General features: G+C 53.4%; 52 protein-coding genes, 1 tRNA gene and 1 pseudogene. 45 read left to right on the top strand and 9 right to left on the bottom strand.

What is annotated here, in order from left to right; genetic code table 11:
- From tuf to HOL66_11325, 29 genes are all read left to right on the top strand, one after another.
- A partial coding sequence (gene tuf, locus HOL66_11185) for an elongation factor Tu (protein MBT5244796.1) occupies positions 1–212 on the top strand: 212 nt, incomplete at its 5' end.
- Between the two features lie 15 nt (positions 213–227).
- Positions 228–536: a 30S ribosomal protein S10 gene (rpsJ, locus tag HOL66_11190; GenBank protein ID MBT5244797.1), complete on the top strand. Its 309-nt coding sequence runs from the start codon at positions 228–230 to the stop codon at positions 534–536.
- Positions 537–559: 23 nt separating this feature from the next.
- A complete protein-coding gene (gene rplC, locus HOL66_11195) occupies positions 560–1,405 on the top strand; it encodes a 50S ribosomal protein L3 (protein ID MBT5244798.1) in 846 nt (281 codons plus the stop codon).
- A 3-nt stretch (positions 1,406–1,408) separates the two neighbouring features.
- Positions 1,409–2,029: a 50S ribosomal protein L4 gene (rplD, locus tag HOL66_11200; GenBank protein MBT5244799.1), complete on the top strand. Its 621-nt coding sequence runs from the start codon at positions 1,409–1,411 to the stop codon at positions 2,027–2,029.
- On the top strand, positions 2,026–2,352 hold the full coding sequence (locus tag HOL66_11205; protein ID MBT5244800.1) for a 50S ribosomal protein L23: 327 nt from the start codon (positions 2,026–2,028) through the stop codon (positions 2,350–2,352). The genes rplD and HOL66_11205 overlap by 4 nt, the downstream gene beginning before the upstream one ends.
- Positions 2,353–2,358: 6 nt before the next feature.
- The gene (gene rplB / locus HOL66_11210) at positions 2,359–3,189 is read left to right on the top strand and encodes a 50S ribosomal protein L2 (protein ID MBT5244801.1); all 831 of its coding nucleotides are present in this window, start codon (positions 2,359–2,361) and stop codon (positions 3,187–3,189) included.
- Between the two features lie 9 nt (positions 3,190–3,198).
- Positions 3,199–3,477: a 30S ribosomal protein S19 gene (gene rpsS / locus HOL66_11215; GenBank protein MBT5244802.1), complete on the top strand. Its 279-nt coding sequence runs from the start codon at positions 3,199–3,201 to the stop codon at positions 3,475–3,477.
- A 3-nt stretch (positions 3,478–3,480) separates the two neighbouring features.
- A complete protein-coding gene (rplV, locus tag HOL66_11220; protein MBT5244803.1) occupies positions 3,481–3,861 on the top strand; it encodes a 50S ribosomal protein L22 in 381 nt (126 codons plus the stop codon).
- On the top strand, positions 3,862–4,539 hold the full coding sequence (gene rpsC, locus HOL66_11225; GenBank protein ID MBT5244804.1) for a 30S ribosomal protein S3: 678 nt from the start codon (positions 3,862–3,864) through the stop codon (positions 4,537–4,539).
- A 36-nt stretch (positions 4,540–4,575) separates the two neighbouring features.
- Positions 4,576–4,995 (top strand): 50S ribosomal protein L16, encoded by a 420-nt coding sequence (gene rplP / locus HOL66_11230; GenBank protein MBT5244805.1) that lies wholly within the window; start codon positions 4,576–4,578, stop codon positions 4,993–4,995.
- A 16-nt stretch (positions 4,996–5,011) separates the two neighbouring features.
- Complete coding sequence (rpmC, locus tag HOL66_11235) at positions 5,012–5,218, top strand: 50S ribosomal protein L29 (protein ID MBT5244806.1); 207 nt, start codon at positions 5,012–5,014, stop codon at positions 5,216–5,218.
- Positions 5,219–5,236: 18 nt separating this feature from the next.
- Positions 5,237–5,473, top strand: a complete 237-nt coding sequence (gene rpsQ, locus HOL66_11240) for a 30S ribosomal protein S17 (GenBank protein MBT5244807.1) — start codon at positions 5,237–5,239, stop codon at positions 5,471–5,473.
- 40 nt (positions 5,474–5,513) lie between these two features.
- A complete protein-coding gene (gene rplN, locus HOL66_11245; protein ID MBT5244808.1) occupies positions 5,514–5,882 on the top strand; it encodes a 50S ribosomal protein L14 in 369 nt (122 codons plus the stop codon).
- A 16-nt stretch (positions 5,883–5,898) separates the two neighbouring features.
- On the top strand, positions 5,899–6,222 hold the full coding sequence (gene rplX, locus HOL66_11250) for a 50S ribosomal protein L24 (GenBank protein MBT5244809.1): 324 nt from the start codon (positions 5,899–5,901) through the stop codon (positions 6,220–6,222).
- 14 nt (positions 6,223–6,236) lie between these two features.
- Positions 6,237–6,797 carry a 50S ribosomal protein L5 gene (gene rplE / locus HOL66_11255; GenBank protein ID MBT5244810.1) on the top strand — a complete coding sequence of 187 codons (561 nt, stop codon included), beginning with the start codon at positions 6,237–6,239 and terminating at the stop codon, positions 6,795–6,797.
- The gene (gene rpsN / locus HOL66_11260; protein MBT5244811.1) at positions 6,797–7,102 is read left to right on the top strand and encodes a 30S ribosomal protein S14; all 306 of its coding nucleotides are present in this window, start codon (positions 6,797–6,799) and stop codon (positions 7,100–7,102) included. Before rplE ends, rpsN begins: the two co-directional genes overlap by 1 nt.
- 13 nt (positions 7,103–7,115) lie before the next feature.
- A complete protein-coding gene (gene rpsH / locus HOL66_11265) occupies positions 7,116–7,514 on the top strand; it encodes a 30S ribosomal protein S8 (GenBank protein MBT5244812.1) in 399 nt (132 codons plus the stop codon).
- A 15-nt stretch (positions 7,515–7,529) separates the two neighbouring features.
- Positions 7,530–8,063: a 50S ribosomal protein L6 gene (gene rplF, locus HOL66_11270; GenBank protein MBT5244813.1), complete on the top strand. Its 534-nt coding sequence runs from the start codon at positions 7,530–7,532 to the stop codon at positions 8,061–8,063.
- Positions 8,064–8,066: 3 nt separating this feature from the next.
- A complete protein-coding gene (gene rplR, locus HOL66_11275; protein MBT5244814.1) occupies positions 8,067–8,429 on the top strand; it encodes a 50S ribosomal protein L18 in 363 nt (120 codons plus the stop codon).
- 13 nt (positions 8,430–8,442) lie between these two features.
- Entirely contained in the window at positions 8,443–9,057 is a 615-nt protein-coding gene (gene rpsE / locus HOL66_11280; protein ID MBT5244815.1) for a 30S ribosomal protein S5, read from the top strand.
- The gene (rpmD, locus tag HOL66_11285) at positions 9,050–9,244 is read left to right on the top strand and encodes a 50S ribosomal protein L30 (protein ID MBT5244816.1); all 195 of its coding nucleotides are present in this window, start codon (positions 9,050–9,052) and stop codon (positions 9,242–9,244) included. The genes rpsE and rpmD overlap by 8 nt, the downstream gene beginning before the upstream one ends.
- Before the next feature lie 71 nt (positions 9,245–9,315).
- Positions 9,316–9,861 (top strand): 50S ribosomal protein L15, encoded by a 546-nt coding sequence (locus HOL66_11290; GenBank protein ID MBT5244817.1) that lies wholly within the window; start codon positions 9,316–9,318, stop codon positions 9,859–9,861.
- Between the two features lie 15 nt (positions 9,862–9,876).
- Complete coding sequence (secY, locus tag HOL66_11295; GenBank protein ID MBT5244818.1) at positions 9,877–11,220, top strand: preprotein translocase subunit SecY; 1,344 nt, start codon at positions 9,877–9,879, stop codon at positions 11,218–11,220.
- Positions 11,217–11,861, top strand: coding sequence for an adenylate kinase (locus HOL66_11300; GenBank protein MBT5244819.1), 645 nt, complete (start codon positions 11,217–11,219; stop codon positions 11,859–11,861). The genes secY and HOL66_11300 overlap by 4 nt, the downstream gene beginning before the upstream one ends.
- Before the next feature lie 104 nt (positions 11,862–11,965).
- On the top strand, positions 11,966–12,343 hold the full coding sequence (rpsM, locus tag HOL66_11305) for a 30S ribosomal protein S13 (protein MBT5244820.1): 378 nt from the start codon (positions 11,966–11,968) through the stop codon (positions 12,341–12,343).
- Between the two features lie 15 nt (positions 12,344–12,358).
- A complete protein-coding gene (rpsK, locus tag HOL66_11310) occupies positions 12,359–12,751 on the top strand; it encodes a 30S ribosomal protein S11 (protein MBT5244821.1) in 393 nt (130 codons plus the stop codon).
- 97 nt (positions 12,752–12,848) lie between these two features.
- Positions 12,849–13,865: a DNA-directed RNA polymerase subunit alpha gene (locus HOL66_11315; protein ID MBT5244822.1), complete on the top strand. Its 1,017-nt coding sequence runs from the start codon at positions 12,849–12,851 to the stop codon at positions 13,863–13,865.
- A gap of 45 nt (positions 13,866–13,910) precedes the next feature.
- The gene (rplQ, locus tag HOL66_11320) at positions 13,911–14,333 is read left to right on the top strand and encodes a 50S ribosomal protein L17 (GenBank protein ID MBT5244823.1); all 423 of its coding nucleotides are present in this window, start codon (positions 13,911–13,913) and stop codon (positions 14,331–14,333) included.
- 168 nt (positions 14,334–14,501) lie between these two features.
- Positions 14,502–15,563 carry a hypothetical protein gene (locus tag HOL66_11325; GenBank protein ID MBT5244824.1) on the top strand — a complete coding sequence of 354 codons (1,062 nt, stop codon included), beginning with the start codon at positions 14,502–14,504 and terminating at the stop codon, positions 15,561–15,563.
- Between the two features lie 22 nt (positions 15,564–15,585).
- Here the strand turns inward: HOL66_11325 and HOL66_11330 are convergent, their stop codons facing one another.
- The 3 genes from HOL66_11330 to HOL66_11340 are packed head-to-tail and all read right to left on the bottom strand — an operon-like array spanning position 15,586 to position 18,502.
- Positions 15,586–16,680, bottom strand: a complete 1,095-nt coding sequence (locus HOL66_11330) for a lipopolysaccharide heptosyltransferase family protein (protein ID MBT5244825.1) — start codon at positions 16,678–16,680, stop codon at positions 15,586–15,588.
- On the bottom strand, positions 16,681–17,073 hold the full coding sequence (locus tag HOL66_11335) for a hypothetical protein (protein MBT5244826.1): 393 nt from the start codon (positions 17,071–17,073) through the stop codon (positions 16,681–16,683).
- A gap of 13 nt (positions 17,074–17,086) precedes the next feature.
- Positions 17,087–18,502, bottom strand: coding sequence for a mannose-1-phosphate guanylyltransferase/mannose-6-phosphate isomerase (locus HOL66_11340; protein ID MBT5244827.1), 1,416 nt, complete (start codon positions 18,500–18,502; stop codon positions 17,087–17,089).
- Positions 18,503–18,655: 153 nt separating this feature from the next.
- Between HOL66_11340 and HOL66_11345 the strand changes: the two are divergent.
- The 11 genes and pseudogenes from HOL66_11345 (at position 18,656) to HOL66_11395 (ending at position 30,391) form a co-directional block, all read left to right on the top strand.
- Positions 18,656–19,539, top strand: a pseudogene (locus HOL66_11345) (DMT family transporter).
- Between the two features lie 45 nt (positions 19,540–19,584).
- Positions 19,585–21,000 (top strand): Do family serine endopeptidase, encoded by a 1,416-nt coding sequence (locus HOL66_11350; protein MBT5244828.1) that lies wholly within the window; start codon positions 19,585–19,587, stop codon positions 20,998–21,000.
- A complete protein-coding gene (locus HOL66_11355) occupies positions 20,997–22,295 on the top strand; it encodes a replication-associated recombination protein A (protein ID MBT5244829.1) in 1,299 nt (432 codons plus the stop codon). Before HOL66_11350 ends, HOL66_11355 begins: the two co-directional genes overlap by 4 nt.
- 12 nt (positions 22,296–22,307) lie before the next feature.
- Positions 22,308–22,682, top strand: a complete 375-nt coding sequence (gene crcB / locus HOL66_11360; GenBank protein ID MBT5244830.1) for a fluoride efflux transporter CrcB — start codon at positions 22,308–22,310, stop codon at positions 22,680–22,682.
- Complete coding sequence (locus HOL66_11365; protein ID MBT5244831.1) at positions 22,679–23,692, top strand: RluA family pseudouridine synthase; 1,014 nt, start codon at positions 22,679–22,681, stop codon at positions 23,690–23,692. The genes crcB and HOL66_11365 overlap by 4 nt, the downstream gene beginning before the upstream one ends.
- A gap of 43 nt (positions 23,693–23,735) precedes the next feature.
- Positions 23,736–24,410: a response regulator transcription factor gene (locus HOL66_11370; protein ID MBT5244832.1), complete on the top strand. Its 675-nt coding sequence runs from the start codon at positions 23,736–23,738 to the stop codon at positions 24,408–24,410.
- A gap of 1 nt (position 24,411) precedes the next feature.
- Complete coding sequence (locus tag HOL66_11375) at positions 24,412–26,385, top strand: PAS domain S-box protein (GenBank protein ID MBT5244833.1); 1,974 nt, start codon at positions 24,412–24,414, stop codon at positions 26,383–26,385.
- Positions 26,386–26,590: 205 nt separating this feature from the next.
- On the top strand, positions 26,591–27,337 hold the full coding sequence (locus HOL66_11380; GenBank protein MBT5244834.1) for a hypothetical protein: 747 nt from the start codon (positions 26,591–26,593) through the stop codon (positions 27,335–27,337).
- A 58-nt stretch (positions 27,338–27,395) separates the two neighbouring features.
- A complete protein-coding gene (locus HOL66_11385; protein MBT5244835.1) occupies positions 27,396–28,112 on the top strand; it encodes an HAD-IA family hydrolase in 717 nt (238 codons plus the stop codon).
- Positions 28,112–28,816 carry an ATPase gene (locus tag HOL66_11390; protein MBT5244836.1) on the top strand — a complete coding sequence of 235 codons (705 nt, stop codon included), beginning with the start codon at positions 28,112–28,114 and terminating at the stop codon, positions 28,814–28,816. Before HOL66_11385 ends, HOL66_11390 begins: the two co-directional genes overlap by 1 nt.
- Positions 28,817–28,858: 42 nt before the next feature.
- A complete protein-coding gene (locus tag HOL66_11395; GenBank protein MBT5244837.1) occupies positions 28,859–30,391 on the top strand; it encodes an acyl-CoA carboxylase subunit beta in 1,533 nt (510 codons plus the stop codon).
- Here HOL66_11395 and HOL66_11400 read toward each other — a convergent pair.
- A complete protein-coding gene (locus HOL66_11400; protein ID MBT5244838.1) occupies positions 30,388–32,742 on the bottom strand; it encodes a PAS domain S-box protein in 2,355 nt (784 codons plus the stop codon). The two genes, HOL66_11395 and HOL66_11400, sit on opposite strands and share 4 nt — an antisense overlap.
- 247 nt (positions 32,743–32,989) lie before the next feature.
- On the opposite strand from HOL66_11400, the gene accC reads away from it, so the two are divergent.
- Both accC and HOL66_11410 read left to right on the top strand, forming a co-directional pair.
- Positions 32,990–34,975: an acetyl-CoA carboxylase biotin carboxylase subunit gene (gene accC / locus HOL66_11405; protein ID MBT5244839.1), complete on the top strand. Its 1,986-nt coding sequence runs from the start codon at positions 32,990–32,992 to the stop codon at positions 34,973–34,975.
- Positions 34,976–35,257: an acylphosphatase gene (locus tag HOL66_11410; GenBank protein MBT5244840.1), complete on the top strand. Its 282-nt coding sequence runs from the start codon at positions 34,976–34,978 to the stop codon at positions 35,255–35,257.
- Here HOL66_11410 and HOL66_11415 read toward each other — a convergent pair.
- The 3 genes from HOL66_11415 to lipB form a co-directional block, all read right to left on the bottom strand.
- Positions 35,239–37,185 carry an LTA synthase family protein gene (locus tag HOL66_11415; GenBank protein ID MBT5244841.1) on the bottom strand — a complete coding sequence of 649 codons (1,947 nt, stop codon included), beginning with the start codon at positions 37,183–37,185 and terminating at the stop codon, positions 35,239–35,241. The genes HOL66_11410 and HOL66_11415 overlap by 19 nt on opposite strands.
- Before the next feature lie 75 nt (positions 37,186–37,260).
- A complete protein-coding gene (locus tag HOL66_11420) occupies positions 37,261–38,154 on the bottom strand; it encodes a diacylglycerol kinase family lipid kinase (protein MBT5244842.1) in 894 nt (297 codons plus the stop codon).
- Complete coding sequence (gene lipB, locus HOL66_11425) at positions 38,151–38,822, bottom strand: lipoyl(octanoyl) transferase LipB (GenBank protein ID MBT5244843.1); 672 nt, start codon at positions 38,820–38,822, stop codon at positions 38,151–38,153. The genes HOL66_11420 and lipB overlap by 4 nt, the downstream gene beginning before the upstream one ends.
- A gap of 103 nt (positions 38,823–38,925) precedes the next feature.
- Here lipB and HOL66_11430 point away from each other — a divergent pair.
- Positions 38,926–39,012: transfer RNA gene (locus HOL66_11430), tRNA-Leu, on the top strand.
- Between the two features lie 408 nt (positions 39,013–39,420).
- Here the strand turns inward: HOL66_11430 and HOL66_11435 are convergent.
- Complete coding sequence (locus HOL66_11435) at positions 39,421–39,738, bottom strand: rhodanese-like domain-containing protein (protein ID MBT5244844.1); 318 nt, start codon at positions 39,736–39,738, stop codon at positions 39,421–39,423.
- A 97-nt stretch (positions 39,739–39,835) separates the two neighbouring features.
- Between HOL66_11435 and HOL66_11440 the strand changes: the two genes are divergently transcribed.
- Both HOL66_11440 and mgtE read left to right on the top strand, forming a co-directional pair.
- A complete protein-coding gene (locus tag HOL66_11440; GenBank protein MBT5244845.1) occupies positions 39,836–40,696 on the top strand; it encodes an MBL fold metallo-hydrolase in 861 nt (286 codons plus the stop codon).
- 56 nt (positions 40,697–40,752) lie between these two features.
- Positions 40,753–42,174: a magnesium transporter gene (gene mgtE / locus HOL66_11445; GenBank protein ID MBT5244846.1), complete on the top strand. Its 1,422-nt coding sequence runs from the start codon at positions 40,753–40,755 to the stop codon at positions 42,172–42,174.
- Between the two features lie 51 nt (positions 42,175–42,225).
- Here the strand turns inward: mgtE and HOL66_11450 are convergent.
- On the bottom strand, positions 42,226–42,875 hold a 650-nt coding region (locus tag HOL66_11450), incomplete at its 5' end, for a DUF4113 domain-containing protein (protein MBT5244847.1).

Here is a 42,875-nt window from a genome sequence, read left to right on the forward strand (position 1 = left end):
CCAACTACCGTCCGCAGTTTTACTTCCGCACCACCGATGTCACGGGCACCGTTGTTCTGCCTGAAGGCACCGAAATGGTGATGCCGGGTGATAACATCACGATGGAAGTTGAGTTGCTTGCTCCGATCGCCATGGACGAGGGTCTGCGCTTCGCTATTCGCGAAGGCGGGCGGACCGTCGGTGCCGGTGTCGTCGCTTCAATTGTCGAATAAATAAGGTCGTAAAAGATGGAACACCAGAATATCCGTATCCGCTTGAAAGCATTTGATCACCGCGTCCTCGATCAATCTGCCGGCGAGATCATCAATACGGCAAAAAGGACCGGCGCTGATGTTCGCGGGCCGATCCCGCTGCCGACGCGCATTGAGAAATTCACGGTTCTGCGTTCGCCCTTCATCGACAAGAAGTCACGCGAGCAGTTTGAAATTCGTACCCACAAGCGGGTGCTAGATATTATTGACCCGACACCGCAAACAGTGGACGCGCTGATGAAGCTCGACCTAGCTGCCGGTGTTGATGTCGAGATTAAACTTTAAGCCAAGGGTTAGGGACTTAAGCTATGCGTACAGGTCTTATCGCGCAAAAAGTTGGTATGTCGCGTGTTTTCGCCGATGACGGACGTCACATCCCCGTCACCGTGCTGAAGGTCGACAATTGCCAGGTGGTTTCACAGCGCACCGAAGAAAAAGATGGCTACTGCGCTATCCAGCTCGGCGTTGGCAATGCCAAGGTCAAGCGGGTTTCAAAGGCCATGCGTGGTCATTTTGCGGCAGCCAAGGTCGAGCCCAAAAGACGGCTTGAAGAATTCCGCATACCCGCAGATGCGATGGTTGACGTCGGCGCTGAACTTTCCGCCGCTCACTTCGTTGCCGGACAGTATGTCGATGTTTCAGGAACCAGTATCGGTAAGGGTTTTGCCGGTGCCATGAAGCGCCATAATTTTAGCGGCCTGCGTGCTTCCCACGGTGTTTCGATTTCCCACCGTTCACACGGTTCTACTGGTCAGTGTCAAGACCCTGGTCGTGTGTTCAAGGGCAAGAAAATGGCCGGTCACATGGGCGCTGTTCAGGTTACCACCCAAAATCTGGAAGTTGTTTCCACCGATAGCGAACGCGGCCTGATTTTGATTAAAGGAGCCGTCCCCGGTTCCAAGGGCGGATATGTCCGTATTTTCGATTCGGTCAAGCGCACCAATACCCTGGAGCTGCCTTTCCCGGCGGCTCTGGTTGGTGATGAAGCCCCGGTTGAAGAAGAAGTAGTCGAAGAAGTCGCGACGGAAGAAGTCGTGGCCGAAGAAGCAATCGTGGAAGAAGCGGTTGTCGAAGCTCCGGCTGAGGAAACTCCGGCTGAGGAAGCTCCCGTTGAGGAAGCGCCTGCTGAAGATGCCGAGACGAAGGAAGAATAAGCTATGAAGTGCGACGTCATCAGTTTAGAGAACAAAAAGGTCGGCTCTGTCGATCTTGACGAAGCTGTATTCGGTACAGCGGTTCGTGCCGACCTTATGTCGCGTTACGTCAATTGGCAGCTTGCCAAGCGTCGCAGCGGCAATCACAAGGTCAAGACCCGTTCGGAAGTTCAGGGCACCACGGCCAAACCCTTCAAGCAGAAGGGCACCGGTAATGCACGCCAGGGTTCCAAGCGCGCCCCGCAGCTTCGTGGCGGCGGTGTTGTTTTTGGCCCGCACGTTCGCGATCACGGTTTTGGTCTGCAGAAAAAGGTTCGCAGGCTGGCATTGAAATCCGCCCTGTCATCGAAGCAGGCCGAAGGCAAACTGGTTGTCCTTGACAATGCCAAGATGAAGAACCCGAAAACCGCTGACCTGATTAAAAACCTTGGCAAACTTGGCTGGGGTAAAGCCCTGGTTATTGACGGCAACGAACTGGATAACAACTTCCAGCTCGCCGCCAGAAACGTCATGGGTCTGAACGTCCTGCCAAGTCAGGGCGCAAATGTTTACGACATCCTGCGCAGCGATACCCTGGTGTTGACCAAGGATGCCATTGACAAGCTTGTGGAGCGTTTGAAATGAGCCTGAGCAAATACAACGGCAAGGCGAACCCGAGTCCGGAGCGTAAGTTTGAGCTGCTTCGCGCGCCGATCATTACGGAAAAATCGACCCTGCTTTCAGAATTCAACCAGGTCAGCTTCCGCGTCCCCATGGATGCCAGCAAGCCTGAAATCAAAGCCGCCGTTGAAGACCTGTTCAAGGTCAACGTGACGGCTGTGAACACACTCATTGCCAAGGGCAAGACCAAGAAATTTCGCGGTCGCGCCGGCAAACGGATCGACACCAAGAAAGCCATCATTACGCTGGCCGAAGGTCAGTCCATTGATGTTTCGACGGGGGTTTAAAGTCTAATGGCACTCAAACAATTTAAACCGACTACACCTGGTCGACGTGGTTTAGTCCTCGTCAGCCGTGAAGGTCTGTGGAAAGGCAAGCCCGAAAGGGCGTTGACCGAAGGTCTTCGCAAGAAAGGTGGCCGCAACAACACCGGTCGCATCACCGCCCGTCGTCGTGGTGGCGGACACAAGCGCCGCTACCGGATTATTGACTTCAAGCGCAACAAGCTTGATGTCGTCGGCACCGTTGAACGGCTGGAGTACGACCCCAACCGCACCGCCTTTATCGCCCTGATCAATTACGATGATGGTGAGCGCGCTTACATCATTGCGCCGCAACGTCTGACTGTTGGTGACAAGGTTGTCTCCGGCGAACAGGTTGATATTAAGCCTGGCAACGCCATGCCCATGAAAAATATCCCTGTTGGAACGATCATTCATAACGTCGAGTTGAAACTCGGAAAAGGAGCGCAAATTGCGCGTTCTGCAGGCACTTACGTGCAGCTGATTGGTAAGGATCAGGGCTACGCCCAGCTTCGCCTCAGCTCTGGCGAACTGCGTATGGTTCGCGGCGAATGCATGGCTACCATCGGCGCCGTGTCCAACCCGGATCAGCAAAATATCAAACTCGGCAAGGCCGGACGTAACCGCTGGCTGGGCAAACGCCCATCTGTCCGCGGTGTCGCCATGAACCCGGTTGACCATCCCCATGGTGGTGGTGAAGGCCGGACATCTGGTGGTCGTCATCCGGTGACCCCTTGGGGCAAGCCGACCAAAGGCAAGCGTACACGTAGCAACAAAAAGACGGATCGCATGATTATGCGCCGCCGTCGCAGCAAGAAGTAGGAGGCCGTTTTGGCTCGTTCCATTTGGAAAGGTCCGTTTGTAGACGGATACCTTCTTAAAAAAGCAGAAACCAGTCGCGCCAGCGGCCGTAACGAGGTTATCAAAACCTGGTCGCGACGTTCCACGATACTGCCGCAGTTCGTTGGATTGACCTTCGGCGTCTACAACGGTCGCAAGTTCATTCCGGTTCTGATTACCGAAGACATGATTGGTCACAAGATGGGCGAGTTCTCACCGACCCGCACCTACCTTGGCCACACCGCCGACAAGAAGGCGAGGAGGATTTAAATCATGGGTAAGAAATCAGCTCCACGGCCTTACGCCGATAACGAAGCAATGGCTTATTCCAAGCACATGCGGGTCAGTGCCCAGAAACTGAATCTGGTTGCAACACAGATCCGTGGCATGGACTGCGAAACGGCAATGGCTGAATTGCAGTTCTCCAAACGTCGTATTGCCGGTGATGTCAAAAAAGTTCTCGAATCGGCAATCGCAAATGCCGAAAACAACCACGACCTGGACGTCGACAGACTTTTTGTCGCCGAAGCCACCGTGGGCCGGACAATGGTTATGAAACGCTGGAGGGCCCGCGCTCGTGGCCGTACCGGTAAAATTCTTAAACCCTTCAGCAATTTGCGCGTCATTGTGCGCGAGCGTGAGGAGACCGTCTAAATGGGTCAAAAAGTAAACCCGATCAGCCTCAGGCTGGGAATTATCCGCACCTGGGATTCCCGTTGGTATGCAGAAGACAACTATGCGGAATTCCTGCATGAAGACTTAAGCATTCGCAAGTATCTGATGGAACGTCTGGCCCAGGCCGGTGTTTCAAAGGTTGTCATCGAACGTCCGGCCAAGAAAGCGCGGATTACGGTTCATACGGCTCGTCCGGGCGTTATCATCGGCAAGAAAGGCGCTGACATTGAAATCCTGCGCAAAGATATCTCGAAGCTGACGGGCTCGGAAGTGCACGTCAACATCGTTGAAATCCGCAAGCCCGAAATCGATGCCCAGCTTGTCGCCGCAAACGTTGCCCAGCAGATGGAACGTCGTGTTTCCGTCCGTCGCGCCATGAAGCGGGTCGTTCAGTCGGCTATGCGTCTCGGTGCTGAAGGCATTCGCATTTATTGTTCCGGCCGATTGGGTGGTGCTGAAATCGCCCGCGACGTCTGGTACCACGAGGGTCGCGTACCGTTGCATACGTTCCGCGCCCACATCGATTACGGCACGGCCACCGCGCGCACCACGTATGGCGCTTGCGGCGTTAAGGTCTGGATCTACAAGGGTGAAATTATGGCCCACGATCCGATGGCCATGGAAAAACAGGTTATTGAATCTCAGCCGGCTCGCTAAGGCGGCCAAGTTTAAGAGTTAAGCGAAAGCAAAACGATGCTAAGTCCAAAACGTACAAAATATCGCAAGGCACACAAAGGCCGCATTCACGGGAATGCAAAAGGCGGCACCGAGCTTAATTTCGGTGCTTATGGCCTGAAGGCGACAACGCCTGAACGCGTCACCGCGCGTCAGATCGAAGCTGCCCGTCGCGCCATGACCCGTCACATGAAGCGTGCCGGTCGTGTCTGGATCCGGATTTTCCCGGACGTCCCGGTTTCCAAAAAGCCGCCTGAAGTGCGTCAGGGTAAGGGTAAGGGCTCCGTCGAATTTTGGGCCGCCCGCGTCAAACCTGGTCGCATCATGTTTGAAGTCGATGGCGTTTCAATGGCCGTCGCCAAAAAGGCTTTCGAGCTTGCCGCTGCTAAATTGCCGCTTGGTACGCGTTTCGTAACGCGCCTTGGCGAGGAGGATTAGGACCATGAGTAAAGGAATGAAACCAGCTGATTTGCGCGCCAATTCCGATGATCAGTTGAAAGATGAACTGATCGGCCTTCGCAAGGAGTCCTTCAATCTTCGCTTTCAGGCCGCTAGCGGCCAATTAGAGAACACTGCAAGATGCCGCCAGGTAAGCCGTGGCATCGCGCGTATTAAAACCATTCTTGGCGAGCGTGATAACGCTTCCAAGGCCGCTTCGTAAGAATTGAGGTAACGACAGATGCCCAAGCGAATACTGCAAGGAGTCGTGGTTAGCGACAAAATGGACAAGACCGTGACCGTCAAGGTCGAACGTCGGTTCAAGCACCCGCTCTACAAGAAATTTATCCGTCGCTCGAAAAAGTACGCGGCGCATGATGAAAACAACGTGGTCAAAATTGGCGATGTGGTGAGAATCCGCGAATGTCGTCCGATTTCAAAGCGCAAGACATGGGAAGTCGTCACCGAGACTGCTTAAATCCGTAGTCTTTTGAGTGAACGAATAGAGGAATGAGAAAATGATCCAAGTGGAAACTAACTTGGCCGTTGCCGACAACTCCGGCGCCCGTCGGGTTCAGTGCATCAAGGTGCTCGGTGGCTCCAAGCGCCGTTATGCTTCCGTCGGTGATGTCATCGTTGTCTCCATCAAAGAGGCAATTCCCCGCGCCCGCGTCAAAAAGGGCGATGTGGTGCAGGCTGTCGTTGTTCGTACGGCCAAGGATATCAATCGTGAAGACGGAACGACCATCCGCTTCGACAATAATGCTGCCGTGCTTATCAACAAGCAGGGCGAACCCATCGGCACCCGTATTTTCGGCCCGGTGACCCGTGAATTACGCGCCAAGAAATATATGAAGATTATTTCTTTGGCGCCTGAAGTTCTTTGATTAGGTGACTCTGAAAATGGCTCAGAAAATGCGAATGAAAAAGGGCGACCAAGTCATCGTCCGTACCGGCAAAGACAAGGGAAAGAGCGGAGAAGTTCTGCGCACGATCCCGAAGGAGAACCGTGCCTTGGTGCAGGGTGTGAACATGATCAAGCGTCACACGCGCCCGACCCAGGCATCAGCTGGTGGGATCGTCGAGAAAGAAGCCACGATCCATATCTCCAATTTGGCTCAAATCGATCCGAAAGACAGTAAACCGACGCGGACTGGCGTCAAGGTACTCAAAGATGGTCGCAGGGTCCGCTTCGCAAAGCGGTCCGGCGAAGTCATCGACAAATAGCGGATGCAGAAATAATGGCACGTTTACAAGAACATTACGAAACGACGATCCGTCCGACCTTACAGGACGAGTACAAGTACAAGAGCTCAATGCAGGTTCCGAAACTTGAAAAGATCGTCCTTAACATGGGCGTTGGTGAAGCTTCCCAGGACAAGAAGCTGATCAAAGGCGCCCTTGAAGACATGGCTTTGATCAGTGGTCAAAAGCCGGTTGTCACCAAAGCCAAGAAGTCGATCGCCACCTACAAGTTGCGCGATGGCATGACCGTTGGCTGCAAGGTGACCCTGCGCAATGAGCGCATGTACGAATTCCTGGACCGGCTGGTCAACATTGCGTTGCCCCGTGTCCGCGATTTCCGTGGTTTGAATGGCAAAAGTTTTGACGGCAAAGGCAACTACGCCATGGGCGTCAAGGAACAGATCATTTTTCCCGAGATTGATTATGACAAGGTCGACCGCGTACGCGGCATGGACATCATCATCTGCACAACCGCCAACAGCGACGACGAAGCAAGATCCCTGCTTAGGGGCTTTGATCTGCCGTTCAAAGGCGAAGCAACCGGAGAGAACAAGTAATGGCTAAGAAAAGCGTTGTTGAGAGGAACAAGAAGCGTGAAAGGCTGGCAGCCAAGTTTGCTTCCCGTCGCGCTTCCCTGAAAGCACAAGCCAAGGACCCAGCACTGTCCCTGGAAGAGCGTTTTGAAGCCCGTTTGAAATTGGCCGAAATTCCGCGTAATGCGTCGCCTGTCCGGCAACGCCTACGCTGTAAATTAAGCGGCCGTCCCCGTGGCAATTATCGCAAGTTCAAACTTTCGCGTATTGCCCTTCGTGATTTAGCATCCACCGGTCAAATTCCCGGCATGGTTAAGTCGAGCTGGTAGGAGAGGTACGAATATGTCTATGACCGATCCCTTGGGTGATATGCTTACGCGTATCCGTAATGGCCAACAGGCCCGTAAAAGCACCGTTTTGGCGCCAGCTTCCAAGCTGCGTTCAAACGTGCTTGAAGTCCTCAAGCGTGAGGGTTTCATTCGCGGCTTCAGCCAGGAAGAAATTCGCCCCGGAATCAATGAACTGACGATCGAGCTTAAGTATCACGAGGGTGACCCCGTGATCCGCGAGATATCTCGAGTGTCGACCCCCGGTTGCCGCGTTTACTCGAAAATCAAGGACCTGACCCGTGTTTATAACGGTCTTGGTATCTCGATCCTTTCGACCCCGCGCGGTGTTATGTCCGATGCCGAAGCACGCGATGCCAATGTTGGCGGCGAAGTGCTTTGCCAGGTCTTTTAGGATAGGACGAACCACATGTCTCGAATTGGTAATAATCCTGTTGAAGTTCCCGAAGGCGTTGATGTCGCCGTGGTTGGACAGCAAGTCACAGCAAAAGGCAAGCTCGGTGAGATTTCCTTTACATTGTCTGACGACGTTGATATCAGCCGGGAAGAAAATAAGGTCTTGGTTAAGCCCCGCGGTACTTCCATCCGTGCCCGCAAGATGTGGGGAACGGCGCGAGCCGTTATCAACAATCTTGTTGTTGGTGTTTCGGAAGGCTTTACCCGCAACCTGGAAATCAATGGTGTTGGTTATCGCGCCCAGATTCAGGGTAGCGAACTGATCATGCAACTTGGCTACAGCCACGAGGTTCGCCATCCTGTTCCCGAGGGCATCACTATCAAGTGTCCCGATCAGACCCACATCACCATCGAAGGCGTTGATAAGCAGAAAGTCGGTCAAACGGCTGCTGAAATTCGCGCCTATCGCCCGCCAGAACCCTACAAGGGCAAAGGCATCAAGTACGCCGACGAATACGTTCGGCGCAAAGAAGGCAAGAAGAAGTAAGTCATGGCTCATTCAAAGCAACTCTTCGAACGCCGCAAGGGCCGCAATCGGGTCCAGATCCGGCGTGCTGGCGGAAGCCGTCCGCGTTTATCCGTATTCCGTTCGGGCAAGCACATCTATGCCCAGATTATCGATGACACGCAGGGCGTTACCCTGGCCGCGGCATCAAGCGTCGATAAGGATTTACGCACCAAGGTCAAGACCGGCGCCGACAAGACAGCAGCCACCGAAGTTGGCAAGCTTGTCGCCGAGCGTGCTGTCAAGGCTGGCATCAAGGACGTGGTCTTCGACCGCGGCGGATATAAATATCACGGTCGGGTAAAAGCCCTGGCCGATGCGGCTCGCGAAGCCGGTTTGTCATTCTAGGAGCGCTATTTTTATGGCACAGACACCGACACCTAAAAGAGATGATCGCCGCCCCGGCCGTGGTCGTGGCAGGAACAAGGAAGAGCAGTCTCGTGATGACGAGCTGATCGACAAACTTGTTCATATCAACCGTGTTGCCAAAGTGGTCAAGGGCGGCCGTCGTTTTTCCTTTGCCGCCTTGGTCGTTGCCGGTGACGGCAGTGGTCGCGTTGGTTTTGGCACCGGCAAAGCCCGCGAAGTTCCTGAAGCCATTCGTAAGGCTACGGATCAGGCAAAGCGTGAAATGATCCACGTGCCGCTGCGTGATGGTCGCACCCTTCATCATGATGTTGAAGGCAACTTCGGCGCCGGCAAGGTTGTTCTGCGTAGCGCCCCTCCGGGTACCGGTATTATTGCCGGTGGTCCCATGCGTGCTGTCTTTGAAGCCATGGGCGTGCAGGATGTGGTTACCAAATCTATTGGTACAGCCAATCCCCATAACATGATCAAGGCGACCTTCAAGGCGCTGCAAAACAGTTCCTCACCGCGCAGTGTTGCCGCGCGTCGTGGCAAGAAAGTCAGTGAAATTGTTGCCCGTCGTGGCGGTGGAGCAGCCACTGCGGCCGTTAAGGAGCAAGCAGATGGCTGATAAAAAAGGCACTGTCAAAGTGACACAGACCGGCAGCCCGATCGGTCGTCAGAAATACCAGCGTGAAACCCTTAAAGGTCTTGGGCTCAACAAGATGCACAAATCCCGCGAGTTGGAAGATACGCCTTCCGTGCGTGGCATGATCAATAAGGTTAAGCACCTGGTCAGTGTCGAAGAAGCGGGCTAAAGGTTAAATAAAATTGGCGAGTTTCTCTTTGCTCATAGACAAAGAGGGGCGCAAGCCGAAAGGAAAAGAATATGAAACTCAATGAGTTACGTGATAACCCCGGCGCTACCACGAATCGCAAGCGGGTTGGCCGTGGTATCGGTTCGGGCACTGGCAAAACTGCCGGTCGCGGACACAAGGGGCAGAAATCCCGTAGTGGTGTTTCGTTGCTCGGATTTGAAGGTGGCCAGATGCCCCTTTATCGCCGGCTGCCAAAGCGTGGTTTCAAAAACCCGTTCTCGAAAAACTTTGCCGAAATTAATCTTGGCAAATTGCAGGCAGCTATTGATGACGGCAAGATTGACGGCAAGAAGAATATCGATGCCAGCGTCTTGCTCGAAGCAGGTCTGGTCCGTAAATCCAAGGACGGCGTCAAGTTGCTTGCCAAGGGTGAACTGAAAGCCAAGCTGACCATTGAAGTCGCCGGTGCCTCCAAGGCTGCTATTGCCGCTGTTGAAAAAGCCGGTGGCAAGGTCACGGTAACGGCCCCGGTTACGCTCGCCGAGGACAAGCCTGCGCCTAAGAAGACAAAGCAAGCAAAAGCCGCACCCGAATCTGAAGCCGACACGGCTGAATAAGGCAGAACCGACGTCATGTCCTCAGCAGCAGAACAACTCGCAGCCAATATGAACTTCGGGGCCTTTTCCAAGGCCACGGAGCTTAAAAAGCGTATCTGGTTCACGCTTGGCGCGTTGATTGTCTACCGGTTGGGTACGTACATTCCGTTACCGGGTATTGATCCGGTTGTCTTGCAGGATATCTTCTCGCAGCAAGCAGGCGGCATTCTGGGCATGTTTGACATGTTCTCCGGCGGTGCGCTTGGCCGGATGACCATTTTCGCCCTCAATATCATGCCTTACATCTCGGCCTCGATCATCATGCAGCTGATGACTTCGGTGTCGCCGAAGATGGCGGCACTTAAGAAAGAAGGCGAATCCGGCCGCAAGCTGATTAACCAATACACCCGCTACCTGACCGTTTTGATTACCACGATGCAGGCCTACGGCATCGCAGTCGGGCTTGAGGGAATGAATTCCAGCGTCGGTTCGGCGGTGATTGATCCCGGCGTGTTCTTCCGCTTTACGACGGTTGTCACCCTTGTTGGTGGCACCATGTTCCTGATGTGGTTGGGTGAACAGATTACCGCTCGCGGCATCGGCAACGGCATTTCGTTGATTATCTTCTCGGGTATCGTCGCCAATTTGCCCAGCGCCATTGCCGGAACCCTTGAATTGGGCCGTACCGGGGCTCTTTCATCCTTGTTGATTGTCGCCCTGATCATCATGTCAGTCGGCGTGATCTTCTTCATTATCTTTATGGAGCGAGCCCAGCGCCGCCTGATCGTTCAGTATCCAAAACGCCAGCAGGGTAGCAAGATGAGCGGCGGCGAAAGCTCGCATTTGCCGCTTAAATTGAACACCGCAGGTGTGATTCCGCCGATTTTTGCAAGCTCGATCCTGTTGATGCCGATTACAATTATCGGATTTAGTGCCGGTTCCGGACCGGAATGGCTGTCGACTGTTGCTGCTTTGCTGGGTCGCGGGCAACCGCTGTATCTGGCGATTTACGTATCCATGATCGTTTTCTTTGCATTCTTCTACACCGCCGTTGTCTTCAATCCGGAAGATACCGCCGATAATCTGAAGAAGCATGGCGGCTTTATTCCCGGCATTCGCCCCGGCAAGAATACCTCTCAGTATCTGGACAAGGTGCTGACCCGGTTGACCGTCGTCGGCGCCGCGTATCTGGCGATAGTCTGTCTGTTACCTGAAATTCTGATATCCCGCTTTTCGGTACCGTTTTATTTCGGTGGCACGAGCCTTTTGATCGTGGTCACCGTGACCATGGATACGGTATCCCAGGTTCAGTCCCATTTGCTGGCCCATCAGTACGAAGGGTTAATCAAGAAATCCAAACTGAAGGGAAGGCGGGGATGAAACTGATTTTGCTAGGGCCTCCTGGAGCCGGGAAGGGAACGCAAGCCAAGCGTTTGCAGGAAGCCTATAGCATTATCCAACTTTCAACGGGTGACATGCTGCGCGCCGAAGTCGATTCAGGCAGCGCGCTGGGCGCCCAGGCAAAAGAAGTGATGGAATCAGGCGAACTTGTTTCCGACGAATTGATTATCAAGATGATTTCGTCGCGTATTGATAAAGATGACTGTAAGGCCGGCTTTATTCTTGATGGTTTTCCGCGCACGACCCCGCAGGCCGAAGCGCTGGACAAGATGTTTGAAGAGAAGGATTTAAAACTCGATTGTGTGATCGAGATGCAGGTTGATGACGAAGCGATGGTTGAACGCATAACCGGGCGATATACATGCTCCGCGTGCGGTCGGGGTTACCACGATTCGTTCAAAAAACCGGATGTTGAAGGTGTTTGTAATCAATGCGGCGGAAAAGAGTTTTCCAGGCGCGCTGACGACAACGCCGAAACCGTCCGTTCAAGGCTTCTGGCCTATCATGAACAGACGGAGCCGATCATTTCCTACTACGGAAATAAAGGCATTTTGAAGAGCATCGACGGCATGGCTGCCATCGATGATGTAACGAAACAAATGAAGGATTTAATTGGCTAAAGACTGCGTGTTGACTTAGGGAAAAGAGCGCCTATAATCGCGCCTCTTTGGGTTCCCTGACCCAGTCTTTATCGTTTAAAACCAACGGGTAAGGAGTACCAGCATTGGCGCGAATCGCTGGCGTAAACATTCCGACCGGGAAACGGGTCGTGATTGCACTGACATACATCCATGGAATCGGCCGCACAAAGGCGGTCGAAATCTGTGAAAAGGTTGGAATTCCTGCCGAAAGGCGGGTCAGTGACCTAACTGAATCGGAATTGACGGGTATCCGTGATTCCGTTGATAACGACTATCAGGTCGAAGGTGATCTTCGCCGTGAAGTCGCCATGAACATCAAGCGTCTTATGGACCTTGGCTGTTATCGTGGTATCAGGCATCGCCGCGGCTTGCCTGTTCACGGTCAGCGAACACACACCAATGCGCGTACCCGCAAGGGTCCGGCAAAGGCTATCGCTGGCAAGAAAAAAGTTGCTAAGTAAGAATTAGGATAAATAATGTCAAAGCCGACAACGCAGCGACCACGCCGTCGTGAACGCAAAAATATTGTTTCAGGTGTGGCCCATGTAAACGCCACGTTCAACAATACCATGATTACCATCACGGATGCGCAAGGTAACTCGATTGCCTGGGCGTCTGCTGGTAGCCAGGGCTTCAAGGGATCGCGTAAATCGACCCCTTACGCCGCCCAGATGGCAGGTGAAGACGCCGGTCGCAAGGCCCAGGAACATGGTATGAAGACCCTTGAGGTCGAAGTTAAAGGCCCTGGTTCAGGACGAGAGTCAGCACTTCGCGCTCTACAGGCTGTTGGCTTTACCATTACCGCTATTCGTGACGTCACGCCCATTCCGCATAATGGCTGCCGTCCACGTAAACGCCGTCGCGTCTAAGACGGTCAGGCCGGGGATTTAACCCCCCGGTTTATTTAAGTGGCTCTTGTTTTGTTTAAGGGCCTGACATTAATGCATTGAGCATGAGGTTTTTTCCGTGATTCAAAAGAATTGGCTGGAATTGATTAAACCGATGAAACTTGACGTTGTACCGGGTGCAGATCCGGAACGTCGTGCAACCGTCGTTGCAGAACCGCTGGAACGCGGTTTTGGTCTTACCCTGGGTAATGCTTTACGCCGGGTACTGCTGTCGTCCCTGCAAGGGGCCGCCGTAACGTCAGTGCAGATCGACAACGTCTTGCACGAGTTTTCATCGATCCCGGGTGTCCGCGAGGACGTCACCGACATTGTCCTGAATATCAAATCGATGGGACTTCGTATGCACGCCGAAGGGCCGAAGCGTATTACGCTGAAAGCTTCCGGCCCAGGTGAAGTCAAGGCGGGTGATATTGAAACTGGTCCCGACATCGAAGTTATGGACCCGTCGCTGATTATTTGTCATCTCGACAAAGGCGCCAAGCTGTCCATGGAAATGACCGTCGAACACGGCAAGGGTTATGTTGCTGCGGCCCAGAACCGGGCTGAAGATTCGCCGATCGGGCTTATTCCCATCGATGCGGTTTTCTCTCCTGTGACCAAGGTTAGCTACAAGGTTGAAAACAGCCGTGTCGGTCAGATTACCGATCACGACAAGCTGTCCCTTGAAGTGACATCCAACGGTGCTGTTACCCCTGATGATGCTGTCGCCCTGGCGGCGCGCATTCTTCAGGACCAGTTGCAGTTGTTCATCAACTTCGAGGAACCGCAGAAAGTTCAGCAGGAAGAAGAAAAAGACGAACTGCCGTTCAACAGGAACCTGCTTCGCAAGGTTGATGAGCTTGAACTCTCTGTGCGTTCAGCCAACTGCCTTAAAAACGACAACATCATTTATATCGGCGATCTCGTGCAAAAGAGTGAATCCGATATGCTTAGGACCCCGAACTTCGGTCGTAAATCCCTGAACGAGATCAAGGAAGTGCTGTCGCAGATGGGTCTGCACCTGGGTATGGAAATTGCCGATTGGCCGCCTGAAAACATCGAAGACCTGGCCAAAAAACTCGAAGACCCGTTCTGAGGGTTTTAAAAAACTTATTCAAGGAGAGAAATCATGCGACATGGCATGAGCGGACGCAAACTTAACCGGACCAGTTCACATCGCAAGGCGATGTTCTCGAACATGGTTACGTCCCTACTGGATCATGAACAGATCACCACGACCCTGCCCAAGGCAAAGGAATTGCGTCGCATTGCCGACAAGATGATCACCCTGGGTAAGCGCGGCGACCTGCATGCCCGCCGTCAGGCGTTGTCCGTCATTAAGGACACTGAAGTCGTCGGCAAGCTGTTTAGCTCTCTGGCCGAACGTTACAAGGAACGCAATGGTGGCTACACCCGTGTCCTTAAGGCCGGCAACCGTTACGGCGATTGCGCGCCGATGGCGGTACTGGAACTGGTAGACCGCGATCCGGAAGCCAAAGGTGCCACCGATCTGGCCCGCGTCGAGGCTGAAGAAGCTGCCATGGCACTGGCCGAAGCTGAATAAGGCTCCTGCCACGTTAGTTTTAAAGGCCGCTCTTAGGAGCGGCCTTTTTTTTATGTATTTTTTGAAAGTCAGTTCGGCACCCATATCCAGATAATTTAAAAACTCTAAGTTGCTCTCAAATTATCCCACTTTTATAGTGTTTCCATTATTGATAGGGATAACAAACCATTGCTGCGCCACTTTCTGATAACGTTGATTTTAACACTCGGGATTAGTTTTAACCCGATGACTTTGTTTGCTGAGCAAAGTCATGTTTCGCTTCCATCAATAAAGAACAACACCGTTGCCCCCCGGGTCATCTATATTGAAAACCCAAGATTTCCTAAAATCTCAAATGAAGAACTCTGGAAAATTTTTCTGTATGCCTCTGATCTGATCAATGAGCATTTTAAAATAACCGTTAAAAAACCAGAGGAAATCCCGACTTTTCATATCGATAAAATTTTTGCCGAGCTTGTCGAAAACAAACCTCCTGACTTTGATGATCTGATAGGGGATTTTCGCAACGGAAAAGTCGATTGGGGATATGTAAAAGAATCACTCATCGGTCAAATCGGCAAGCAGAAAGACCCCCTCAAAAAACAAATAGAATTTGCCCGACCTTATCTCGTTCAGCCGCTGAAAAATGATGATCTGGAATCTTTTGCCAACGCCATTATAGAAACTTTTAAGGTCCGCTTGTCTTATTGGACAAGCGCCCGTCTGGAAGATGGATATCCAGTCATAGGAGAATTCCCGGGGCGTGAAAGTTTGCCTCTCAACGAATACGGCTATTGGACCTTGATGGCAAAACGTGGCGTTGAGGCAGAAATCATTTTGACCAACCAGCTTGTCGCAAGTGTTGAATATATCCCCATACCAATCCATACCTCCATAAGGGGGGGTATTACGGGTGGCTCAACAGAATTCAATCCTGCCTCCCGGTATGGGTCGTCGGTGTGGGTTTCTCTTTTTCCATATTTATCCAACGATCAACAAATCAAAAAACTCCGAAACGGAGATGTTTACACCCGTGACAAAGCCCTGACTTATGCCGCCGCCATGCTGGCCCATGAGTTGGGACATCAATTGCTTCAACTTGGGCATCCCTGGTCAAACGAAGCTTGCGTTATGCGTCCGGCAGAGGTTCTGGATTTTGCCGCATGGGTAAAGAAGTTCGATGCCAAAAAATGTCAAATTGGTTCAAGCCCGGCAATGGAACCTGGAGCGTTGGAAATACCGGTTTGGTAGCTTCATAAGATTCCGGAAGTGATCACAAAATTTCTTTGATAAGGGCGACGACTCGCTCCGCCTCAATGCCGGCGACGCAAGGGTACATGCCGTCGATGGGTGCAAGGTGGCAATTGCCCAGGCAACCCTCACAGTCCATGGGTTGGTAGATAAAATGGACGTTTTCTGGCTTGATTTCCGGGGCGTAGGGGACGATTTCACCGACGTATGCCGCACTGGCCAGGCAGATGGTTGGCGCGCCCAGGGCGACGGCCAGGTGCATCAGGGCGGTATCGACGCTGATCACCAGTCTGGCCGCCTGCAAGGCCGGAACAAGCTCCTCAAAACCGTTAGAATTAAAACTGACGCCCGGCAGCGACAGCAGCCGTTGGTAGTCAGGATTGGCGTCCATGTCACCGGGTGCGCCGGTCAGGGCGACGCTCGTTCCTTGCGGCAGGCTTTCAATGATGTGCCGATAAAGCGCCACCGGGCTTTGCTTCCCGGCGACAGCGGAAAATGGCTGAATCAGAACATCAAACCTCTCACCACTTCGTCCTTCCATATCGATCTGAACTTTTGGCGGTGTTATTTCAGTGCCGGTCAACCAGTCGCAAAAACGACTCCAACGCACCACCTTGTCGAGCCTGTCGGGGCCACTGTCAAACAAGCGGCTGTAGAGCCCCCGGTTGGCTTTAAGGGCGGCGTCGTATTTCGGCCAGGTGCGGGGTTCCATGGCGATGGCTTGCTCAGGGGACGCCATTTTGACCAACGCTTCATCAAGGTCGGGGTGGCGTAACTGATCGGTTGATATAACAAGACGGTAATGGGCCTTGAAAAGGCGGTCGGCAACTTTACGGCGGTAGGAGAGGGACTTGCGTAATTGCCCGAAATCGACAATTTCCAACCCCATGTCTCCAGGCAGCAAAAAGGCCATTTTGCGAGCGTCATTTCTGAGAAGAACCGTGACCGGTTCGCCTTCGTGGGCTATAGATTTAAAACGACCCGCTAGAAGCGAAAAAAGTACCGTATCGCCCAGACCACCGGCGGAAATCAACAAAACCCCGTTTGCAGGACCGCCTCGATTGCTGAAGTGGCGCTTCAGCTCGAGAAGTTTATCGAGGATGTGAAACAGCTTCATTCAATAGGCCGCGTAGGATTTTTCTTCGACCAGTGCGGACCCCAGTAAATCGTTGATCTGGCGTTTGACCGCCATGCGTTTGTCATTGGTGACGTAGACGGCACGGGCCAGCTTGATGAAACCGTCACCAAAATCCTTGGCCCGTTCACAGTCGCGGATGTCATCTTCGATTTCCCACAGGGCCTCATTGATCTTTTTTAGTTCGGCGCTCAGTTGGTCCAGTTCTTCTGATTTTGGAATGGCCTCGTCCCGCGCTGCGTTCAGGGTGTCGTATTCAAGTCTGACATTAGCCAGCTTGGTTTCGTCTTCAATGCGTTCGAGTTTGATTTCCAAAATCGTGATTTTATCGATAAGTTCACCCGGGGCGACATTGACGGAAACGGTAACGGACACGGTATTCTCCTAATTAATTGCGGGCGAAGTCGTCATCAAGACGTTCTATATCATCTTCGCCCAGATAGTCACCCGATTGTACCTCAATCAGGTAAAGCGGTTGCTGGGTGATGTTTTCAAGCCGGTGGGCGGCGCCGACGGGAATATAAGTCGATTGATTGGGCCCCAGCGTCATATCCTTGCCGTCGCAGTGGACCAAAGCCTCGCCCGATACGACAATCCAATGCTCGGCGCGGCGTTGGTGGCGTTGCAGGGACAGACGGCTATCCGGATTGACGCAAATCCGCTTGACCTGAAATGACGGTCCGCTGTCCAGTGACTGATACCAGCCCCAAGGGCGGCGAACCCGGCCTGGTAAAAGGTGCTCCGTGCGGCCTTCCTTGTCCAGCCGCTTGACAATGGCGCCAATATCCTGGGCCCGGTCCCGGGGCGCAACCAGTACCGTATCGCCGGTATCAACGATAACCATGTCCTTGACACCGACGGTGGCGATCATTTTGTTATAGGTGCGTAGGTAGCTTCCCGTTGTGTCTTCGGCAAAGACATCACCGATGACGACATTGTCCTGTTTATCCTTGTCGGACACTTTCCACAGCTCGGACCACGAACCGATATCGCTCCATCCCATATCAACAGGAACAACACAGGCTTTGCGGGTATGTTCCATGACCGCGTAGTCGATGGAAATGGCAGGGCAGGTCTCGAAAATGTCACCGTCCATGCGGGTGAAATCCAGATCGCGAATGGTCGCCGCCATGGATTTTTCACAAATTGTATACACTTCCGGCTGTAAGGCTTTCAATTCTTCAAGATAGGCGGAAGCCTTGAACAGGAAAATCCCGCTGTTCCAGACATGGCCGCCGGCGGCAATCATTTTAGCGGCCTTTTCAGGGTCCGGTTTTTCGATAAACTTTTCAACGTCGAGACAACCCGGCGCCGTGCTTATTTCATCGCCACCCAGAATGTATCCGTATCCGGTTTCAGGTCCGGTGGGTTTGATCCCAAAAGTCACCAGATAATCGTTTTTAGCCGCTTTGGCGGCAGTCTTGATGGCGGCCTGGAAGGCTTTGGTATTACTAATCAGATGATCTGATGGTAACAGCAGGATGGTCGCGTCCTTGTCAATGGCGCGTAAGGTCAGTGCCGCAATGGCTGCGGCCGGGGCAGTATTTCTTCCGATTGGCTCAAGAATGATGTCACGGACATACAGATTGATTTGGCGAACCTGTTCGGCAACGCTGAACCGGTGCTGGTCATTGCAGATAACCAGCGGTGCTTCAAAATTCTTGCCGGTAACCCGGTTCAGGGTTTCCTGCAACAGGGACTTATCAGATGTCAGCGATAGCAACTGCTTGGGGTAGTGCTTGCGCGACAACGGCCACAATCGGGTTCCCGAACCGCCTGACAGGATGACTGGATAAATGCTCATGGATAACGGTTCTCTGATTCGGAATACTGAGGGTTTTGATTAGCACAGATGCCGTCTTCGGGCTATGGAGTGATTAGTCTTGCATTCGTACACAGAATGATTGATTGAAGCGGTATGTTGAAAGGTTCAGATAATTTTCGCGGTGCGGCGTTGATGGCTGCCAGCATGGCCTTTTTCGTCATTAATGACAGTTTGGTCAAACTGGCGTCCGACAACCTTGGTCTTTTTCAGATCATTCTGCTGCGTGGACTGATGGCTAGCGCCTTGCTGGCCCTGGTCGCCCTGAAAAGAAAATCTATTTTTCCCATCCTCAACAGATCCGACTGGAAGATTTTGACTTTCAGATTGATCGGCGAAGTCGGGGCGACGCTTTGCTATCTAACGGCGCTTTTCAACATACCCATTGCCAATGCCACGGCGATCCTGGCGGCACTGCCGCTGGCGGTAACCCTGGCGGCGGCTGTATTTATGGGTGAGCCTGTTGGCTGGCGGCGTTATCTGGCGATTATGGTCGGTTTTGCCGGGGTGTTGATCATTGTCCGCCCAGGCTCCGAAGGCTTCAACGCTTATTCCATCTGGGCTCTTGGCGCGGTGGGGTTTGTCGTCCTCAGGGATTTATCGACGCGCCTGCTATCGGCACATGTATCATCTATTTTCGTCTCATTATTGACCTCAATCGCGATCACAGTGACAGGCGGTGTCATGTCATTATTCCTAGTCTGGGAACCGGTTGGGGCAGTCGAGATCAGGCTTCTTGCTGCTGCTGCGATGCTGATGGTCTTCGCCTATTTGACCAGCGTCATGACAATGCGGGTCGGCGAAATCGGTTTTGTTTCACCATTTCGCTACACGGCCCTTCTTTGGGCGATAGCCCTTGGTGTTTTTATCTTTGGGCGATAGCCCTTGGTGTTTTTATCTTTGGCGACGTCCCCGATACCTGGACCCTTCTGGGTATTACCATCATCGTGCTGATGGGGATTTATACGCTCTACCGCGAGAAAAAAATCAAGAAACTGGATCAATCTGTCAGTTCATGAGTGTTAGACTATCGCCTGAATTATGGATTTGACGGAACGTATACGATGAAACAGGGAATTGTTGTCGTTTTGGGCTTTGTTGCCCTTGCTCTGCTGGATGGTGCCGGGGTGCTGGCGGCAGAAAAAGTCGTTCCGGAATCCCGTTCCCAGGTTCAATTTTCGTACGCGCCGCTGGTTCAAAAGGCATCGCCAGCGGTGGTCAATATCTATACCCGAAAAGTGGTCAGAAGCAGGACTATCTCGCCGCTTTTCAATGACCCGTTCTTTCAACGCTTCTTTCAGGGTACGCCCGGTTTTTCAGGTTCCCGCAAAAGGATCCAGAATTCGTTGGGATCGGGAGTCCTGGTCAGTGCCGATGGATTGATCGTCACCAATAATCACGTTATTGAAGGAGCCGATGAAATTCGCGTGGTGTTGACCGACCGGCGGGAATACGAGGCTGAAATCGTTGGCACCGATGAGCGCACCGACCTTGCCTTACTGCGGGTTGAAGTCAAGGGTGAAGAATTGCCTTTCCTGCCCTTAAGCGATTCCGACGAACTGGAAGTCGGCGATCTGGTGCTGGCTATCGGCAATCCATTCGGGGTTGGTCAAACGGTTACCAGCGGTATCGTTTCAGCACTGGCCCGGACCCAGGTCGGGGTTTCCGATCTGGCCTCGTTCATTCAAACAGACGCCGCCATCAATCCCGGCAATTCCGGTGGTGCGCTCATTGGTATGGATGCCCGTCTGGTTGGTATTAACACCGCTATTTTTTCAAAAAGCGGTGGCTCGCAGGGGATCGGCTTCGCCATTCCTTCAAATATGGTGAGAGCCGTCGTTGCCGGTACGGTCAAGGGCGGCCGGTTGGTGCGGGCTTGGTTTGGCGCCTGGGGACAGGCTGTTACGCCCGATATCGCTCAAGCCCTGGGCATGGACAGGCCAACCGGTGTGCTGATCAAGAAGGTTCATCAGGGCGGACCTGCCGATCTGGCCGGTATCCGGGCGGGGGATGTTATCATTCGGGTAAAAAGTACGATCGTTGATGATCCTAAAGCCCTGACTTATCGCATCGCCACAATGCCCCTTGGTGGCAAAACTTCCTTGAGCGTTTTGAAGGATGGGCAGGAAAAAAACCTTACCCTGGCCTTGACAGCGCCACCCGAAGAGCCAGCCCGAGACCTAAGAAAACTTTCTGGCCAGCATCCTTTATCGGGCATTGTTGTTGCCAATATGTCACCGGCGCTGGCTGATGAAGTTGGCATCGATTCCTTTGAAGAAGGTGTCTACATCCTGCGATTGGAAGGACGGGATTTTGCCTCGCGACTGGGCCTAAAGCCCGGGGACAAGATCACCAGCATCAACAAACAGGTTATAAATGACACCAGTGGGCTTGAGACGGTGATGGCGAAACGGGTCGATAGCTGGGCGATTGGCATCAAGCGGGGCGGCAAGGTGATGAAACTGGTGATCGACAGATGAGCACTCTTTTCGAATCACAGGCACCGCGGCCTCTTGCCGACCGTCTGCGTCCGCGTACCCTGGACGAGGTCGTCGGTCAGGATCATTTACTGGCCCCTGAAAAGCCTATTGGCCGGATGCGCAGTGCCGGAACGATGACCTCTAGCGTCTTGTGGGGCCCGCCGGGTACCGGAAAGACAACGATTGCGCGCCTGCTGGCTGAACACACAGACTTGCACTTCGAGCCCCTGTCGGCGGTGTTTTCCGGCGTTGCCGACTTGCGCAAAATTTTCGAGGCTGCGCGTGGCCGTCGTCAAGCCGGGCAGGGGACATTATTATTTATCGACGAGGTCCACCGGTTTAACCGGGCCCAGCAAGATGGCTTTCTGCCTTATGTGGAGGATGGCACCGTCATTCTGGTCGGGGCGACGACGGAAAATCCCTCGTTTGAACTGAATGCTGCGTTGCTGTCGCGCTGTCAGGTGCTGGTGCTGAACCGTCTTGATGATCATGCCCTTGAAGAATTACTCACACGATCCGAAAAGGAAGAAGGCCAATCGTTGCCACTTGACAGTGACGCTCGTGCCTCGTTACGCGCTATGGCTGATGGTGACGGGCGCTACTTGTTGAACATGGCCGAAACCCTGTTCGCCCTGCCACTGGATGAGGCTATGGACACCGCTGCCCTGGCCGAGGCCGTGCAACGGCGTATGCCGCTTTATGACAAGTCCCAGGAAGGGCACTACAACCTGATCAGTGCGCTTCACAAGTCGCTGCGTGGTTCTGATACGGACGCAGCGCTTTACTGGTTTGCCCGGATGATCGACGGTGGCGAGGATCCCAATTATATCGCTCGCCGACTGCTGCGTTTTTCGGTCGAGGATATTGGCCTTGCCGATCCGCAGGCTCTGACCCAGGCGATGGCCGCATGGCAAGCATACGAGCGGCTGGGCTCGCCGGAAGGGGAGTTGGCGCTGGTCCAGTGTGTCATCTATCTGGCGACGGCACCAAAATCCAACGCCGCCTACAAGGCTGAAAAGGTCTCAAAGAAGGCAGCCCGGGAAACCGGTTCACTGACCCCGCCCATGCATATCCTTAACGCCCCGACCAAGATGATGAAGGAACTTGGATACGGTGACGGTTATGCTTACGATCACGACGCGGAAAACGGTTTTTCCGGCCAGAACTATTTTCCCGACGGTATGAACCGTCAACGCTTCTATCAACCAAAGGAACGGGGCTTTGAAAGAGACATCCAGAAACGTCTCGCGTACTGGGACAAACTACGCCAGAAGAAAACCGGGGAGCCTTCTTAAATGAGTATCAAGATGCTGGCTTCAATCGCCTTTGGCGGCGCTTTCGGGGCGGTCTTTCGTTACCTGATGATGAGCGGTGTGGGTCACTTCCTGCACGCGGGTTTCCCGTATGCGACCCTTGTCGTCAATGTGTTGGGGTCATTTGTGCTCGGCTCGTTGATTGAAGTGATGGCTATTAGCTGGTCGCCAAGCCAGGAAATGAGAAGTTTTCTTGTCGTCGGAGTGCTTGGGGCCTTTACCACTTTTTCGACTTTTTCACTGGATGTCGTCTATCTGATCGAACGCGGACAATTAACGTCGGCCGGTGGCTACATCGCCTTGTCGGTCATTCTTTCCATTGTCGGGTTGTTTGCCGGGATGATGCTGTTCAGACAGTTTTTGGCATGAGTGGCGTTTCCTTCGCTGATGTGACAAGTGAGGAAGCCGATCTGAGGCTTGATCGCTGGTTCAAACGTCACTATCCCGGCCTGTCCCATGTTCAGTTGCAAAAATTACTGCGCAAAGGGGATGTCCGCGTAGACGGCAAGCGGACCAAAGCCAACAGTCGCCTGATCGCCGGGCAAAAGATACGCATTCCGCCCTTATCAAAGGAAGCCAGCAAGCCGACAAAGAATGAAACCAGAAAGCCAGCTGCAATAGCAGATAGCGATATTGCGGAATTGCGCGAACGGGTTTTGTTTATTGATGAAGATGTCATCGTCCTGGACAAACCACCGGGACTGGCAGTGCAGGGGGGAACGGGGATAACCAAAAGCGTCGATGCCATGCTCGGCGGTTTGATGTTCGATAAAAGCCAACGCCCAAAACTGGTACACCGGTTGGATAAGGATACGTCTGGCGTTCTGGTCCTCGCCAGGTCAACATCGGCGGCCGCCAAACTGACCGGAGCCTTTCGCGCTAAAACTGCCCGCAAAGTTTATTGGGCGGTCGTCGTTGGCGCGCCAAACCCGCTATCGGGCCGGATAAACCTGGCCTTGGCAAAACTGCCTGGTAAGCAGGGCGAACAGATGGTTCCTGATGAAGAAAAAGGCAAAAGGGCGGTGACGTTTTACCGTACCATCGAGAAGGCCGGGCGAAAGGCGAGCTGGTTGTCACTGGAACCGCAAACCGGTCGCACCCATCAACTTCGTGTCCACATGCAGGCACTGGGAACACCAATTTTAGGCGATGGCAAGTACGGCGGAGCAGAGGCTTTTTTGCAGGGCCCGGGCTTAAGTCGCAAGATGCATTTGCACGCCCGCGCCATCCGTATTCCCCATCCCGGTGGTGGCGAGATTGAGGTTATTGCCCCCATGCCCAAACATATGGAAGCGACATGGACATTTTTGGGCTTTGATGAAGAGTTGGCTGCGGATCCGTTTTATCTACCTGACGGTGAAGAATATCCAAATTACTGATTTTATGTTGATATACTGGTCAAAACCAATTTAGGGGAAGGCCATGCGCCTGCTGCTGGTCGAAGATAATCAACGTTTGGCCGAAACGACGAAGGAAGGTCTTGAAAAAGAATCCTTTACTGTCGATTGGTTCGATACCGTCGGCGAATCCGAAGCCGCAATTGAGACGGTTTCCTACGATGCCATTGTTCTTGATCTGGGGCTTCCCGATGGCGACGGCATGGATATTCTTAAACAACTCCGGGCCCGAAAATCATCAACGCCGGTTTTGATCCTGACAGCCCGGGACGGGGTTGAAGACAGGGTCAAGGGCCTGGATGGCGGTGCCGATGATTATCTTCTGAAACCCTTTGCCATGGCCGAATTAATCGCCCGTATCCGGGCTCTTCTGCGGCGTCCTGGCGGGGCGTTGGGCTTAACGTTGACCGCAGGAAATGTGTCCTTTGATACGGCGGCGCGCGAAGTGCGTGTCGGTGACAATGTGATTTCCGTCTCCAGGCGTGAAATGGGCGTTCTCGAACAACTGATGCGCCGTTATGGCCGCGTTGTTCCCAAAGACGTTCTGGAAGACAAACTGTATGGTTTCGGCGAGGAAGTGACCTCAAACTCGGTTGAAGTCCATATATCGCGACTGCGTAAACGCCTTTCCAAGGCCCATGCCGACATTTCGGTTCATACCCTGCGCGGTGTTGGCTATTTGCTCTCTGAAGACGATTAACATGGGCGGCAGGGAAGGCAGACGGGATTTAGTCATTATCGCAGGATTGAGTGTGCTGGCGTTGTTGCTGGCCTTCGCGTTTAATATTTCCGATCATCTCGCGATCTCTGAATTGGTCCCGTATTTCTTGTTGTGGCTGGCCCTGTGCTTTGGTGGGTTTACGTATCGACGGTGGCAGCAGGAACTGGATTTTGGCGCCCATGACCAACCTGGTATTGGTAGCTGGAGTTGGGACATCGTTCAGGATAAGCAGCAGTGGTCAGCAGAAATTTATGAAATCCTTGGTGTCACGCCCGGAACCATCATTCCAACCTATCATGATTTTCTAAAACTCATTCATCCCGAAGACCGCCATCTGTATGAGGAAACCGTTGCCCGAAGTCTTAGAAACAATGTCGGCTATGACATTGATTTTAGAATTTGTACGCCTACCGGTGATGTCCGCATTATCCACGAGAAAAGCGAAGTGGTTTTTGAAGAAGACAAACCGGTGACAATGACCGGGATCATCACTGACATTACGGAAAGCAAGCATGACGAAGCCGATCTCAGAGATCGTTTTGACCTTTTACAATCCCTGATCGACGCCATTCCCATACCCGTTTACCACAAAGACGAAAATGGTTTCTATGAAGGCTGTAACAAGGCTTTCGAGGATTTCAGCGGAACCGCCAAAGCGCAAATACTGGGTAAGACAGTGCATGATTTTATGCCACCTGATTTGGCAAACGCCCAGGAAAATATGGACAAGGCGCTTTTCCGTCAGGGTGGTTTTCAGTCATATGAATCAAAAGTTCTTTCCGTACATGGCCCACGTCAAGACGTCATTTATCACAAGGCCCTGCGTACCAATAGCGATGGAAGTGTTGGGGGGTTAATTGGCACCATCCTGGATATATCTGATCGCAAAAGAATGGAAATCGCACTCAGGGACAGTGAGGAGAGGTTCCGTAATATAGCGGAGTCTGCTTCAGACTGGTTTTGGGAAACCGATACTCAGCACAGGTTTTCTTACCTGTCTGACAGGGTCCAGGATATCCTCGAGGTTGCCCCGGAAACGGTGCTGGGGAGGACCCGCTTGGAACTCGTCGGTAAAGATCAATTCGATGAAGATCCTGAAAAATGGGACCATCATATGGAGCTTTTGCGTCAGCATCTGCCTTTCAGGGGGTTGGTTTATGTCTTTAACGCCAGTGATGGAAACCAACGTCAGATCAGTGTTAGTGGTGTTCCGGTTTTTGACGATGATGGGACTTTTTGTGGTTACCGGGGGACTGGCACCGATATTTCCGAACGTGTACGGGTTGAAGATGCCTTGCGTGAAAGCGAGGAACGTCACCGTAATTTTGCCGCCGACGTGGCTCGTGAATTGCGCACGCCGCTTGCCGTACTCCGAACTCATTTGGATAATTTAAGTGATTCTAAGGAAGTTCAGTCGCTTCGGGTAGACGCCGAAAACATGTCACGCCTGGTCGCTCAGTTACTGGCTATGACGCGAATTGAAACATTCACCACCGATGAAAACCTGGATGACGTTGACCTGGGCGAGGTGTGTAGGAATGTGGCGACGCTTATAGCGCCACTGGCTATCAAAGAGCACAGGTCGATTGAAGTTACCGGTGGCAAGGTGCCCGTTCTGATCAGGGGTAATTCGGCGTCGCTTGAACAGGCGGTTCGCAATCTGGTCGAAAATGCCATTCGATATTCGGCAAGGGGCACGGTCATCTCCTTGAAAGTGAATGAAAAGAAAGTTCCCAGCATAAGGGTTATTGACCGGGGAAGGGGCGTTGCCATCGAGCAGAGAGAACAGATTTTCCGGCGCTTCAAACGATCTGACAGGCGTGGCGGTGGCGCCGGTTTGGGGCTTTCCATCGTCAAGCGAACGGTCAACAACCATAATGGCAAAATCGAAATTGAAGACACCCCGGGTGGCGGCGCAACATTCATCCTTTTATTCCCGCCAAATCACGGCTAGATACGAAAAACTCTGTGTATAAGTTTTTCGACTAATGTGATGAAAATAAACAGTAAATATCTATTCTCTGCGTAGATTTGGAAAAAACAGCCCGAAAAATTTCGGAGGTAAGGATTTTGTAAGTTTTATTGGTTAAAAAAGCTGCCATCAGCTTGTCGTTGGATTCTCTGGGGCGGAATACAACGAAAAAAAGGAATACATATATATGTCCATTCTTCGTTTGCCCTTCCTTCTCATCACATCTCTGGTTCTCTCCCTGACTTTCAGTGCCTCTGCCACTGCGGGGACTACATGCCCGGAAGTTCCCAAAGTTTCCTGGTGGAGTGATACGTCTGTTGAAGGAATGACGGCATATGTCGATCGTAAACATGACGGAGACTGGTCGCCTTACCTAAAAAAATGGCAACGTTATGAAGAAAGAATGCGCGGCATCCTGAACAAGGGCGGGTCCGCTGTCATCAAGTCCCGGAACGTCACACTTGAGGGTGAAGATCTGGCTCGTCACATCGACATGATCGCCAAGCGTGTCGAGGCCACACGCTGCATTGCCGATCAGGTCATTGAAGCCCGGTTGACTGAAGAATTTAACAACATGGACACAGCCGCCGGTGGCAACGCCAAAGACCTGGCGGCGAAAAACTGTCCCAAATTCAACAAGGTCGTATGGTGGGAAACCAGCCACGCGGAGGTCGCTTCGTATGTGGAAAGAAAGCATGGTGGTGACTGGAAAGCCTATGTAGAGAAATGGGACAGACAGTTTGAAAAAATGAAATCGCTTAGTGATCGTGGTGGCACGGCAGTTTTCAAATCGAAAAAACTGAAATTGGAAGGTGAAAACCTGGTCCAATATGTTTCAGCCATCAAAGACCGCCTGTCGGTTACTAAATGCCTGGCCCGTCGCGAACTGGTCAATTCCGGCGACAAAAAGAACATTCTCGCCAACGATGGCTGAATAACAAGGGTTGAGTTCACCCGCCATCACGTTTAGATCATCCCTTTAACTTCAGGGGATGATCGCGTTGAACGAACAATCTTCACCAAAAGAATCTTCAAAGGCCCTGCGCCTCGCTGTTTTTGACTGTGACGGGACGCTTGTCGATTCCGCCCATTCCATAGTCTCGTGTATGCAGACCGCCTGTGCCGCCCAGGGGTTTGCCGAACCGACGCCTGAACAGGTCCGGGCCATGGTTGGCCTGCCGCTGGAAGATGCCATTAGTCGCCTCTATCCTGATATGGAGTCAGACACGGTGATGGCCGTCCGCGAAGGATACCGGGACGTCTTTAGCAATCTTCGGCAAAAGGGTGAAGTTCACGAACCGCTTTATCATGGCACGCTGGATGCCTTGAGTGTGCTTGAAAAGGCCGGCTGGTTGCTTGGTGTGGCAACGGGCAAGGCGATGCGGGGATTGGTCGCAACGTTAAAGACCCATGATATTGAGGAACGTTTCGTTACCTTGCAAACAGCGGATATTTCACACGGCAAGCCCAATCCGGACATGCTTTATAAAGCCATGGCCGAAACCGGGGTTGATGCGTCGGCTACGGTGATGATTGGCGATACTTCCTTCGATATGGAAATGGCCCGCAATGCCGGAACTCTGGCCATCGGCGTGTCCTGGGGATATCACGAAGTCGAAGAATTGACCGGGGCTGGCGCTCACCGGGTCGTCGAAACCTATGACCAGCTTCCAGGTGTTATCGAAAGCCTGATGGGGGCCGGTCGCTAATGGCTTTGCCAAAGCGCTTCTATAAGGACGCCACTGTCGCCCCGATAGAAGGGGGATATACCGTTCATCTTGATGATAAACCGGTGCGAACACCTTTAGGTCTGGCTCTTTTACTACCCGTATTTCCATTAGCCGAAGCCGTTGTTTCCGAATGGCAGGCCCAGGATAAGACGATCAATCCGGCGTCCATGCCGCTTTGCGGTTTTGCCAACACGGCCATTGACCGGGTCGGCAAGGAACGTTCAGTTGTTATGGCCAATTTGCTGCATTATGCAGAGACTGATCTGCTGTGCTACCGAGCAGAGGAGCCAGCAGATTTGGTGGCCAGACAAAATGAACAGTGGCAACCTGTTCTTGATTGGGCGGCGTGGGCGTTGGATGTGCATCTTGAAGTGACAAGCGGGGTCTTGCCTTTGACGCCATCACCCAAAGCCTTGCAAGCGATAAGCGATTCCTTAAATAAACTGGATGATATGACCTTAACGGCGGTGGCCAGTATTGCCGCTGCAACGGGCTCTTTCATTCTTGCCCTGGCCGTTAGCGAAAACCACATCGGAGCCGATCAAGCCTTTGAGATGTCCCTGTTGGACGAGTCCTTTCAGAAGGAGCGCTGGGGAGAGGACGCAGAAGCCGCAGCGCGAAATCAACACTTAAAAGATGACATGAACGCGGCTGTTTTGTTTTTATCGCTTCTCAGACAATAATCGCTGGTGCAAAATGGGCAAACCGTACCGACAGGAAACATCATGCACGACATAATTCGACAACTTGAAGAAAAACGCCAACTGGCCAGACTTGGCGGCGGCAAGGCGCGCATTGAATCCCAGCATAAAAAGGGCAAGCTGACGGCGCGCGAAAGAATAGAGCTGTTGCTCGATCCGGACTCCTTTGAAGAATGGGACATGTTTGTCGAACATCGGTGCAGTGATTTTGGCATGGAAAAGCAGACCCCGCCGGGTGATGGCGTGGTCACTGGTCACGGTACGGTCAATGGCCGTTTGATCTTTGTATTCTCCCAGGACTTTACCGTCTTTGGCGGTTCGCTATCGGAATCCCATGCCGAGAAAATTTGTAAAATCATGGATCAGGCTTTGAAAGTTGGCGCGCCTGTTATTGGTCTCAATGATTCAGGTGGCGCCCGTATTCAGGAAGGCGTTTCATCCCTTGCCGGTTACGCCGAAGTATTTCAACGTAATGTTCTTGCCAGCGGCGTGGTGCCGCAAATTTCGATGATCATGGGGCCGTGCGCCGGTGGTGCTGTCTATTCACCGGCGATGACGGATTTCATCTTTATGGTCAAAGACACTTCGTACATGTTCGTCACGGGCCCCGATGTCGTCAAAACCGTGACCCATGAAGAAGTCACCCACGAAGAACTGGGTGGGGCTATGACCCATACCGGTAAATCCGGTGTTGCCGACAAAGCCTTTGAAAACGATGCCGAAGCGCTTTTGCAACTTCGCCGCTTTATAGATTTTCTGCCCGCCAGTAACCGTGAAAAACCACCGGTGCGACCCACCCCCGACAACCCCTCCCGGGTTGAGGAGTCCCTTGATACGCTGATTCCGGACAACCCCAACAAACCCTATGACATGAGGGAGTTAATCGAAAAAGTCGCCGATGAGGGTGAATTTTTTGAACTGCAACCCGATTACGCAGGGAACATCCTGACCGGCTTCGTCAGGTTGGAAGGCTCAACGGTCGGGGTTGTCGCCAACCAGCCCATGGTTCTTGCAGGGTGTCTGGATATCGATTCATCGAAAAAGGCGGCACGCTTCGTGCGTTTTTGTGATTGCTTTAATATCCCCATTTTGACGTTGGTCGATGTTCCCGGCTTCCTGCCCGGCACGTCACAGGAATACGGTGGCATTATCAAGCACGGGGCGAAATTGCTTTATGCCTACGCAGAGGCCACGGTGCCTAAAGTGACCGTCATTACCCGCAAGGCCTACGGCGGGGCTTACGACGTTATGAGCTCAAAACACTTGCGTGGCGACGTCAACTTCGCCTGGCCGAGTGCTGAAATCGCGGTTATGGGACCGAAAGGCGCCGTCGAGATCATCTTCCGCAAGGATCTGGGGAATGATAAAAAAATTACCGAGCGAACCGAGGAATACCGCAAACGTTTCGCCAATCCGTTTATTGCCGGAAACAGGGGTTTTATTGATGATGTCATCATGCCCCGCAACACCCGGGTCAGGGTTTGTCGCTCCTTGCGCATGCTGGCTGGCAAGAAGCTGGAAAATCCCTGGAAGAAGCACGGCAATATTCCGCTTTAGTTTGATTTGTCAGTATCCTTTTGAAGGTGGGTTGGTACGGTAACGGTGAAGACAGACCCCTCTTCCAATGTGCTTTCGACACTGATTTCCCCGCCCATCTGATCACATAACTGTCGACAAATGGCGAGGCCAAGACCGGCCCCGCCGTGTTTTTTTGTCACCGATGAATCGCCCTGGAAGAAAGGGGTAAACAGCTTATTCAGATTCTCTTTGCTTATCCCGACACCGGTATCGTTAAGTTTGAAATCGATGACCTCCCCGGTATTGGAGTGGTAACGGCTGACGGATAACTGAATATTTCCATCGGTGGTGAACTTTCCGGCATTGCCGACCAAATTTAAAAGAATTTGACGCAGGGCAATGGGATCATTGCTGATGGTTCCGATATCTGCCGGGCAAATAACCTCAAAGGTGTTTCTTTTCTTTTCGATTATCGGTTGTACTGCTGCTTCAAATTCGGCGATGAAGAATTCGACATTGATTTTTTCTTCGGAAAGTTCAAGTTTGTCCGCTTCAATTCTGGAGAGGTCAAGAATGTTTCCGATCAGGCCAATCAGGTGATTTCCTGATTCGTTGATGTGCGTGATGTATTCGCGGTACTTCTCGTTTTCTATATCACCCAGAAAACCACCCATCATGGTTTCTGAAAAGCCGATGATGGCGTTAAGCGGTGTTCGCAATTCATGACTCATATTGGCCAGAAATTCCGATTTGGCGCGGTTGGCGGCTTCCGCCAGTTCCTTTGCTTCACGAAGACTGATTTCGCCTATAATGCGCTTGGTAATATCGCTGCTGGTCCCCCGGTAACCCATAAAGTTGCCATCGTCGTCAAAGTACGGGAGACCATTGAGGCTGATATGGTAGAGATTCCCGGATGGGACGTGAACGGTATAAGAAAATTCATTAAATGGACGCCGGGCGTTTAAATCATCCATATGCTGCTGCCATAATTCAGGCCTGGCATTGACAAAGGGCGAGTTCATGAATTCGTATCGAGTCTTGCCGATGATTTCTTCTGGCTGGACACCGGTTAATTTGTAAAAACGGTCAGAGATGTACGTGAATTTCAGGTCACTATCCATTTCCCAGAACCAATCCGATGCGGCTTCGGCGAAACCCTGAAAACGTTTTTTGCTTTCGTTCAGGGCTTCCGTCATTTGATTGAATTCGGTGATGTCGTGAATGGTGCCGATGAAAAGTTTACGCCCGTCAATTTCCATTTCACTGACTGATAGATGAAGTGGGAAATCACTTCCGTCCTGGCGTCGTCCGGTGACTGTACGTCCCTTGCCAATAATCTTTGGGTCCCCGAATTTCTCGTAATTCTGCAGGTAGGTGTCGTGCTTATCTTGATCGGGTTTTGGCATTAGCATGGTGATGTTTTTGCCAACAACGTCCTGTTGAGGATATCCGAATATGGTTTCCGCAGCTGGATTATAGGACTGCATGATGCCGCGATTGTCGGTAACAATCAGACCGTCCAACATACTATCGACGATGGCTCCGAGATATTTTTCACCTTCCTCGCGGTCCTGTTCGGCCTGCTTGCGTTCAATGGCATTATCTCGGAAGACGACCATGGCGCCTGCCATCTGTCCGATCTCGTCGGTGCGTTCCAGGTCGGGAATAGTGACATCCATATCACCATTGGCCAGACGGCCCATGAGTCCCGTCATTGATGCCAGCGGCTCACCTGCTAACCTGCGAATAAGAATGACACAAATTGCAGCGATCATCAGCGATACGAAAACAGCAAGAACGAAGGCGCTTTGGCCGACGCGGATTAACGCGCTCCAGTTCTTAGACAAATCCAGGGCAATTGAATAAGCGCCGATGATCTCGGATTTTTGAATATCCATTAATTTTTGGTGGCAGGCGAAACATCTGACATCGGCGGCTTGCCCGACACCCATAATCACCGGGCGGGTATAGCGATAGACGTGATCATCGCCCATTGTTCCAACGGCTATGCCTGATTTTAACGCCTGCCGGTCAATGTCATCTCTTGGGTGTTCCAGGTAGCCCCCATTGGCTTTTTGAAAGGCAAGTACCTTATCGCCATGGACCAGCCACATGGTCATGCGTTCAGACGTTCTGTCTAGGCGTTTCATGGTATTGTCGAGGATCGCCACCGAGACATTTTCATCAGATGCATCCTGACGGTTTTTCATGGCCTCTGAATGAAGAACCTCAAGAATGGTGATTGCTTCCTGAGAGCTCCTTTCTGCATTTTCTCGAAAAAACTTGAACTGGAATTGCACAAAGGCGGTCGCACTAGCCAGCAACAGTAAAACCAGGATGGTACTGACAAGCAGGGCAATTTTTGAACCGATATTCAAGCCATTGAGCACGTGGGAATAATCCTGACGGGGATCAGTAAAAAAAAGGAAAATTTAACCGAGTCCTGGTCTCCCCCCCAGTACTCTCTACCAATACAATCGTATGTAAAAAAAAGAGCGAGTACAAGCAGTCTGGCTTTCCGTTTTTCCTTATACTAATTAAAATGCCGACCTGCCCCTTGCTATGTCTCGTGATGATGTCAGAATGGGTTTCGGCAGCTTCGCCACGGAACAATTATTTCAAAGGAATTAATGGGGAATGTTAAAAAAAATCCTCATCGCCAATCGCGGCGAAATTGCCTGTCGGGTTATCAAATCAGCACGCAGGATGGGCATCAAAACCGTCGCCGTTTATTCTGAAGCCGATAAGGACGCACTGCATGTGGACATGGCCGATGAAGCCGTTTGCATTGGGCCTGCGCCATCTTCGGAAAGCTACCTGCTCATTGACAAGATACTCGCGGCGATTAAGCAGACCGGTGCCGACGCGGTCCATCCCGGTTATGGGTTCTTGTCTGAAAACGCTGCCTTCGCCCGCAAACTTAAGCGACAGGGTATTACTTTTATTGGCCCTAACGTCCTCGCCATTACCAAAATGGGTGACAAGATCGAATCAAAAAAACTGGCGGAGAAAGCCGGGGTCAATACGGTGCCGGGCCATACAGAGGCTCTGCGGGATGTCCGTCAGGCTTTAAGTGTCGCCAAGAAGGTCGGTTATCCAGTGATGTTGAAGGCATCGGCCGGTGGTGGTGGCAAGGGGATGCGTGTCGCCTACAACGAGGCAGAGGCGCGTGAAGGTTTTACCTCAGCCAAGCGCGAGGCTGCGTCCAGTTTTGGCGATGACCGGATTTTCGTTGAAAAATTCATCGAGGAACCTCGCCACATTGAAATTCAGATCATTGCTGATGCTCACGGTAATACGGTTTTTCTGGGCGAGCGGGAATGTTCGATTCAGCGCCGCCATCAGAAAGTGATTGAAGAAGCACCAAGCCCCTTTATCGACGAGCAAACCCGCAAGGCCATGGGCGAGCAGGCGGTGCATCTGGCGCGGGCGGTCAAATATGTGTCGGCTGGCACGGTTGAGTTTATCGTCGATAGCAAACGTAATTTCTATTTTCTGGAAATGAACACCCGCTTGCAGGTCGAACATCCGGTAACCGAAAAGATCACCGGTCTTGATCTGGTTGAACTGATGATCAGGGTCGCTGCCGGTGAAAAACTGCCCCTGGGACAGGAAGATGTGACCTTGACGGGCTGGGCCATGGAAACCCGGGTCTACGCCGAAGACCCGTTCCGTGGTTTTTTACCCTCGGTGGGGCGTCTTGTGCGTTATCAGGCACCGAAGGAAAGCGACCATGTGCGCGTCGATACGGGCGTTTATGAAGGCGGCGAAATTTCAATTTACTACGACCCGATGATCGCCAAGTTAATCACCTACGGTAGCGATCGGGACGAAGCCATCGCCCACATGCGCCATGCGCTTGATGGCTATTACATCCGCGGTGTGTCCCATAATATCAGTTTTCTGGCCGCATTGATGGCCCATCCGCGTTTTCAGAAAGGTGATCTGACAACCAATTTCATTGCCGAGGAATACGCCGACGGTTTTGATCCTTCAGATGTACCCCACGATGATCCGGAACTGCTTGTCGCCGTCGCCACCGCCATCCACCGGGCTTATCAGGAGCGTGCGGCTGGCATTAGCGGTCAGTACGCTGGTCATCAAAGACAGGTCCGCGATGACTGGGTCGTACTTATAGGGGGCACCGAGTATGGAGTCACCATCACCTGCGTTACAGGTGGTTATGATGTGTCTATCGGTGAGGAACGTTTGCATATCCGTACCCAGTGGCAGCTTGGCCAGCCACTGTTCGAGGCCCAGGTCAATGGCTCGCTGATTTGTCTGCAGGTGGAACGTAATGGCGCTGGGTACAGTCTGTTTCATTCGGGTTTGCGCGCCGATGTGGTTGTCCTCAATGCGCAGGCTGCGGCACTGTACGCCCTGATGCCGGAAAAAGTGCCGGTCGACACCTCCCAGTTTCTTCTCTCACCAATGCCAGGCCTGCTGATTTCGCTTTCCGTTAGCGAGGGGCAAGAAGTCAAGGGTGGTGAGGAACTGGCGGTGATTGAGGCGATGAAGATGGAAAACGTCCTTCATGCCGAGCGCGACGGGGTCATCAAGACCGTTCACGCCGCCGCAGGCGATAGTCTGAGCGTCGATCAGGCGATCATCGAATTTGAATAGATGACGGAAACCCTGTCACTTCATGTCCGCATTGAAGGGCGGGTTCAGGGTGTCTGGTTTCGCGCCTGGACAGCGCGCGAGGCAACGGCGCTGGGTTTGTCGGGCTGGGTCCGTAATTGCCCGGATGGTTCGCTCGAGGCGGTTTTCAGCGGGGACAATAAAAACGTAATGCTGATGCTTGAAAAATGCCGCAGCGGGCCACCGCTTGCCGAAGTTTCAAATCTCGTCGATCAACCCTGCGCGTTACCGGGTCCCGGCTTCCATCAGTTGCCAACGGCTTGAGCGGGTTTTTTCCACAAGTATTCCCCGCCATAGAACATATGGTGGGCGGTTTGCGTAATGGCGATGGCTTTGGCCCTGGTTTCCGGGTCCGGCGTATCAACCGGAACAAGCGGATCGTCCCCCCCTATGGGCATGGTGTATCCCCGTGAATCGCCGGTCGGATCAATGGTCACCACATGACCTTTCTGGCCAAAGCCGATGGCGTAATTGTGGCTCATGACGACACGGCCCTGACCTTCGGGAACCCGCCGCATGTCAACGCCGAAGAACGGACTGTCATAGCTGATATCCAGCAGCCCCATAAGGGTCGGGGCGAAATCCAGGATCGAGCCAATGGTGTCAATTTGTGCTGGTTTGATATGCCCCGGCGCATAATACAAAAGCGGCACCCGGTAGCGGTCAACCGGCACCATCGCCTGACCGCTCAAACGGGGGCCGTGATCGGCGACGAAGATAAAAACAGTGTCATCAAACCACGGACGCTTGCGGGCCATCTCGATAAACCGTCCAAAAGACCAGTCAGCATAGGTAGCGACGTTTTCTTTGCGCTTGTCAGCCGGGTCCTTGTCGATGCGTCCTTCCGGATAGGTGTAGGGGCGGTGGTTTGAAATGCTGAGCAGGCTGAGGAAGAAGGGGTTTTTGGAGCCGCTCATGGTTTCAATGCGCCTGAGGGCTTCGTCGTAGATATATTCATCGGCGGCCCCCCAGATGGTGTCGAAGCCGATCTCGGCGATGTCCGATTGCTCCCATACGGTGTCGAAGCCGATGTTTTCCCAGTAGTGACCCATGTTGTCGAAGACCGCCCGGCCGCCGTACAGAAACGCCGTCTGGTAGCCCAGGTCTTTAAGCAGAAAGGCGATCGAGTTCATGCCGTCCGAACCGGGGCGTCTGGCCGTCGAAATGCCGGGGATCGGCGCGAACGAGGTCAACAACCCTTCAAGACCGCGCACCGTTCTGACCCCGGTGGAGTACATGTTGGTAAACCACAAACCGTCCTTTGACAGGCCGGTCAGGTGCGGGGTGATGATCTCGCCGCGGCTGTTGTCAAGGTTGTCCACATAGGTGGAACCGAAGGATTCGTTGATCACCATGACAATATTAAGTTTGTTCGGGTTGTTGCCGTTATCGACACGGCGTAACAGGCTGCGGGTCCCTTCAGGGGTCAGGAATTCGGTGTTGTCCTGGGCCACCATCTGGCGGGTCAGGGCGATGGCCCGGGCCTCGTCCATGCCGGGATACAGGCCGTCGTATTCGGCGTCGTTTGTCCAGAGGGCGCGCAGGAAACTGAAATAGCCGTTATTGGCGATTTCGTTGGCTTCCCGGTTGTCGCCAACGCTCACGGGGGCGGCATTGACGGCCAATCCGCAAACCACAAGGACGGGCACAAAGGCTGCGTAAAAGCGCCCGTGAGAAGCCCTGCCCGTATCGTTGATGGCGTCCTTCAGGCGGCCCCGCAACAGCCAGTAGACACCCAGCGCCACGGCGATGACCGGCGGCAGCAGCAGCGGCAGGTTAAAGGATTGCTGAATGTTGCCGATCACTTCCCTTGGAAACAGCAGGTAGTTGACGGCGATACCGTTGAAGCGGCTCGAGAATTCTTCCCAGAAAATCAGCGCTGCCACGTTGCTGAAAAACAGGTTCCACAGCAAAAACAGCAACATCAGCGATGCCAACCGCGACACCCAGCGTTTCTGCAAAAACCCGGGCAAATGGTGCAGGACGAAAAAGAACGGCAAGCCAAGCAGGCACGCCATCGCCGTATCAGCCAGCAGTCCCATGGGCAGGGCCAACAGAAGTTCGCCCAGACGGCCCGTATTATCTTCATAGGCCATGACGATCAGGGCCAGCCGTTCGATGCTGGTAGCGACAAGATAAATCAGGATCGACAGGGCCGGAAAACGATAGCGCGGTGTCAGGAAGTGGAGCATGTGGACCTAGTTGTATTGTCAGCGAAAACGTCAGTGCCTGAAAAATCTTCGATGCCCCGGCCAAAGGCAAGTTTTTTATTGTCCGCCGATAACCATCAGTGGATCGGGTACGGCCTCGATGGTGACCGGCAGGGTTCCCATATCGTCGCCATCGGCCTGAACCGGTTCACCTGCGGGACCGAAAATCGTTATTTTCCGACCCTTTACGACCCTAACACCGCTTTTGCTGCTTAATCTGTTAACCAGCAGGGCCAGCGTATTGGCAAGCATGTCGAACCTGCCACCTTCCAATAACAAAATATCGAAACCGCGGATGCTGATGTCCGCATCCGGCGCTGCGACGAATCGTCCGCCGTAAAGTTTGCCATTGGCGATGATCATGGAACGGGCCTGATGGGGGGTGCCGTCGATGTCGATCTGATAGGTTGGCAAGCCGCCTTTTAGCCACTGACGGGCCGCCTCACATGCGTAAGCTCCTTTGCCCAGCAAGCGCTTCATGGGGCCGCTGACCCCAGCGACGATGCGGGCGTCCATACCGACCCCGGCCATTTGTGCAAACAGGCGTTCAGGCTGCTCCTCACCCTTTATGCGGCCCGGATACAGGGTTTGCGTATTGCCATCAAACAGAATTTCAGCAAGGGCGGTAGCGGATTTCGGCAAGGTCAATTCATGGGCCAAAACATTGGCGGTGCCCAGCGGCAGGATGCCAAGGGGCGGGGCTACGTCCAGACGGGCAAGCCCGTTGATCACTTCATTGACCGTGCCGTCGCCACCGGCGGCGACGATGCAGTCTTGTGAATCACCCGTGACTTCGGCGGCAAGCGCTGTGGCGTGACCGGCATATTCTGTAACCCGGATATCAACCCGCGCCCCCAGGGCGGTCAGCCCGGTCACCACGGCACCCATAAGATTGGCGCTGCGACGCCCCGATGTCGGGTTATGGATGATTAGAATGCGTTTCCTGCTCATCGGATTACGAAGCCTTGCGGGACGGGCAGGGGGACCTCAAAGACCTCGGCGAAGGCGGCCCGCAAATGCTCATCGATCTCGGCCATGGTGACGCCCAGCCCTAAATCGGCCAGTGATGTCACCCCGTACTCCTCAATACCGCAGGGGACGATGCCGTCGAAGTGGCCAAGATCGGGGTTAACGTTGATGGCGATGCCGTGGAACGTCACCCAGCGGCGGACCCGCACGCCAAGCGCGGCGACCTTGTCCTCGCGGCCGTCCGGGTGTGTCACCCAGATGCCGATGCGGCCCTCGCGGCGCTCGCCTGTAACGCCGACCCGCTTTAACGTCCGTATGATCCACTCTTCAAGATCATGGACATAGGCGCGCACATCGTTGCCACGTCCTTTAAGGTCAATCATGGCGTAAGCGACCCGCTGGCCGGGCCCGTGGTAGGTATACTGGCCGCCGCGCCCGGCTGTGTGCACGGGGAAACGTTCGGGATCAAGCAAGTCAGCAGGGTCGGCGCTGGTGCCGGCGGTGTAAAGGGGTGGGTGCTCAAGCAGGCAAACGGCCTCATCGGCCTCACCCGAACGGATCTCTCCGACCCGTTTTTCCATAAACGCCAACGCCGCTTCGTAGGGCACCGGACCCTCTGTTATCAACCATTCCATAAAGTTGTTTACCATGGTGCTTGATTGGTGTGCGAGTATTTGCTATTCCCCCGCTTAAGGAAAAGACAATCCCCTGTTAAAATACCTCAAAACAGGGGGCTCCAGTCACAAATACCATGCGGTCGTGGCGGAACTGGTAGACGCGCAGCGTTGAGGTCGCTGTCCTAGCAATAGGGTGGAAGTTCGAGTCTTCTCGACCGCACCAAAAACCCCGTCCTGAGAAATCAGGGCGGGTTTTTTTATGTTCACGTCCGCCCATGCCAATTGCCCTGACGAAAGTCTCTTTCGTCAGGCGTAACGCAAGCGATATTGATCGCTTAAGGACGGTTCTTTATTTTTTCGGGGTGTAGTAGACGCGGTCGCTGAAGTCCTGGGTGGACATGCCCAGGGCGTAGGTAATCATCAGGAACACTGCAAATATATATTTCATTGTTTTGAACTTCAAACGTGGTTTCCCGAAAAGCCCCCTGCCTTTCGTGCGAGCGTATTTATGCCTTTATGGCCACGTTGGGTGTGATGGCCATCACAAGTGAAGAAAAAAAGTTCGTGGCGAAATATAACGAAAATAAAGTGAACCTGACGGGCGCCATGCCCCGGGCCGTGACGCTGTCCTTTAACTGACCGCGTGACCGGCGTTTTTCCAACCCATGATGCCACCGCTTAAGTGGTAAACAGCACTTGCCGCCGGGGTAGCGGCGTGCAGGTTGGGGCCGTGCATGGCGGTGCGCTTGCCACCAACGCAATGATAGACAACGATTTTGTCATCATGATCGGGCAAATGAGCCGTGTTGAACTGTGACAGGGGTACGTTATGTGCTTCGGCGATCCGTTCCCGGGCGACCTCTTCGGGCTCACGGACATCGACCAGTATTGCCTTGCCTTCGTTTATCCACTGTTTCAGGGTAACCGGATCGATTTCTTTAATACTCATTATTTTAAAAACTCCATGTGTGAGACTTGATTTGGTGTATATTAGTAATATCTAATGAATATGCAAGTGCCAGTGTTCATTTTTTGAGGATTTTTTCATGACGCCCACCGTTAAAGCCTTTTTTGACCCCGAAACCTTCACCGTTACCTATCTGGTGTCCGATCCCGAAACCGCTGCCGCGGTGATTATCGACCCGGTGCTTGATTACGACGGTAAATCCGGGCGCAGTCATACGGGCAGCGCCGATAAGCTGATGGCGTATGTGAAAAGTAACGCTTTGACTGTCGATCTGATCCTGGAAACCCACATCCATGCCGACCACTTAAGCGCCGCCATCTATCTGCGCGACAAGCTGGGCGCTAAAATCGGCGTCAGTGATCAGGTTTACAAGGTACAGGAAACCTTTAAAAAACTGTTCAATGCCGGTGATGATTTTCAGCCCGATGGCTCGCAGTTTGATGTTTTGCTGGCTGACGGGGATTCCATTGCCCTTGGCAATATGACCGGCCAGGTCATGTACACCCCCGGTCACACCCAGGCCTGTATTAGTTTTGTCTTTGGCGACTCGGTATTCGTTGGCGACACCCTGTTCATGCCTGATTATGGCTCGGCCCGTTGTGATTTTCCCGGTGGCGACGCGGCCAGCCTTTACGCCTCGATCCGGCGCATTCTGGAATTGCCTGCGGAAACCACGGTTTTCACCTGCCACGATTACGGAGCAGAGGGCAGGGACTTTGCCTGGGCTTCCACCGTTGCCGAGCAACGCGAGAACAATATTCACATCAATGATGGCGTATCGCAGGATGACTTCGTCGCCATGCGTGAAGGTCGCGATGCGGACCTTGCCGTTCCGGTGCTTTTGCTGCCTTCGGTTCAGGTCAACATGCGGGCCGGAAACATGCCCGCCCCCGACGATAACGGTATCAGCTACCTGAAAATCCCGCTCAACACGATTTGACGCTTATCGCCTAGTTCAAGTAGTTTGTTGCAGCATTTCAACAGGGGGCGGTGGTTATGACCACAGCGGCAGACGATCAGGGCGAAGATATCGCCGCCGAAGACGCCGTCCTTGAGTTTGAAAGCGGCATCGAGGAAGAAATTGTTCTGGCTATTGAAGCCGGAAACCTTGATGGCGTTCGCGATCTGGTTGCCCAACTTCATTACGCCGATGTCGCCGATCTTCTTGAACATCTGGACGAGGATGGTCGCGATACCCTGATTGAGGCCTTTCAGGGTGTCCTCGACTCGGACGTGTTCGCCGAACTGGATGAAAGCGTTCGTGACGATCTGGTTGAAAAGCTGGGTGTCGCTTACGTTGCCAGCGCCGTTTCCGAAATGGACACGGACGACGCCGTCCAGGTTATCGAGGAACTTGAAGAACACGAGCAGAAGCAGGTTCTTGAGGCCATCCCGGCTGGTGAGCGGACCCTGATCGAGGAAGGTCTCGCCTACCCTGAAGACAGTGCCGGGCGGCTGATGCAACGCGAAGTGATGACGGTGCCGGAATTCTGGAATGTCGGCGAAACCATCGATTTCCTTCGCCAGCAGGCTGACGCCGAGGAAGCGGGCCAGGACGCGGGCTCGCTGCCCGATTTATTTTACGATATTTTTGTCGTCGACCCGTCTCACAAGCCGGTTGGCTCTGTGGCCTTGAGCCGCCTGCTCAGAAGTCGCCGCCCGGTGACCATCACCGACATCATCAGCAGCGAGATGAAACTTGTTCAGGTTGACGAGGATCAGGAAGACGTCGCCTATCTGTTCGGTCAGCGCGATCTGGTTTCTGCCCCTGTGGTCGACGCCGCCGGTCGTCTGGTCGGTGTCATCACCGTTGATGATGTCGTCGACGTTATCCATGAAGAACACGAAGAAGACATTATGCGTCTGGGTGGCGTGCGCGAGGATGATCTGTATGAAGCCGTTGGCGATACCACGCGGGCGCGCTTTTCATGGCTGTTGCTCAATCTGGGTACGGCCATTCTGGCCTCGGTTATTATCGGTTTTTTCGAGGCCACCATTGAACAGATCGTCGCCCTTGCTGTGCTCATGCCGATTGTCGCCTCCATGGGCGGTAACGCCGGCACCCAGACCCTGACGGTCACCGTGCGCGCCCTGGCCATGAAGGATTTAACCTCCACCAACGCCATGCGGGTGGTCGGCAAGGAAGTGCTGGTCGGCTCCATCAATGGTGTGCTGTTTGCGGTGCTGGCTGGTGTCGTCGCCTGGTTGTGGTTCGACTCCCAGGCTCTGGGGCTGGTGATTGGGTTGGCGATGATCATCAACATGGTTGTTGCAGGCCTTGCCGGAACAACTATCCCGCTGGTGCTTGAACGAAACGGTATCGATCCGGCAATCGCCTCAAGCGTTTTCCTGACGACGATCACAGACGTCGTCGGCTTCGCCGCCTTCCTAGGCCTGGCCGCGTGGATGCTTATATAGGCCCCTCAAACGCCGGCCCGCAGTCGCGGGCTTCTCAAGCGGATTAATCTTTCAGGCTCTGACGATGGGTAATTCCTGCCAGTTGGTGGTGTAGCTGGGTGAGCGGCGGTTTTGTACCGTGTAGACGCCGCGCTTGCCGCGTTCCGCCACGCCCACAGATCCATACCGTACAGCGCCGCGGCCGATGCGGCTGTTGATGGTGTCGAAAGCCGTCATCAGGGCCTGAGCGCGGGCGTCGACTACGGGGTCGGGCGGGGCGAACAGGTTGCCTTGCGCGTCATCAAACCGCGCCAGCCCCAGCATCATCACCCCGGCACCCTTGAACTGAAGGCCCGGCTTGTAGACTTGCTCGAAGGCCGCCATCGCCGCACGGGTGATGGTGGCCGTGTGATTGGACGGGGCAGGCGGCGCGCTTGACGCCGCACCCCGGTAATAATCACCCTTAAGGCCAAAACGGTTGGTCGCCGCGAAGACGTTGACGACCGAACACAAAAGCCCGTCCCGGCGCAATTTTTCGGCGGCCCGGGCGGCGAAGGCAGCGACGCTTTCGCGCATCACCAGGCGGCTTTCAACGGGCTTGGCGAAGGACCGCGAGACGCGGATGGTTTGCTTGTCCGGACTCTGGCTTTCCAGATCAAGGCAAGCGATACCGCGCAATTCCAGCAATGTGCGCGCCCCGGTCACCCCCATGCGCTTTCGTA

This window comes from Rhodospirillaceae bacterium (genome assembly GCA_018662005.1).
GTDB lineage: Bacteria > Pseudomonadota > Alphaproteobacteria > Rhodospirillales > JABHCV01 > JACNJU01.

Coding starts and splice junctions, on each gene's coding strand:
- rplR (MBT5244814.1), top strand. CDS start 8,067: ATGGCTCATTCAAAGCAACTCTTCGAACGCCGCAAGGGCCGCAATCGG.
- rplV (MBT5244803.1), top strand. CDS start 3,481: ATGGGTAAGAAATCAGCTCCACGGCCTTACGCCGATAACGAAGCAATG.
- HOL66_11205 (MBT5244800.1), top strand. CDS start 2,026: ATGAGCCTGAGCAAATACAACGGCAAGGCGAACCCGAGTCCGGAGCGT.
- rpsH (MBT5244812.1), top strand. CDS start 7,116: ATGTCTATGACCGATCCCTTGGGTGATATGCTTACGCGTATCCGTAAT.
- rplQ (MBT5244823.1), top strand. CDS start 13,911: ATGAGCGGACGCAAACTTAACCGGACCAGTTCACATCGCAAGGCGATG.
- lipB (MBT5244843.1), bottom strand. CDS start 38,822: ATGGTAAACAACTTTATGGAATGGTTGATAACAGAGGGTCCGGTGCCC.
- rplN (MBT5244808.1), top strand. CDS start 5,514: ATGATCCAAGTGGAAACTAACTTGGCCGTTGCCGACAACTCCGGCGCC.
- rplE (MBT5244810.1), top strand. CDS start 6,237: ATGGCACGTTTACAAGAACATTACGAAACGACGATCCGTCCGACCTTA.
- HOL66_11350 (MBT5244828.1), top strand. CDS start 19,585: ATGAAACAGGGAATTGTTGTCGTTTTGGGCTTTGTTGCCCTTGCTCTG.
- rplC (MBT5244798.1), top strand. CDS start 560: ATGCGTACAGGTCTTATCGCGCAAAAAGTTGGTATGTCGCGTGTTTTC.
- crcB (MBT5244830.1), top strand. CDS start 22,308: ATGCTGGCTTCAATCGCCTTTGGCGGCGCTTTCGGGGCGGTCTTTCGT.
- HOL66_11420 (MBT5244842.1), bottom strand. CDS start 38,154: ATGAGCAGGAAACGCATTCTAATCATCCATAACCCGACATCGGGGCGT.
- rpsN (MBT5244811.1), top strand. CDS start 6,797: ATGGCTAAGAAAAGCGTTGTTGAGAGGAACAAGAAGCGTGAAAGGCTG.
- HOL66_11300 (MBT5244819.1), top strand. CDS start 11,217: ATGAAACTGATTTTGCTAGGGCCTCCTGGAGCCGGGAAGGGAACGCAA.
- rpmD (MBT5244816.1), top strand. CDS start 9,050: ATGGCTGATAAAAAAGGCACTGTCAAAGTGACACAGACCGGCAGCCCG.
- HOL66_11375 (MBT5244833.1), top strand. CDS start 24,412: ATGGGCGGCAGGGAAGGCAGACGGGATTTAGTCATTATCGCAGGATTG.
- accC (MBT5244839.1), top strand. CDS start 32,990: ATGTTAAAAAAAATCCTCATCGCCAATCGCGGCGAAATTGCCTGTCGG.
- HOL66_11370 (MBT5244832.1), top strand. CDS start 23,736: ATGCGCCTGCTGCTGGTCGAAGATAATCAACGTTTGGCCGAAACGACG.
- HOL66_11355 (MBT5244829.1), top strand. CDS start 20,997: ATGAGCACTCTTTTCGAATCACAGGCACCGCGGCCTCTTGCCGACCGT.
- rplP (MBT5244805.1), top strand. CDS start 4,576: ATGCTAAGTCCAAAACGTACAAAATATCGCAAGGCACACAAAGGCCGC.
- HOL66_11440 (MBT5244845.1), top strand. CDS start 39,836: ATGACGCCCACCGTTAAAGCCTTTTTTGACCCCGAAACCTTCACCGTT.
- rpsE (MBT5244815.1), top strand. CDS start 8,443: ATGGCACAGACACCGACACCTAAAAGAGATGATCGCCGCCCCGGCCGT.
- rpsC (MBT5244804.1), top strand. CDS start 3,862: ATGGGTCAAAAAGTAAACCCGATCAGCCTCAGGCTGGGAATTATCCGC.
- rpsK (MBT5244821.1), top strand. CDS start 12,359: ATGTCAAAGCCGACAACGCAGCGACCACGCCGTCGTGAACGCAAAAAT.
- rplB (MBT5244801.1), top strand. CDS start 2,359: ATGGCACTCAAACAATTTAAACCGACTACACCTGGTCGACGTGGTTTA.
- HOL66_11390 (MBT5244836.1), top strand. CDS start 28,112: ATGGCTTTGCCAAAGCGCTTCTATAAGGACGCCACTGTCGCCCCGATA.
- rplX (MBT5244809.1), top strand. CDS start 5,899: ATGGCTCAGAAAATGCGAATGAAAAAGGGCGACCAAGTCATCGTCCGT.
- rpsJ (MBT5244797.1), top strand. CDS start 228: ATGGAACACCAGAATATCCGTATCCGCTTGAAAGCATTTGATCACCGC.
- HOL66_11435 (MBT5244844.1), bottom strand. CDS start 39,738: ATGAGTATTAAAGAAATCGATCCGGTTACCCTGAAACAGTGGATAAAC.
- rpmC (MBT5244806.1), top strand. CDS start 5,012: ATGAAACCAGCTGATTTGCGCGCCAATTCCGATGATCAGTTGAAAGAT.
- HOL66_11385 (MBT5244835.1), top strand. CDS start 27,396: ATGATCGCGTTGAACGAACAATCTTCACCAAAAGAATCTTCAAAGGCC.
- rplD (MBT5244799.1), top strand. CDS start 1,409: ATGAAGTGCGACGTCATCAGTTTAGAGAACAAAAAGGTCGGCTCTGTC.
- HOL66_11290 (MBT5244817.1), top strand. CDS start 9,316: ATGAAACTCAATGAGTTACGTGATAACCCCGGCGCTACCACGAATCGC.
- HOL66_11365 (MBT5244831.1), top strand. CDS start 22,679: ATGAGTGGCGTTTCCTTCGCTGATGTGACAAGTGAGGAAGCCGATCTG.
- rplF (MBT5244813.1), top strand. CDS start 7,530: ATGTCTCGAATTGGTAATAATCCTGTTGAAGTTCCCGAAGGCGTTGAT.
- secY (MBT5244818.1), top strand. CDS start 9,877: ATGTCCTCAGCAGCAGAACAACTCGCAGCCAATATGAACTTCGGGGCC.
- HOL66_11410 (MBT5244840.1), top strand. CDS start 34,976: ATGACGGAAACCCTGTCACTTCATGTCCGCATTGAAGGGCGGGTTCAG.
- HOL66_11415 (MBT5244841.1), bottom strand. CDS start 37,185: ATGCTCCACTTCCTGACACCGCGCTATCGTTTTCCGGCCCTGTCGATC.
- HOL66_11380 (MBT5244834.1), top strand. CDS start 26,591: ATGTCCATTCTTCGTTTGCCCTTCCTTCTCATCACATCTCTGGTTCTC.
- HOL66_11330 (MBT5244825.1), bottom strand. CDS start 16,680: ATGAAGCTGTTTCACATCCTCGATAAACTTCTCGAGCTGAAGCGCCAC.
- HOL66_11395 (MBT5244837.1), top strand. CDS start 28,859: ATGCACGACATAATTCGACAACTTGAAGAAAAACGCCAACTGGCCAGA.
- HOL66_11340 (MBT5244827.1), bottom strand. CDS start 18,502: ATGAGCATTTATCCAGTCATCCTGTCAGGCGGTTCGGGAACCCGATTG.
- mgtE (MBT5244846.1), top strand. CDS start 40,753: ATGACCACAGCGGCAGACGATCAGGGCGAAGATATCGCCGCCGAAGAC.
- rpsQ (MBT5244807.1), top strand. CDS start 5,237: ATGCCCAAGCGAATACTGCAAGGAGTCGTGGTTAGCGACAAAATGGAC.